The organism is Azospirillum oryzae (assembly GCF_900177515.1).
GTDB classification, from domain to species: Bacteria; Pseudomonadota; Alphaproteobacteria; order Azospirillales; family Azospirillaceae; genus Azospirillum; species Azospirillum oryzae_A.
Genome location: NZ_FXAK01000008.1, coordinates 247,501 through 305,171, shown reverse-complemented (window position 1 = coordinate 305,171; position 57,671 = coordinate 247,501). Strand labels below are relative to the sequence as shown.

At 68.2% G+C, this 57,671-nt stretch carries 46 protein-coding genes and 1 pseudogene (2 of these 47 only partly in view); 18 read left to right on the top strand and 29 right to left on the bottom strand.

Features of this window, described 5'->3' with window-relative positions; genetic code table 11:
• The 5 genes in view from B9N97_RS27425 to B9N97_RS27405 are tightly spaced (at most 56 nt apart) and all read right to left on the bottom strand, a layout consistent with a single transcriptional unit that may run on beyond the window.
• Positions 1-994, bottom strand: the 5' portion of a protein-coding gene (locus B9N97_RS27425; RefSeq protein ID WP_085090997.1) for an ABC transporter substrate-binding protein. Its footprint begins 236 nt before the window's first position; the window shows 994 of its 1,230 coding nt (coding positions 1-994); its start codon is at positions 992-994; its stop codon lies off the left edge, out of view.
• A gap of 56 nt (positions 995-1,050) precedes the next feature.
• Positions 1,051-2,532: an FAD-dependent oxidoreductase gene (locus B9N97_RS27420; RefSeq protein ID WP_208621273.1), complete on the bottom strand. Its 1,482-nt coding sequence runs from the start codon at positions 2,530-2,532 to the stop codon at positions 1,051-1,053.
• Between the two features lie 49 nt (positions 2,533-2,581).
• On the bottom strand, positions 2,582-3,832 hold the full coding sequence (locus B9N97_RS27415; protein ID WP_085090996.1) for a CaiB/BaiF CoA transferase family protein: 1,251 nt from the start codon (positions 3,830-3,832) through the stop codon (positions 2,582-2,584).
• Positions 3,829-4,668 carry a citryl-CoA lyase gene (locus B9N97_RS27410; RefSeq protein ID WP_085090995.1) on the bottom strand — a complete coding sequence of 280 codons (840 nt, stop codon included), beginning with the start codon at positions 4,666-4,668 and terminating at the stop codon, positions 3,829-3,831. Before B9N97_RS27410 ends, B9N97_RS27415 begins: the two co-directional genes overlap by 4 nt.
• Positions 4,669-4,706: 38 nt before the next feature.
• Positions 4,707-6,185 carry an aldehyde dehydrogenase gene (locus tag B9N97_RS27405; protein ID WP_085090994.1) on the bottom strand — a complete coding sequence of 493 codons (1,479 nt, stop codon included), beginning with the start codon at positions 6,183-6,185 and terminating at the stop codon, positions 4,707-4,709.
• A gap of 206 nt (positions 6,186-6,391) precedes the next feature.
• On the opposite strand from B9N97_RS27405, the gene B9N97_RS27400 reads away from it, so the two are divergent.
• Together B9N97_RS27400 and B9N97_RS27395 are read left to right on the top strand one after the other, a co-directional pair.
• On the top strand, positions 6,392-7,105 hold the full coding sequence (locus tag B9N97_RS27400) for an IclR family transcriptional regulator (RefSeq protein ID WP_085090993.1): 714 nt from the start codon (positions 6,392-6,394) through the stop codon (positions 7,103-7,105).
• Positions 7,106-7,190: 85 nt separating this feature from the next.
• Entirely contained in the window at positions 7,191-7,913 is a 723-nt protein-coding gene (locus tag B9N97_RS27395; RefSeq protein WP_085090992.1) for a 2OG-Fe dioxygenase family protein, read from the top strand.
• A gap of 22 nt (positions 7,914-7,935) precedes the next feature.
• Here the strand turns inward: B9N97_RS27395 and B9N97_RS27390 are convergent, their stop codons facing one another.
• Positions 7,936-9,135 carry an MFS transporter gene (locus B9N97_RS27390; protein WP_208621272.1) on the bottom strand — a complete coding sequence of 400 codons (1,200 nt, stop codon included), beginning with the start codon at positions 9,133-9,135 and terminating at the stop codon, positions 7,936-7,938.
• Positions 9,136-9,368: 233 nt separating this feature from the next.
• Here B9N97_RS27390 and B9N97_RS27385 point away from each other — a divergent pair, with 233 nt between their 5' ends.
• Complete coding sequence (locus tag B9N97_RS27385; RefSeq protein ID WP_085090990.1) at positions 9,369-10,247, top strand: LysR substrate-binding domain-containing protein; 879 nt, start codon at positions 9,369-9,371, stop codon at positions 10,245-10,247.
• A gap of 273 nt (positions 10,248-10,520) precedes the next feature.
• A complete protein-coding gene (locus B9N97_RS27380) occupies positions 10,521-12,041 on the top strand; it encodes a ribonuclease J (protein ID WP_244560959.1) in 1,521 nt (506 codons plus the stop codon).
• A gap of 97 nt (positions 12,042-12,138) precedes the next feature.
• On the opposite strand, the gene B9N97_RS27375 is transcribed toward B9N97_RS27380, so the two are convergent.
• The 3 genes from B9N97_RS27375 to B9N97_RS27365 all read right to left on the bottom strand — a co-directional run bounded on the left by B9N97_RS27375 (position 12,139) and on the right by B9N97_RS27365 (position 16,030).
• A complete protein-coding gene (locus B9N97_RS27375; RefSeq protein WP_085090988.1) occupies positions 12,139-13,944 on the bottom strand; it encodes a carbon starvation CstA family protein in 1,806 nt (601 codons plus the stop codon).
• 160 nt (positions 13,945-14,104) lie between these two features.
• Positions 14,105-14,866, bottom strand: coding sequence for an SDR family oxidoreductase (locus B9N97_RS27370; protein ID WP_085090987.1), 762 nt, complete (start codon positions 14,864-14,866; stop codon positions 14,105-14,107).
• Positions 14,867-14,896: 30 nt separating this feature from the next.
• Positions 14,897-16,030: an MFS transporter gene (locus B9N97_RS27365; protein WP_244560958.1), complete on the bottom strand. Its 1,134-nt coding sequence runs from the start codon at positions 16,028-16,030 to the stop codon at positions 14,897-14,899.
• Positions 16,031-16,230: 200 nt separating this feature from the next.
• On the opposite strand from B9N97_RS27365, the gene B9N97_RS27360 reads away from it, so the two are divergent.
• Entirely contained in the window at positions 16,231-17,127 is an 897-nt protein-coding gene (locus tag B9N97_RS27360; protein ID WP_085090985.1) for a LysR substrate-binding domain-containing protein, read from the top strand.
• 151 nt (positions 17,128-17,278) lie between these two features.
• Entirely contained in the window at positions 17,279-17,473 is a 195-nt protein-coding gene (locus B9N97_RS27355; RefSeq protein WP_085090984.1) for a YbdD/YjiX family protein, read from the top strand.
• On the opposite strand, the gene B9N97_RS27350 is transcribed toward B9N97_RS27355, so the two are convergent.
• Entirely contained in the window at positions 17,421-18,380 is a 960-nt protein-coding gene (locus B9N97_RS27350) for a YihY/virulence factor BrkB family protein (RefSeq protein WP_085090983.1), read from the bottom strand. The two genes, B9N97_RS27355 and B9N97_RS27350, sit on opposite strands and share 53 nt — an antisense overlap.
• Before the next feature lie 230 nt (positions 18,381-18,610).
• On the opposite strand from B9N97_RS27350, the gene B9N97_RS27345 reads away from it, so the two are divergent.
• Positions 18,611-19,336 (top strand): aspartate/glutamate racemase family protein, encoded by a 726-nt coding sequence (locus B9N97_RS27345; protein WP_244560957.1) that lies wholly within the window; start codon positions 18,611-18,613, stop codon positions 19,334-19,336.
• Here the strand turns inward: B9N97_RS27345 and btsR are convergent.
• From btsR to B9N97_RS27325, 4 genes are all read right to left on the bottom strand, one after another.
• Positions 19,311-20,027, bottom strand: coding sequence for a two-component system response regulator BtsR (gene btsR / locus B9N97_RS27340; protein ID WP_085091188.1), 717 nt, complete (start codon positions 20,025-20,027; stop codon positions 19,311-19,313). The genes B9N97_RS27345 and btsR overlap by 26 nt on opposite strands.
• Positions 20,028-20,035: 8 nt before the next feature.
• Positions 20,036-21,733, bottom strand: a complete 1,698-nt coding sequence (locus B9N97_RS27335) for a sensor histidine kinase (RefSeq protein WP_085090982.1) — start codon at positions 21,731-21,733, stop codon at positions 20,036-20,038.
• Positions 21,734-21,857: 124 nt separating this feature from the next.
• Positions 21,858-22,655, bottom strand: a complete 798-nt coding sequence (locus tag B9N97_RS27330) for a polysaccharide deacetylase family protein (protein ID WP_085090981.1) — start codon at positions 22,653-22,655, stop codon at positions 21,858-21,860.
• Between the two features lie 134 nt (positions 22,656-22,789).
• Positions 22,790-24,310, bottom strand: coding sequence for a malonate--CoA ligase (locus B9N97_RS27325; RefSeq protein ID WP_085090980.1), 1,521 nt, complete (start codon positions 24,308-24,310; stop codon positions 22,790-22,792).
• Positions 24,311-24,769: 459 nt separating this feature from the next.
• On the opposite strand from B9N97_RS27325, the gene B9N97_RS27320 reads away from it, so the two are divergent.
• Both B9N97_RS27320 and B9N97_RS27315 read left to right on the top strand, forming a co-directional pair.
• Positions 24,770-27,769: a LodA/GoxA family CTQ-dependent oxidase gene (locus tag B9N97_RS27320; RefSeq protein ID WP_085090979.1), complete on the top strand. Its 3,000-nt coding sequence runs from the start codon at positions 24,770-24,772 to the stop codon at positions 27,767-27,769.
• A gap of 47 nt (positions 27,770-27,816) precedes the next feature.
• A complete protein-coding gene (locus B9N97_RS27315; protein WP_085090978.1) occupies positions 27,817-28,956 on the top strand; it encodes an NAD(P)/FAD-dependent oxidoreductase in 1,140 nt (379 codons plus the stop codon).
• A gap of 166 nt (positions 28,957-29,122) precedes the next feature.
• On the opposite strand, the gene B9N97_RS27310 is transcribed toward B9N97_RS27315, so the two are convergent.
• Positions 29,123-30,022 (bottom strand): LysR family transcriptional regulator, encoded by a 900-nt coding sequence (locus B9N97_RS27310; RefSeq protein WP_085090977.1) that lies wholly within the window; start codon positions 30,020-30,022, stop codon positions 29,123-29,125.
• A gap of 104 nt (positions 30,023-30,126) precedes the next feature.
• Between B9N97_RS27310 and B9N97_RS27305 the strand changes: the two genes are divergently transcribed.
• Positions 30,127-31,548, top strand: a complete 1,422-nt coding sequence (locus B9N97_RS27305) for an aldehyde dehydrogenase family protein (RefSeq protein ID WP_085090976.1) — start codon at positions 30,127-30,129, stop codon at positions 31,546-31,548.
• Here the strand turns inward: B9N97_RS27305 and B9N97_RS27300 are convergent.
• Together B9N97_RS27300 and B9N97_RS27295 are read right to left on the bottom strand one after the other, a co-directional pair.
• On the bottom strand, positions 31,545-32,471 hold the full coding sequence (locus tag B9N97_RS27300) for a ParB/RepB/Spo0J family partition protein (RefSeq protein WP_085090975.1): 927 nt from the start codon (positions 32,469-32,471) through the stop codon (positions 31,545-31,547). The two genes, B9N97_RS27305 and B9N97_RS27300, sit on opposite strands and share 4 nt — an antisense overlap.
• Entirely contained in the window at positions 32,461-33,474 is a 1,014-nt protein-coding gene (locus B9N97_RS27295; RefSeq protein ID WP_244560956.1) for an AAA family ATPase, read from the bottom strand. Before B9N97_RS27295 ends, B9N97_RS27300 begins: the two co-directional genes overlap by 11 nt.
• Before the next feature lie 1,039 nt (positions 33,475-34,513).
• On the opposite strand from B9N97_RS27295, the gene B9N97_RS27290 reads away from it, so the two are divergent.
• Positions 34,514-35,443: a replication protein RepA gene (locus B9N97_RS27290; RefSeq protein ID WP_085090973.1), complete on the top strand. Its 930-nt coding sequence runs from the start codon at positions 34,514-34,516 to the stop codon at positions 35,441-35,443.
• Positions 35,444-35,532: 89 nt separating this feature from the next.
• Here the strand turns inward: B9N97_RS27290 and B9N97_RS27285 are convergent, their stop codons facing one another.
• Entirely contained in the window at positions 35,533-36,381 is an 849-nt protein-coding gene (locus B9N97_RS27285; RefSeq protein WP_085090972.1) for a LysR family transcriptional regulator, read from the bottom strand.
• A 114-nt stretch (positions 36,382-36,495) separates the two neighbouring features.
• On the opposite strand from B9N97_RS27285, the gene B9N97_RS27280 reads away from it, so the two are divergent.
• Positions 36,496-37,503 (top strand): zinc-dependent alcohol dehydrogenase family protein, encoded by a 1,008-nt coding sequence (locus tag B9N97_RS27280; RefSeq protein ID WP_208621271.1) that lies wholly within the window; start codon positions 36,496-36,498, stop codon positions 37,501-37,503.
• A gap of 354 nt (positions 37,504-37,857) precedes the next feature.
• Here B9N97_RS27280 and B9N97_RS27275 read toward each other — a convergent pair whose 3' ends face one another.
• A complete protein-coding gene (locus tag B9N97_RS27275) occupies positions 37,858-39,048 on the bottom strand; it encodes an HPP family protein (RefSeq protein WP_085090971.1) in 1,191 nt (396 codons plus the stop codon).
• Positions 39,049-39,212: 164 nt separating this feature from the next.
• Between B9N97_RS27275 and soxR the strand changes: the two genes are divergently transcribed.
• The gene (gene soxR / locus B9N97_RS27270) at positions 39,213-39,668 is read left to right on the top strand and encodes a redox-sensitive transcriptional activator SoxR (RefSeq protein WP_085090970.1); all 456 of its coding nucleotides are present in this window, start codon (positions 39,213-39,215) and stop codon (positions 39,666-39,668) included.
• A 134-nt stretch (positions 39,669-39,802) separates the two neighbouring features.
• The gene (locus B9N97_RS27265; protein ID WP_244560955.1) at positions 39,803-40,978 is read left to right on the top strand and encodes a D-alanyl-D-alanine carboxypeptidase family protein; all 1,176 of its coding nucleotides are present in this window, start codon (positions 39,803-39,805) and stop codon (positions 40,976-40,978) included.
• Between the two features lie 47 nt (positions 40,979-41,025).
• Here B9N97_RS27265 and B9N97_RS27260 read toward each other — a convergent pair whose 3' ends face one another.
• The 7 genes from B9N97_RS27260 to B9N97_RS27230 are packed head-to-tail and all read right to left on the bottom strand — an operon-like array spanning position 41,026 to position 46,814.
• Complete coding sequence (locus B9N97_RS27260) at positions 41,026-41,763, bottom strand: 2-keto-4-pentenoate hydratase (RefSeq protein WP_085090968.1); 738 nt, start codon at positions 41,761-41,763, stop codon at positions 41,026-41,028.
• Positions 41,760-42,845 (bottom strand): LacI family DNA-binding transcriptional regulator, encoded by a 1,086-nt coding sequence (locus B9N97_RS27255; RefSeq protein ID WP_085090967.1) that lies wholly within the window; start codon positions 42,843-42,845, stop codon positions 41,760-41,762. Before B9N97_RS27255 ends, B9N97_RS27260 begins: the two co-directional genes overlap by 4 nt.
• A 12-nt stretch (positions 42,846-42,857) precedes the next feature.
• Positions 42,858-43,796 carry a 2-hydroxyacid dehydrogenase gene (locus B9N97_RS27250; RefSeq protein ID WP_085090966.1) on the bottom strand — a complete coding sequence of 313 codons (939 nt, stop codon included), beginning with the start codon at positions 43,794-43,796 and terminating at the stop codon, positions 42,858-42,860.
• A gap of 30 nt (positions 43,797-43,826) precedes the next feature.
• Positions 43,827-44,591, bottom strand: coding sequence for an amino acid ABC transporter ATP-binding protein (locus B9N97_RS27245; protein WP_085090965.1), 765 nt, complete (start codon positions 44,589-44,591; stop codon positions 43,827-43,829).
• Between the two features lie 36 nt (positions 44,592-44,627).
• Complete coding sequence (locus B9N97_RS27240) at positions 44,628-45,437, bottom strand: transporter substrate-binding domain-containing protein (protein WP_085090964.1); 810 nt, start codon at positions 45,435-45,437, stop codon at positions 44,628-44,630.
• Between the two features lie 35 nt (positions 45,438-45,472).
• Complete coding sequence (locus tag B9N97_RS27235; RefSeq protein WP_208621270.1) at positions 45,473-46,126, bottom strand: amino acid ABC transporter permease; 654 nt, start codon at positions 46,124-46,126, stop codon at positions 45,473-45,475.
• A 13-nt stretch (positions 46,127-46,139) separates the two neighbouring features.
• Positions 46,140-46,814 (bottom strand): amino acid ABC transporter permease, encoded by a 675-nt coding sequence (locus B9N97_RS27230; RefSeq protein WP_085090963.1) that lies wholly within the window; start codon positions 46,812-46,814, stop codon positions 46,140-46,142.
• Between the two features lie 313 nt (positions 46,815-47,127).
• On the opposite strand from B9N97_RS27230, the gene B9N97_RS27225 reads away from it, so the two are divergent.
• Positions 47,128-48,600, top strand: a complete 1,473-nt coding sequence (locus B9N97_RS27225; RefSeq protein WP_085090962.1) for an MFS transporter — start codon at positions 47,128-47,130, stop codon at positions 48,598-48,600.
• Between the two features lie 13 nt (positions 48,601-48,613).
• On the opposite strand, the gene B9N97_RS35255 is transcribed toward B9N97_RS27225, so the two are convergent.
• Both B9N97_RS35255 and B9N97_RS27215 read right to left on the bottom strand, forming a co-directional pair.
• Positions 48,614-48,793 carry an antitoxin gene (locus tag B9N97_RS35255; RefSeq protein WP_208621269.1) on the bottom strand — a complete coding sequence of 60 codons (180 nt, stop codon included), beginning with the start codon at positions 48,791-48,793 and terminating at the stop codon, positions 48,614-48,616.
• A 53-nt stretch (positions 48,794-48,846) separates the two neighbouring features.
• Positions 48,847-49,563 carry a TetR/AcrR family transcriptional regulator gene (locus B9N97_RS27215; RefSeq protein WP_085091185.1) on the bottom strand — a complete coding sequence of 239 codons (717 nt, stop codon included), beginning with the start codon at positions 49,561-49,563 and terminating at the stop codon, positions 48,847-48,849.
• Between the two features lie 240 nt (positions 49,564-49,803).
• On the opposite strand from B9N97_RS27215, the gene B9N97_RS27210 reads away from it, so the two are divergent.
• Positions 49,804-51,009, top strand: coding sequence for an efflux RND transporter periplasmic adaptor subunit (locus B9N97_RS27210; protein WP_085090960.1), 1,206 nt, complete (start codon positions 49,804-49,806; stop codon positions 51,007-51,009).
• 31 nt (positions 51,010-51,040) lie between these two features.
• Entirely contained in the window at positions 51,041-54,184 is a 3,144-nt protein-coding gene (locus B9N97_RS27205) for an efflux RND transporter permease subunit (protein ID WP_085090959.1), read from the top strand.
• A 106-nt stretch (positions 54,185-54,290) separates the two neighbouring features.
• Here B9N97_RS27205 and B9N97_RS27200 read toward each other — a convergent pair.
• Positions 54,291-56,732 (bottom strand): annotated as a pseudogene (locus B9N97_RS27200) (ATP-binding protein); the annotation flags it as partial.
• A gap of 565 nt (positions 56,733-57,297) precedes the next feature.
• On the opposite strand from B9N97_RS27200, the gene B9N97_RS27195 reads away from it, so the two are divergent.
• Positions 57,298-57,671 carry the 5' end (the start) of a cation:proton antiporter gene (locus tag B9N97_RS27195; RefSeq protein ID WP_085090958.1) on the top strand. It continues 883 nt past the right edge of the window, so 374 of the gene's 1,257 nt are visible here — the first part of the coding sequence; its start codon is at positions 57,298-57,300; its stop codon lies off the right edge, out of view.

Sequence of the window (57,671 nt, the reverse complement as noted above, 5' to 3'; positions counted from 1 at the left end):
CATCGGTCCCGGCGGCCTTGATCGCCTTCAGATAATGGCTGACCGCACCGTAGACGCCGGCCTGATAGAAGGTCGGCATCGCCTTGCGCTTGTCGAAGAAGCGTTTGGAGAAGGCGCGCGTCTCGTCGTTCATGTCCCAATAGAAGGGCGTCGTCAGCATGATGCCCTGCGTCGCCGGCAGGCCCAGCGCATGGACCTCGCTGATGGCCAGCAGCAGCGCCACGATGTTCTTGCCCGACTGGCCGAGCCCGAATTCCGCCGCCTGCTTGATGGCGTTCTGGGTGTCGGCCCCGGCGGTGGCGAGCGCCACGACCTTGGCCGGCGACGCCTGGGCCTGGAGCAGGAAGGAGGAGAAGTCGGCATTGTTGGCCGGCATCTTCACGCTGCCAACCACCTTGCCCTTCTGGCTTTCGACGACGGCGCCGGTGTCGCGCTCCAGCGCATGGCCGAAGGCATAGTCGGAGGTCAGGAAGTACCAGCTGTCGAGGCCGGAGGCCACCACCGCCTCGCCGGTCACATGGGCCAGCGCATAGGTGTCGTAGGTCCAGTGGATGCCGTTCGGCGTGCAGGCCTTGCCGGTCAGGTCCGAACTGGCCGGCGAGGAGAAGATGGCGACGCGGTTCTTCTCCTTGGTGATCTGCTGCACCGCCAGCGCCACGGCGGAGTTCGGCACATCCATGATGGCGTCGACCTGATCGACGTCGTACCAGCGCCGCGCCGTCGAGGCACCGACGTCGGCCTTGTTCTGGTGGTCGGCGAAGATCAGCTCGATGGGCGTGCCGTTGACGGCGCCGCCGAAATCCTCCACCGCCATCTGCGCGGCGGTGATCGAGCCCTGTCCGGTGCTGTCGGACAGCTGGCCCGACAGGTCGGTCAGGATGCCGATCTTGATCTTTCCGTCGCTGTAGGCGGCGCTTTGCGCAAGCGCCGGCTGCGACAAGGTGTGGGCGAACAGGCAGGCGGCGACGGCCGCCGTTACGGCGTAACGGTTCATCAGTTCCTCCCTAGGGCATTTTTATGGATGGTCGGCGTCGTGGGCGTCGTGGATGCTCAGCCGGCGTCGCTTGACGCGGCGGCATGCTGGGCGGCCAGCCGGCCGAACACGGCGCCGCGCAGGACGGAGGTCGAGCCGGTGTAGACCTGGTGGTAGAGGCCGACCGTCTCGCCCGCCGCATAGAGGCCCGGCATCGGCCGGCCATTGCCGTCCAGCACGCGGGCATCGGCGTCCACCTTCAGCCCGCCGAAGGTGAAGCAGTTGGCCGAAACGATGGGGAAGGCGCGGAACGGGGCCTTGGTCAGCGGGCGGGCCCAGTTGGTCTTGGCCGGGCTCAAGCCGCTGGTCGCCAGACCGTCCACCCGCGTCGGGTCGAAGCAGGCGGCATCGGCCGGACAGGCGGCGTTGTAGGCGGCGACCGTCGCCAGCGTGGCATCCGGCGGCAGACCCAGCTTGTCGATCAGGGCGTCCAGCGTCGGTGCCTCGATGGCCGGCACGTCGCTGCGGATGCTGGCGCGCCAGCGCGGGATGTCCTCCACCTGATCGTCGAACAGGACATAGGCGATCCCGTCCGGCTGGTCGGCGACGACGCGGGTGATGGCGTCATAGGTCGCGTCGGCGGTGCCCGGCGCCTCGTCGAGGAAGCGTTCGCCGCGCTTGTTGACCAGAATGCCGTAGGGCCAGATGAAGATCACCGCTTCCGGCTGGCGCGACCGCGGATCGACCGGTTCGGCATGGTAGGAGCCGAAATCGCCGGCCGCCGCCGCCCCGGCGTCGAGCGCCATGCGGATGCCCTCGCCGCGGTTGTAATAGCCGCCGCGCGCCACCGGCCGCACATGCTTGGCGCGCTGGCCCATGTAGCGGGTCATCATCTCCGGATTGCCCTGATAGCCGCCCGACGCCAGGATCGTCGACCGGCCGCGGATGGCGACGCGCAGGCCGTCCGTCCCGGTGGCGTAAACGCCGCCGATGCGGCCCTGGTCGTCGCGCAGCAGGTCGAGCGCGGTGGTGCGGTAGAGCACGCGGGCGCCCAGCGCCTTCGCCTCCGCCATCAGACGCTCGATCAGGGCGAGACCGCCGCCCTGCGCCGCGATGCGCTGGGTGTTCTGGGTCAGCAGATAGATCGGCTGCGGTTCGAAACGCAGGCCGAAGCCCTTCAGCCAGGCGATGGTCGGCGGCACCCGCTCGGCGAAGCGGGAAATCACCTCCGGATCGGGGAAGGGGTGGGCCTTCACATAGTCCGGCCAATGCTCGTACGGTTCGGCGGCGGCGGCCAGTACGTTGGGGTCGATGTTCAGCCCGGCGTTGGCGGCGAAATGCTCCTCGAAATCGTCGGCGATCTCGGAATCGTTCTTCATCCGCATATAGGCTTCGGTCCAGCGCGAGTTGCCGCCGAAATCCTCCTCGGGCGCCCGCTCCAGCAGGGTGACCGACAGGCCGGCCTGCAACGCCGTCACCGCCGCCGAAAGCCCGGCGATGCCGCAGCCGACGATGACCAGATCGCTGATGGCCTGTTCGCTGATCGCGTGCTCAGACATCCGTGTTTCCTCCGTCATTTCTTTGATCTCCCGAGGCATTCCGCCCACATCATCCCGTAAGGCGCTGCTGGTTGCCGCCGGCCTCGCTGTCGGCCACGACGATCCCGGCCTCCGCCAGCTGCGCGATCGCCGCCGGGCCGTAGCCGAGTTCGGCCAGCACCGCGTCCGTGTCCTGCCCGACGCGCGGCGGATCGCGGCGGATCGCCAGATCGGTGTCCGCCACATGGATCGGCAGCCGCGGCAGGGCGGTCCGCACCCCGTTGGGCAGGGTGGTCGGCATCAGCCCGCCGGTCGCGCGCAGATGCGGGTCTTCGAACAGATCCTCCGGCCGGGCGATGGGCGCGAAGGGAATGCGGGCGCGCTCGCACACCGACACCGCCTCCTCCATCGACAGGCCGCCGAACAGCCCGGTCAGCAGCGGCAGCAGGCGCGGCCGGGCGGCGATGCGGTCGTTATTGGTGCGGAAATCCGGATCGTCGCGCAGGTCCGGCCGGTCGATGACGGCGCAGAAGCGCTCCCAATGGCTGTCGGTGGTGATGCCGACGAAGATCGGCCGCCCGTCGGCGGTGCGGAAGGTCTCGTAGACCGCCCAGGCCGACACCCGCTCCGGCATCGGCGGGATCGGCCCGTCCGACTGGGCGGCGTAGCAGAGATGCTGTCCCATCAGGAACACCGTCGTCTCGAACAGGGCGGTTTCGATGGTCTGGCCCTTGCCGCTCCGTTCCCGCTCGCGCAGCGCCACCAGGATGGCGATGACCGCGAACATGCCGCCGGTGATGTCGACGACCGACGTGCCGGCCCGCAGCGGCCGGCCGCTCGGCCCGGTCATGTAGGCGAGCCCGGTCATCATCTGCACCACCTCGTCCAGCGCGAGGCGGCCGGCATAGGGGCCGTCGAGGAACCCCTTCAGGCTGGCATAGATCAGGCGCGGGTTGACGCGGGCCAGCGCCTCGGCGCCCAGCCCCAGCCGCTCCATCGTGCCGGGGGCGAAATTCTCCACCAGCACATCGGCCTCGGCGACGAGGCGATGCGCGATGCCGCGGCCCTCCGGCGTCTTCAGGTCGACGGCGATGGAGCGCTTGTTGCGGTTGAAATAGCCGAAATAGCCGGTGCCGAAGCCCTTCAGATGGCGGGTCGGCTCGCCGTTGGGCACCGGCTCGATCTTCACCACGTCGGCGCCGAGATCGGCCAGGATCATCGCGCAGGACGGCCCCATCACCGTGTGCCCGAAATCGAGGATTTTGACGCCGGCCAGCGGGAGCTTTTTGCCCAGGGATCCGGCGGGGGATTGATCGGTCATGCTCCGTCTCCTGGAACCGGACGCGGCGCGGCCCCGTCGTAGCGGTAGGGAATGGACGGCGGCATCGGTCCCTTGATGCGGCCGCCCTGCTGCGACTGCTCCCAGGCATGCGCTAGGATGCCGACCGAGCGCGACAGCACGAACAGCCCGCGCCCGAGCCCCGCCGGGAAACCGAGTTCGGCGAACACCACGGCGGTGGCGCCGTCGATGTTCATCGGCAGCCGCCTGCCCTTGCGCGCGGCCAGCGCATCCTCCACCGCGCGGCCGATGGCGGCGGCCTCTCCGGTCACGGCGCCCTCCCCCTTCGCCGCATCCACCAGGGCCAGCAGCCGGCCGGCGCGGGGATCGACGGGGTGGAAGCGATGACCGAAGCCGGGGATATGCTCGCGCCGCTCCAGCCGGGCGGCGATCTCGCTCTCCGCCGCCCCGGCCAGGGACAGGCCGCCTGCCATATGATCGGCCATGCGGGCGGCGACGGCGGCGTAAAGCTCCATGCATTGCTGGCCGGCGCCGCCATGGACGTCGCCCAGCGCGTTGATGCCGGATGCCATGGCGTTGTTCAGCCCGACGCCGCAGGTGGCGGCCATGCGGGCGGTGGCGATGGACGGCGCCTGCGGCCCGTGGTCCACCGCCGCCACCAGGGCGGCACCCAGCAGCCGGCCCTGCGCCGGCGTCGGCAGGTCGCCGCGCAGCATCAGCCAGACCATGTCGGGGAAGCCGATCGTGCCGATCAGCTCCTCGATGGCATAGCCGCGCACCCGGATCGAACCCGGATGGATGTCGATGATCGACGTCCGCCACCAGCCGGTGGCGCTGTCGATGGTCGCTTCGGACATGGGAATGCTCCCGGAGGACTCCCTCCGCGGGCCCGGCCTCAGCCGAGCACGAAGGGATTGGCTCGGTTGGGTTTGGTGGTGATCCAGACGGACTTGGTCTGGAGATATTCCTTGATCGCCTCCACGCCGCCCTCGCGGCCGAGGCCGGAGCGCTTGTAGCCGCCGAAGGGCGTGGTGAAGCTGGTGGAGCGGTAGTTGTTCACCCACACCGTCCCGGCGCGCAGCCGGTCGACGCAGTACATCGCGCGGTGCAGGTCGCGCGTCCAGACGCCGGCCGCCAGACCGAACTCGACGTCGTTGGCGATGCGCAGCGCATCGTCCTCGTCCTCGAACGGGATGACGCAGAGGACCGGGCCGAACACCTCCTCCTGGGCGATGCGCATGTCGTTGCGCACCTGCGTGAAGATGGTCGGCGCCACGAACTGCCCCTGGCCGTACTCCGGTCCCGACAGGGCATGGCCGCCGAGCGCGCAGACCGCGCCCTCCTGCTTCGCCATCTCGATCATCCGCAGGATCTTCTCCCATTGCGGACGGGTGGCGATGGGGCCGATCTGCGTCTCCATCCTCGACGGGTCGCCGATGCGCGCCTCGGCCGCCGCCGCGACCAGTTTCTCCACGAAGGCATCGTGGATCGACTTCTGGACCAGCAGGCGCGAACCGGCCATGCAGGTCTGGCCCGAGGCGCCGAACACGCCGGAGATGGCGCCCTTCACCGCCTGGTCGAGGTCGGCGTCGTCGAAGACGATGTTCGGCGACTTGCCGCCCAGCTCCAGCGTCACCTTCTTCAGGCCCGGCGCCGCGGCCTCGTTGACGCGCTGGCCGCCGATGTCGCCGCCGGTGAAGGCGATCTTGGCGGTCAGGGGGTGGCGCACCAGCGGCTCGCCCACCTCCGCGCCGAAGCCGGTGACGACGTTGACGACGCCGCGCGGGAATCCCGCCTCATGCGCCAGCTTCGCCAGCTCCAGGATGGAGGCGGAGGTGTATTCCGACGGCTTGATGACGATGGTGTTCCCGGCCGCCAGCGCCGGCGCCATCTTCCAGGTGGTCAGCGCCAGCGGCGAGTTCCACGGCGTGATGGCGACGACGACGCCGAGCGGCTCATACTTCACATAGTTGAAGACGTCGGCCTTGTTGATCGGCACGACCGCGCCCTGAACCTTGTCGGCCAGCCCGGCATAGTAATGGAACCATTGGGCGACGTTCCGCACCTGCCCGCTGACCTCGGCCATCAGCTTGCCGTTGTCGCGCTGCTCAATGGCGCCCAGCCGGTCGACGTTGGCCTCGATCAGTTCGGCCAGCCGGCGCAGCAGGGCGCCCCGCTGGGTCGCGGTCAGTCCGGCCCACTCCGGCGACAGGAAGGCGCGGTGCGCCGCGTCCACCGCGCGGTCGGCGTCGGCCTGCATGCCGCGCGGGATCTCCGCCCAGGCGCGCCCAGAAAAGGGCTCCGTCGTCTCATACCACTCGTTGGAAACCGGATCGCACCAGTCCCCGTCGATGAACAGCTTATAGCGTTCCACCCTCGGCCTCGCATAAGTTCTGTTAGATAGAACTGTGTTTCATCTAAGAGAACATAGGCGTGCCAAATGCGTCAAGTCCGAACCATTCGCCTCCCCACTTTTTCAGCCGGGGCCTTGTACCGGCCGTCCTTGACGTACGATGGTGGTGTCGGGGAACAATGCGCGCCGAGGCTGCTTATGGCTCATCTGCCAATGAAGGACGCGATATGACCGACGCGAAGGCCAACACGACGACGGCATCCTCCGGCGGGGTGGAGTCCGTCGACCGGGCGCTGAGCATCGTCGGCTGTTTCCAGGCGGGCGATCACGCCCTGAGCCTGACGGAGATCGCGGCGCGGACCGGCCTTTACAAAAGCACCATCCTGCGGCTGACCGTGTCGCTGGAGAAGGCCGGCTATCTGGTCCGCCACCAGGACAAGTCCTATCGGCTCGGCCCGGAGCTGATGCGGCTGGGGGGGCTCTATCAGCGCTCGCTGCGGCTGGAGGACCATGTCCGGCCGGTGCTGCGCCAGCTGATGCGGGAAAGCGGCGAGAGCGCGTCCTTCTTCCGCCGCGAAGGGGCATGGCGCATCTGCGCATTCCGCGAGGATTCGACCCAGGCGATCCGCGACCACGTCCACGAAGGCGACCGCCTGCCCCTGGATCGCGGGGCCGCCGGCCATGTGCTCAGCCGCTTCGCCGGAACGGTGTCGGCGGCCGATTTCGCCGCCCTGCCCCTGCGCTCCTTCGGCGAGCGCGAGTCCGAGACCGGGGCCGCCGCCGTGCCGGTCTTTTCCCAGCGGGAGGGGCTGGTCGGCGCCTTGACCCTGTCGGGTCCGCTGACCCGCTTCACCGAGGATCGCGTGGCGGTGATGGCCCCCCTGTTGCTGGCCGCCGGCCGGCGGCTGTCCGAAACGCTGGGCGGGCACTATCCGGCTTGAGATTTCGCGGTCTGAGATTTCCCGGTCAGAGATTTCGCGTTCTGAGATTTCGCTGGGGCTACAAGGCCGGCGACAGGGAGTTGACATGGATACGCTGACGCAACGGGTGCGGGACGGGATCGCGACCGACGGATTCTCGTTCGTCGAGGCACCGGATATGCGAACCTTGCTGGGCGAGGCCGGGCTGGCGGACTGGGACGGTTTCAGCCGCAGCTGGGACGATCTGGGCCTCGACCTCTACATGGCGGACGGCGGCCGTTACCGGCGGCGGCGCCATGCCGCCTTTGCCCTGTCGGCCGGGGACATCCGGCGCAAGCCGCACCAGCCCCATTACCAGAGCCGCGACTACAACCCGCTGAACGGCGGGATCGAGCGCTGGTTCGAGCCGGTCACCGACGGGATCGCGGCGCATCCCGCCCTGCGCGCGATCCTGGCGACCGGTTTCGCCCTGTTCGATCCGCTGACGCCGCCCGATGTCCGTCCCGACGTCTGGCACACGGAGGTCCATCAGTTCCGCATCGAGGCGCGCGCAGGCGAAGCCGCCCAACCCACGCCCGAAGGCATGCACCGGGACGGCGTCGACTGGGTCCTTGTGATGCTGATCCGGCGCGAGAACATCGCCAGCGGTACCACCACCATCCACGACCTCAATGGCCGCCCATTGGGAAGCTTCACCCTGCGCCACCCGTTGGAGTCTGCGGTTCTGAACGACGCGCGGGTGTTCCATGGCGTGACGCCGGTGGAACCCGCCGACCCGGACCGACCCGCCTTCCGCGACGTTCTCGTGGTCACCCTGCGGCGCCCGTGACCCGGCCCTGCCCTCCGGCCATTCAGCGGCCCGCCGCCGGTGCCACCTTCGGGAACAGGAGGAAGGCGGCGAGCGCAGCAACGGCCGCCGCCAGCCACACCCCGCTCCAGCTCGCCCGTTCCAGGACATGGGGAATGGCCAGCGGGGCGAGGAAGTAGGCGCCGAAGGCGAAGGTGTTGCCGAGGCCGAGAACCGTGCCGGTGTGCGCGATGCCGGCGATGCTGGCGAGTTCGGTGAAGGCGATGCCGTGCCAGCTGGACGCGACGATCCCGCCGGCGACCAGGGCGACGACCACGGCCGCCACGATTGCTCCGCCGCACTCCGGCAGGGCGGATTCGAGCGCGACGCAGCCGGCCAGCACGCAGTAGACGGCGGCCGTCAGCAGGGCGCATGCCTTGAGGAACGGCCGCCGGTTGCGGTGCCGGTCGGTGAAATGGCCGCTCCACACGCGGACGACGGCCGCGCCAAGCTGGATCGACACGATGCTGGCGCTCACCGCCGCGGTGCCGAGATGGCCGACATCGTTCAGGAAGATCGCCGCGAAGGTCACGACCGCCACCTGCGGAATGCACAGCGCGCCGACGCCGAAGACCGTTTTCCAAACCTGTCCGTTGCGCAACGGTCCCTTTCCGGACAATTCCGAAGCAGTCCCCGCCTGGCTCCGCGCCGCCGTCACCGGGGGGTCGCCGACCCAGAGCCACACCAGCCCCGTCGTGATCAGGCAGAGCGCCGCCAGCGTACCGTAGACGCCCTGGAATCCGACACCGTCGGCCAGCGGCGGAAGGATCAGCGCCCCGGCGGCGCCTCCGGCCGGCAAGGCCATCTGCCGGACGCTCATGGCGAAGCCCCGCTCGCCTTCGCCGAACCACGCCATGACCGCGCGCCCGCTCGACCCGTTCAGGCTGCCGCCGATCATGCCGACCAGCAGGAAGGCACCGGCGAGGAGCATGGCGGACGGAACGCGGCCCGGCGCCGGCGACAGCAGCAGCGCCATGAGCGCCAGCACCAATCCGGTCAGGCCGAGCCCCGTCAACAGCACCTTGCGGTCGCCCCAGCGGTCGGTCAGCATCCCCCACAGCAATTCGCTGACGGCGACCCCCAGCCCCATGGCCCCGATCACCAGCCCCAGTTCGGCCGCCGCCAGCCCGTAGTCGGCCCGCATGGAGACAGCCGTCGCCGGAAGCCCGGTCAAGGCCGCGGCAAAGCTGCCGTTGGCGGCCACGCCGACCCCCAGCACTTTCCAGCGATGGGGATCCGGCCCCGCCGACGCTCCGCAGGCAGCATCGTCCGCGATGTTTCGCAATGAGGCCCGTCGGCCCCTTTCTTCAGTTGTGGTCGTCATGTCCGGAAGCCTCGATGTCGCTTGTCCTTGCCTCCTTGCTGATACAGCGCCACAATCATTCTGATAATCAGGATTATTTGTACATTCGATCCCATAAACAAGGACGGTTGACCGTGAGCAAGGTGACCTTCGACCTCGACGTGCTGCGCAGCTTCGTCACCGGAATGGACCTCGGCAGCTTTGCCAAGGCAGCCGACCGGCTGGGACGATCGACCTCCGCCGTCAGCGCGCAGATCCGGAAGCTGGAGGATCAGGCCGGCATGCCGATTTTCCGCAAGGCAGGCCGGGGTCTCGCGCTGACCGAGGCGGGGGAGACCATGCTCGCCTACGCCCGGCGCCTGCTCGACCTCAACGACGAGGCGGTCACCGCCCTTCGCGGCATGACGTCCGAAGGCTGGCTGCGGGTCGGGATGCAGGAGGATTTTGCCGAAAGGCTGCTGCCGGCGGCGCTCGGCCGCTTCGCCCGCGCGCATCCCAAGGTCCGGATCGAGGCGCGCATCGGCCGCAACACCGACCTGCTCGACCGGGTGGCGCGGGGACAGCTGGACTTCGCCCTCGCCTGGGACAACGGGGCGGCGGCACCGTTCAAGACCGACATCGCCACCTTCCCGACGCGCTGGATCGCGCCCGGCACCGGCATGGCGGTGCCGACATCCGAGGACGGGGCGCTGCCGCTGGTTTCCTTCGACGACGGCTGCTGGTTCCGGAGTGTCGGCACGGCTGCGCTCGACCGGGCCGGTCTCGCATGGCACATTGCGCTGACGAGCCCGAGCCTTTCGGGATTGTGGGCCGGCGTCGAAGCGGGACTGGGGCTCACCCTTCGAACGTCGATCGGCCTGTCGTCCGGCGTCCGCGTGCTGGAGGAAGGAACCCACGGTCTTCCGCCGCTTCCCTCGATAAAGCTGGCGATCTACCGGAAGGATGCGACGCTCGACCCGACGGCGGAACGGCTGATCGACATCGTCACGGACGGCGTGCGCGACCTTACCTGACAACAGGCCGCAGAGGCCATGGTGGGCGGAAATCACCCCCCACGCATCCCAGCAATGCCCCACCATTCCGTGTGACCTTTTACGCCCGCCCTTGACGTACGCCCCGCTTTGCCCACATAAGCCCTCACGAGACATCCAACCCCAGCCGTTTGACGGCCGCCGACAAGGCGCCTCCGGCCGGGTCCCTCCCACCCCCGAGATCCGCATCGACGAGCGATGCACGCCCGTCCGGCAGCGTCGAATGCCGGCTTATGTGAGACGTACGACAGAGGCATGACGTTTGATTCGAAGCGGCGCCGGATGGCGCCGAACAACCGCGCACGCAACCGCAACCCGCGTCCGCGTGACGATTTCGACGGCTCCCGCCCGACCGCCAACACGGTCCATGGCGGCGGCCCCACCGGCCCGGTTCCGGGCAAGGACGAGATCCTGTTCCTTCCGCTGGGCGGCTGTTCCCGCATCGGCATGAACATGGCGCTCTACGGTCATGCCGGCAAATGGCTGATCGTCGACGCCGGCGTCGCCTTCATGGGCGACGAGGCGCCGGGCATCGACAGCCTGATGGCCGATCCGACCTTCATCGAAGAGCGGATGCAGGACGTCGTCGGCCTCGTGGTGACCCACGCGCACGAGGACCATATCGGCGCGATCCACCATCTGTGGCCGCGCCTGCGCTGCCCGATCTATGCCAGCCCCTTCGCCTCCCACATCATCCGGGACCGGCTGAAGGAAAAGGGCGCCCACCGCGCCGCCAAGGTGCAGACCTTCGAGATCGGCGACACGCTGAACATCGGTCCGTTCCGGATCGAGACCATCGCCGTCACCCATTCGATCCCCGAACCGATGTCGCTGGCGATCCGCACGGCGGCCGGCACGGTCCTGCACACCGGCGACTGGAAGTTCGATCCCAACCCGCTGGTCGGCCGCAGCACCGATTTCGCCGCGCTGAAGCGCCTGGGCGACGAAGGGCTGCTCGCCATGATGTGCGACAGCACCAACGCCGACGTGCCCGGCTCGACCGGGTCGGAGGCCGACGCCCGCGCCGGCCTGATCGGCGCCTTCGCCGGCCGTTCGGGCGCCATCGCCGTGACCGGCTTCGCCTCCAACGTCGCCCGCATGACCGCGGTGGCGGAAGCGGCGGCGGCGGTCGGGCGCAAGGTGGTTCTGGTCGGCCGCTCCATGCTGCGCATGGAAAAGGCGGCGCAGGCCTGCGGCTATCTCGACCATGTGCCGGACTTCATGGATGTCCGCGAGGCCTCCTGGACCCCGCGCGACAACCTCGTGTTCCTGTGCACCGGCAGCCAGGGCGAGGAGCGTGCGGCGCTCAGCCGTCTGGCCCGCAACGAGCACCGCGAGCTGTGGCTGGAAGAGGGCGACACCGTCATCTTCTCCGCCCGCGCCATCCCCGGCAACGAGGAGGCTCTGGCCGAAATCCACGAGCATTTGCGCGGCATGGGTGTCGAGATCGTCACCCCGGCCGACGCGCCGGTCCATGTCTCCGGCCACCCGAAGCGCGACGACCTCGCCCGTATGTACGGGATGGTCCGCCCCCGCTTCGCCGTGCCGGTCCATGGCACCATCGAGCATATGGAGGCCCACGCCCGCCTCGCCCGCACTTGCGGCGTCGAGCGCGCGCTGGTTCCGGAGGACGGCGACATCCTGCGCATCGCCAAGGAAGGCACCCGCGTCATCGGCCGCATCGAGCCGAGGCGCCTCGCCAACACCGGGCGGGAGCTGATCCCCTGGGTCCCGCCGGTGGCGGTGGACGCAGAGGAAGAGCGCGTCGCGGCCTGACCGCCGCCCTCCGCCTCCCCTCTCCAAACTGACAAATGCGAACGGGCCATGTGGGATATCCCACATGGCCCGTTCGCTTTTCAGTACGGCGGAACCGTCATTCGGCCGGGGTGGCGACCATCGGAACCTCGACGGCGCGGGCCTGCAGCAGTTCCTTCCACTTCCGGAACGCGGCGATCAGGATGACGAAGCCCAGCACCAGCATGATGATCGAGATGCCGGCGTTGAAGGGGTTGTAGCCCTTGGCCGCCTTGTTCAGATAGACGTTGGCGATCATCCAGTAGCCGGCGACGTTCACCGTGACGAACAGGTAGGCCAGCGGGACCAGGCAGGTCAGCATGTAGATCCGCTTCTGGGCCAGCCGCAGGATGATGGTGGCGCCGATGATGAGGCCGACCGAGGCCATCAGCTGGTTCGACACGCCGAACAGGGCCCAGACCGAGTTGATGTCGCCCGACGTCAGCAGATACCCCCAGGCCACGCAGGCGATGACGCTGGCGATGATCGAACCGGGGACCCAGTCCAGCCGCTTCATCGGGGCATAGAGGTCGCCCAGCAGGTCCTGGATCAGGTAACGGGCGACGCGGGTGCCGCTGTCCACGGCGGTCAGGATGAACACCGCCTCGAACATCACGACGAACTGGAAGAAGTAGGAGGCGAGGCTGTTGAACCACGGCACGCGGGTGAAGATCTCGGTCATGCCGACCGCCAGGGTCACCGCACCGCCGGTCCGGCCATAGAGGTCGAGACCGATTTCCTGGCTCAGCCGCGGCAGGTCCACCACATCCATGCCCAGGGCCTTGAAGGCGGCCGGCGCGGAGTTGATGGCAAAGTAATCGGCCGGATGCAGCGAGGTCGCGGCGATCAGCGCCATGACGCCGACCAGGCATTCCGCCAGCATGCCGCCGAAGGCCACCGGACGGATGTCGCTCCACTTGTCGATCAGCTTGGGCGTGGTGCCCGACCCGATGAAGGCATGGAAGCCGGAGATGGCGCCGCAGGCGATGGTGATCGAGATGAAGGGCCAGACCGGGCCGTTCAGCACCGGGCCGCCGCCATGGATGAAGTCGGTCAGGGCGGGGAAGCGGATCTCCGGGTTGATGAAGACGACGCCGACCACCAGCGCGCCGAACACGCCGACCTTCATGAAGCTGGACAGATAGCCGCGCGGGGTCAGCAGCAGCCACACCGGCAACGCCGTGGCGAAGAAGGCATAGACCGGCAGGATGACGGCGACCGTCTCGGCATGCAGGGTCAGCCATTCGCCCAGCAGCGTGCCCTGGATGTAGGGGCCGGCGAAGACGGACGCGGCGATGGCGGCGATGCCGACCTGGGTGGCGCCCTTGGACGAGCCGGTGATCTTCTCGTAGAGGCCCAGCGCGATGGCGATCGGGATCGTCATGAACACCGCGAAGGCGCCCCAGGCGTTGCGTTCCAGCGCATGGACGACGACCATCGACAGGCCGGCCATGGTGATGGTGATGATGAACAGCATCGCCAGACCGGTGCACCAGCCGGCCACCGGGCCGAGTTCGGCCTTGGCGACCTCGGACAGCGACTGTCCCTTGTGCTTCATCGAGGCGAACAGCACGACGGTGTCATGCACCGCGCCGCCGATGACGCAGCCGATCAGCAGCCACAGGAAGCTCGGCAGATAGCCGAACTGGGCGGCCAGCACCGGACCGACCAGCGGGCCGGCGGCGGCGATGGCGGCGAAATGCTGCCCGGCATTCACCCACTTCTTGGTGGGTACATAGTTTCGGCCGTCCGCCAGCATGTGGGACGGGGTGACTTCCGAATCGTCGGCACGGAGAACCTTGCGCACGAAGAACACGCCGTAGAAGCGGTAGCAGAGCGCAAGAATGCAGAGTGTCGCGATCACAAAGGTTAGGGCGTGATCCATGACGGCTCTCCTGAAAAGGATATGCCGCCGGTGTACGCCCGCCGCTTGCGCTTGTGTGGTGGAATGCCGCGAGCGGCAGCCGGGACGTGCCGAGCGGCAGCCGGCGGGGGGCGAGCGGCGGCGCTCAAGCCCCCGTCAAATGCCGCCGCCCCGCCCACGCTCACTTGCCGCCGGTGACGTCCAGGAAGGTGCCGGTGATGAAGGAGGCCTCGGCGCTCGCCAGCCACAGGATCGCCCGCGCGACCTCCTCGGGCTGGCCGCCCCGTCCCATCGGGATCGTGTCCTTGACACGGTCCACCCGCCCCGGCTCCCCGCCGCTGGCATGCATGTCGGTGTAGATGTGGCCGGGGCGAATGCAGTTGACGCGGATGCCGTCCCGCGCGACCTCCTTGGCGAAGCCGATGGTGAAGGTTTCGAGCGCGCCCTTGGAGGCGGCATAGTCGACATATTCGTTCGGACTGCCGAGCCGGGCGGCTGCCGACGAGATGTTGATGACCACGCCGCCCCGCCCGCCGTGGCGCTGCGACATGCGCTTCGCCGCCTGCTGGGCGCAGAGGATCGGACCGATGGCGTTGACCGCGAAGATGCGCTGCATCCGCTCGAAGCCGAGATCCTCGGTCCGGCACTGCCGCGCGAGCACCGCCGCGTTGTTGACAAGCACGTCGATCCGGCCGAACTCGCGGTCGATTGCGTCGAACAGCGCGACGACCTGCGCCGGATCGGCGCTGTCGGCCCGCACGGCCAAGGCCCGGCGCCCCAAGGCTTCGACATCCGCCGTCACCGCGCGGGCGGCGGCCTCGTCGGCGACGAAGCTGATCGCGACATCATAGCCCTGGGCGGCGGCAAGCCTTGCGGTCGCGGCGCCGACGCCACGCCCCCCGCCCGTAATCAGGATCAGCGGCACCTCGGAATCGGTGGTCATTGCAAGACTCTCCAAGTGGTGGCGGGATGGTCAGGCAAGGCGGGGAACAGCGGCGCCCAGATGGGGCCTCAGCATCAGGACGAGCGGCACGATCAGGGCGGCGGTCGCCGCCGAGGCCAGCACGCCGGTCGTCTGGCTGCTGTGGTCGGCGATTGCGCCGTAAAGGATCGGGGCCAAGCCGCCGGCCCCGATGACGCTGGTGTAGAAGACCGCGAAGGCCCGGCCGGTATCGCCGTTGGAAAGCTCCGGCACGGTGCCGTAGAGCACCGAGGAGGTGCCGTTGAGCACGATCCCGAGCAGCGGCAGCAGGACCAGCGTCGGCGTCAGCGAGGTGAACAGCGTCGCCGCGATCAGCACGGCGGTGGCGGCTTCGGTCACCATGACGCTGCCGACGACCCCCAGCCGCTCCCCCAGCAGGCCGCATGTCGCCTTTCCCAGCGCGCCGCCGATGAACAGCAGGGCCAGCGCCAGTCCGACCGTCGCGGTGTCGCCGCCCTGACCATGGATGAGGAAGGGCAGAAACAGCAGATAGCCCATGCGGGTCGCCGTATCGAGCGCGCCGATCACCGTCAGGATGCCGAAGCCGCCACGACCTTGCCCCGCCTTGGTCCCCGATTTGGCGGCCCTCACGATGGGAACCGCCGGCGCCAGAGGCAGCAGGGCGAGTGACACGATAAGCCCTATCCCCGCCATCAGCCCCAGCACCGGTTGCCAGCCGAGAAAAGGCAGCAGCACCGCGACGAGCGCCGGCAGCGCGGCTTTCCCGAGATCGCCCGAGAAATTGTAGATGCCGAGCGGATGCCGCGATGCCGAGCCGTAGCTGACGGTGACGAGCATCGATCCGCAGGGGTGCTGGATGCTCGATCCGATGCCGGCGACGACGAGGCCGACGCAAAGGCCGGCAAAGCCCAACGGCAACGCCATGATCAGCAAGCCCGCCGCCGCGAGGATTGTCGACAGGATCAGCGCCGCCCGCGGCGACAGGCCGCGAAGGGCCCGGTCGGCCGGGATTTGCAGCCCTCCCATCGTACCGGAGTAAAGGGCGCGGATGATGGCAAGCATCGCATAGGAAAGACCGAACTGCGCCTGCCATACCGGCAGGAAGACATAGAGGGCGTCGGTGTACCCATCATGCAGCGCATGGGCTAGGCACGCGCTCGCCAAACTTTTCTTCTTCTCTGTCCACCACTGTCTCGGATTCATCTTCAATGGCTTTCCCGGAGGTGCCACAGGCATTGCCCGGCTGGTCTCATCGGGAAGGCATGCTATATGTGTGAGAATTCATCGACTAGTATGCTTTGAATCACGGATACCGTTCGTTTTTCTCACGGATCACCCCCAGGGATCGCCCTCAAGGATCGCTCATGCGCCGCCTTCCTCCCCTAAACGCCCTGCGCATCTTCGAGGTCGCGGCCCGGACCGGCAGCTATGCCGAAGCCGGGGCCGAACTCGGCCTCACCCATGGCGCGGTGAGCCGGCAGATCGCCGCTCTCGAAAGCTGGCTCGGACAGAGGCTGTTCGTGAAGGACGGGCGCCGCATGGTCGCGACGCCGATGGCGCGGATCTTCGCGTCCGAGGTCGGCCTTTCCTTCGACCGGCTGGCCGTCGCGGCGGAAGCCTGCGGCCGGCCCGACGCCCGCCGCATCCTGCGTGTCAGCGCCCCGACCAGCTTCGCGATGCGCTGGCTGATCCCCCGGCTCGGCCGCTATCACGCCGACCATCCGCAGGTCGAGGTGGCGGTCACGACGGTTTCGACCGTGCTGGAGGAATTGCGTGGCGGCGTCGACGTGGCGATCCGGCGCGGGGCCGCCCGGGAGCATGTCTGGCCTCAGCATCGGATAGTGCCGGTGCTGGACGATGTGGATACGCTGATCATGAGCCCGGCGCTGTTCGCGCGGCGGCCGATCCGCAAGCCCGCCGACATCGAGGGGCACACCCTGTTCGCAAGCGAGACCCGTCCAGGCGATTGGACCGGCTGGCTCGAGGCGGCGGGGCTCCAGCATCTTGCAGGGCATCCCCGCCAGATATTCGATCACTTCTTCGTAACCCGTCAGGCGGTGGAGGACGGGCTGGGCATCGGGATCGGCCCGTTGCCGATGCTGGACATCGACGTCGCCAGCGGAAGGCTGATGACGCCGCTGCCCGAGATCCGGGTTCCAAGGACGGGGTACGTCGCCCTCGTTCCACGTCAGGCCGATGCGGGAAAGCTGGTTGCCGGCTTCGTCGACTGGCTTGTCGGTGAGGCACGGGGATCATTGTGACGGGTCATCGCGATCACCATCGAACCGCTCAAACCCCGAAATCTGCCGCTCAATCGGTCAAACCGCCGCTCGCCGGAAACCGCCCCAGCGCGTGCGGGAACGGCGCTAACGTGGGACGTCCCACAACGCCGGCTCCTGCCAGAGGCCTCCGATGAACAGTCCCTGCCCCCGCACGCCCCTGCGCAAGGTCCTCGCCAACCTGCGTCGCCTGTTCAACGACGACTCCTACGACCGCTACCGCGAGGCCCAGGCGCGCCTTGCTCCGGACGAATCACCGCTCGACGAGCGGTCCTTCAAGGCCCGGCAGATCCTGATGACTCTGGGACGCGGCTGCTGCGGACGGTAGGCCCCTCCCCCACCCCGGGGCCTACTTGCGGCCCCGCCTCCGGATTCAGCCCCGGCATCCGCGCCCGGCTGCCGCTGCGTTCGGAATAGGCGCGGGTCAGTTCCGCGCCGAACAGGAAGATCACCGCCGAGTAATAGACCCACAGCAGGATCAGCACGAAGGACCCCGCCGCGCCATAGACCGACACCACCCCGCTGGTGGCGATGTAGAAGCCGATCAGGAACTTCCCCACCGCGAACAGGAAGGCGTTCGCCGCCGCCCCCAGCCAGACGTCGGTCCAGCGGATATAGGTGTCGGGCAGGATGCGGTAGATCATCGCGAACAGCCCGGTCAGCACCGCCCAGGACGTCGCCATGTCGACCAGCCACAGCAGCGACGGCATCGCCGGCAGATAGCCGGCGGCCCAGCGGCCGGCCGCCGCCAGCGCCGCGCTGACCACCAGCGACACGATCAGCAGGAAGCCGATGGCACCGATCAGCGCCAGCGCCTTCAGCCGGACCCGCACCAGCCATGTGATGGTCGATTCCTGCGGCGCCGCCACCCGCCAGATGCGGTTCAGTGCGGTCTGCAGCTCGACGAAGACGGTGGTGGCGCCGACGATGATGGTGCCGATGCCGATAATGCTGGCGACGATCCCGGTCTCCCGCGCCCCGGCCCGCGCGATCAGGTCCTGCAGGGTCTGCCCGGCGTCGCGCCCGACCAGCGCGGTCAGCTGGTCGACCAACGCGCCGCGCGCCGCCTCGTCGCCGAACACCAGCCCGGCCAGCGCGATCACCAGGATCGCCAGCGGCGCCAGCGAGAAGATGGTGTAGAAGGCGATGGACGCCGCCATGCTCATCGCGTCGTCGTTCATCCAGCCATAGACCGCATCGACCACGATCCCCCACCACCGCCGCAAGCTGCCCATCGCCCCCTCCCCGAACCGTCCCATCCCTGGGGTAACAGCGACGGTGGCGATTTGGTCATACCGGTAACCTCGCGGGCCCGTTTCATGGTAGGAAGAAGGCGTCGGCGGCCGGACTCCGCCCGTCGCCGCCCATTGACCCGTTACTGCCCATTGAACAGTGAACAACGCGCCGGAAAGCGTTTCACGGCGTTCCAAACGTTCCATCCAATCCAAGACAGGAGACGCGCCCGGTGTCGCAGAAGGTGATCGGCCTGATCGGGGGCATGAGCTGGGAAAGCTCCGCCGAATATTACCGCATCGTCAACGAAGGCGTCCGCGACCGGCTGGGCGGGCTGCGCTCGGCACGCTGCCTGATGTGGTCCTTCGACTTCGCCGAGGTCGAGGCGCTGCAGCATGCCGGCCGCTGGGACGACGCCACCACCCTGATGATCGACGCCGCCCGCCGGCTGGAGCGCGGCGGCGCCGACTTCCTGCTGATCTGCACCAACACCATGCATCGCATGGCCGAGGAGGTGCAGGCCGCCGTCGCCATCCCGCTGCTGCACATCGCCGACCCCACGGCCGAGCGCATCCGCGCCGCCGGCCACCGCCGCGTCGGGCTGCTCGGCACCGCCTTCACCATGGAGCAGGACTTCTACAAGGGCCGGCTGGCCGACCGCCACGGGCTGGAGGTGCTGATCCCCGACGAGGCCGACCGCGCCACAGTGCACCGCATCATCTACGAGGAACTGGTCCAGGGCCGGGTCGAGGCCGCCTCCCGCCAAGCCTACCGCGAGGTCATCGCCCGGCTGGTGGAGCGCGGGGCCGAGGCGATCATCCTCGGCTGCACCGAGATCATGCTGCTGGTGAAGCCGGAGGACAGCGACGTTCCCCTGTTCGACACCACCGCCATCCATGCCGAAGCGGCGGTGGAGCGGGCAATCGACGGCTTCACCCCATTCCCAGCCGTTCCTTGAGCGCACCCAGGAAGCGGCGGCTGACCGGCACCACATGGCCGCCGCTGGTCTGAATTTCCGCCAGCCCGCCGTCGACGAAGCGGATTTCCCGGATGCGGTCCGTATTGACCAGATGCTGGCGGTGGCAGCGGAACAGCGGGCTCTTTTCCTGGATGGTGTGGAGCGTCAGTTCGGTGAAGCGCTCCTGCCCGTCCTCCCCCACCACATAGACGCCGGCGGGGCGGGAGACGACATACTCGACATCGGCAAGCTTCATCAGCGTGATGCGGTTGACCCCGGTGCAAGGGATGTGGCGCAGTTCCGCCGCCCCCGGCAACACGGCGACCTCCTGCGGGGCGCGCTGCCGGCGCAGGCGCTGCAGGGTCTTCTCCAGCCGCGCCGGATCGGCCGGCTTCAGCAGATAGTCGAAGGCATGCTCCTCGAAGGCCTGGACGGCATACTCGTCATGCGCGGTCAGGAAGACGATGCGCGGCATCCTTTCAGGATCGAGCATGCTCAGCATCTCCAGCCCGCTGACCCGCGGCATCTGGATGTCGAGGAAGACCACGTCGGGCGCCTGCCGGTTGATGGCGCCGATCGCCTCGATGGCGTTGGCGCATTCGCCGACGATGCGGATGTCGGCGGCCTCCTCCAGCATGCGGCGCAGCTCCTCCCGCGCCAGCGGCTCGTCATCGACGATCAGGACGTTCATGGGAACCATCATGCGGGCACGGTCTCTTCCAGGGGCAGGCGCAAAGTGACGCGGGTGAAGGCATCGGGCTCGCAGGCGATCGAGACGCCGTAATCCTCACCGTAGCGGTTGCGGATGCGGCGGTCGACGATGGTCATCCCCAGCCCGTCGCCGCCCGGCTTCGCCTCGTACAGCCCGGCATTGTCCTCCACCGACAGCAGCAAATCGCCGCCCTCCCGCCGGGCCGCGATGCGCACCTGCCCATCGCCCAGAAGCTGCGCCGTACCGTGCTTGATCGCATTCTCCACCAGCGGCTGGAGCGAGAAGGCCGGCAGCCGGGCGTGGCGCAGCTCGTCCGGCACCTCGATCTCCACCGCCAGCCGGCCGGTGAAGCGCGCCAGCTCGATCTGCAGATAGGCGCTGACATGCTCGACCTCGTCGGCCAGCGTCGCCATCTGGCTGGGCCGCTTCAGGTTCTTGCGGAAGAAGGTCGACAGGTTCTGCACCAGCTGCCGTGCCCGCTCCGGGTCGTTGCGGATGACGGCGGAGATGGTGTTCAGCGCGTTGAACAGGAAATGCGGGTTCACCTGAGCATGCAGCAGCTTGATCTCCGACTGCGCCAGCAGCGCCTTCTGCTGCTCGTAGCGGCCGGCCAGGATCTGGTTGGACAGCAGCCGCGCCACGCCCTCGCCCAGCGTGCGGTTGATGGTGGAGAAGATCTTGGTCTTCGGCTCATACAGCTTGATGGTGCCGATCACCCCGCCCTCCTCGCCCACCAGCGGGATGACCAGCGCCGCCCCCAGCCGGCAGCCCGGACTGATCGAGCAGCGATAGGCCACCTCGTTGCCGTCGGCATAGATGACCTGGTTGCTGGCGATGGCCTGATGCGTCTGCTTTGAGCTGATCGGCGTACCCGGCAGATGGTGGTCGTCGCCGATGCCGATGAAGGCCAGCAGCTTCTCCCGGTCGGTGATGGCGACGGCGCCGACGCCGGTCTCCTCATAGATGATGCGGGCGACGCGGGTGCTGTTCTCGCTGTTGAAGCCGCCGCGCAGCACGCCGTCGCAGCGCGCGGCGATCTTCAGCGCCTTGGCGGAAAAGGCGCTGGACTGCTTCTCGTCCAGCACGCGCCGCTCCAGCAGGATGCGCATGAACAGCGCCGCGCCTGCTGTGTTGGCGATGATCATCGGCGCCGCCACCACCTCCACCAGATGCACCGCCGCCTCGAAGGGCCGGGCCACCGCCAGGATGATCAGCATCTGCACCACCTCCGCCACGAAGGTGACGGCGCCGACGCGCAGCGGGTTGAACAGCGGTTCGATCCGGCCCTGGCGCACCATGTGGCGGTGGACCAGCCCGCCGATCAGCCCCTCCGCCATGGTGGAGATGGCGCAGGCCAGCGCCGACATGCCGCCCAGCGAATAGCGGTGCAGCCCGCCGGTCAGCCCGACCGCCAGCCCCACCGACGGCCCGCCGAAGATGCCGCCCAGCACCGCCCCGATGGCGCGGGTGTTGGCGATGCTGTCGTCGATGTGCAGGCCGAAATAGGTGCCCATGATGCAGAAGATCGAGAAGATCGCGTAACAGGCCAGCTTGTGCGGCCAGCGCACCGTCACATGGGTCAGCGGCAGGAACAGCGGTGTGCGGCTCAGCAGATAGGCGATCACCAGATAGACGCACATCTGCTGAAGCAGCGACAGGACCAGGGTGAAGGGCTCGATGGGCATGGCGGTGCTTCCAACGGCGGCTCGAAACAATGATGGCCGCTCGCCGTCATCCTACACCGGCCGGGCGCCCCCGCCGATGGGACATCCTTGCATCCCTACCCTGGCCCTACCCCAAGGCAGGCTCTCAGCGCCGCCGCGGCGCCGGGTGCAGCAACGCCATTTCCGGCGTCACCGATTGCCGCATCGCCGCCTCCCACTCGCTCATCGTGACGAAGCGCAGGCCCCGCCTCTCCCCCTCCTCCAGGATCGCCGGCAGCGCCGCGACGGTCGCCGCCTTGGTGCTGTGCATCAGCAGGACGGCGCCGGGCGCCAGCCGTTCGGTCACCCGGTGGCGGATCACGTCGGGACCGCTGTCCTTCCAGTCCTGGCTGTCGCCGGTCCACAGCACCGTCGCCATGCCATGCCGGTGCGCCAGCGCCGCGAGCGCGTCGTCCACATCGCCGAAGGGCGGCCGGAACCAGGACGCGGTCACCCCGACCGAGGCCAGCGCCTTTTCCGCCTGCGCCAGGTTCCACTCGCGCTCCGCCGGCGGCAGGTCGGTGGTCATCGGGTGGGTCTGGGTGTGGCTGCCGACCTCGTTGCCCGACGCCGCGACCAGCCGGGCGATGTTGTGATGCGCGGGGATCTTGGCGCCGATGTAGAAGAAGGTCGCCTTCGCCCCATGGGCCCGCAGAATATCGAGGATGCGCGGATCATTGGCATCCGGCCCGTCGTCCAGCGTCAGCGCCACCACCCGCGCCTGCGGCAGGGTCCGGTCGACCTGATCGAGGTCGAGGTCCGACCCGGGGATCAGATGCTCCGTCACGAAGGGAGCGGCGCCATGGGTGGCGGCATAGCTGCGCTGGCCGGCGATGGCCGAAACGGGCAGGGCGAGCAGGGCCGCCGCCAGCGGCAGGACGGCACGGCGGAACAGGGTCATCATCGCGGGCGCACATGAAAAAGCCGGAGCCGCGCCACCCCCTTCGAAAGGAGTAGGGCGCGGGCAGAGGGCCGAGCATTGCGCCCTCCGCGAAAGGCGGACAAGCGATATCTTGGAGACCCTGGCCGGAGTTCCCCTTACGCCCCGAACTTGCCCTTGTACGCCTCCCGCAGCAGGTTCTTCTGCACCTTGCCCATGGCATTGCGCGGCAGCTCGTCGACGAAGGCCACCGCCTTCGGCACCTTGAACTTCGCCAGCTGCTCCCGGCAGGCGCCGACCACCGCCGCCTCATCGACCGCAGCGCCCGGACGGCGCAGCACCACCGCCATCACCGCTTCGCCGAAATCCGGGTGGGGGATGCCGATCACCGCCGATTCCACCACGCCGTCGATGCCGTCGATCACCGTCTCCACCTCCTTGGGGTAGACGTTGAAGCCGCCGGAGATCACCAGATCCTTGGCGCGGCCGATGATGTGGACATAGCCGCGCTCGTCGATCCGGCCGACATCGCCGGTGATGAACCAGCCCCCGGGGCGGATCTCCTGCGCCGTCTTTTCCGGCATGCGCCAATAGCCGGAAAACACGTTCGGCCCCTTCACCTCCAGCACGCCGACATCGCCATCCGCAACCGGCTCCCCGGTCTTCTCGTCGGCGACCCGCACCGACACCTCGGGCAGCGGGAAGCCGACGGTGCCGGGGATGCGGTCGCCGTCCAGCGGGTTGGAGGTCAGCATGCCGGTCTCTGTCATGCCGTAGCGTTCCAGGATGGCGTGGCCGGTGCGCTCCCTGAACTCCCGGTGGGTGTCGGCCAGCAGCGGGGCGGAGCCGGAGATGAACAGCCGCATATGCGCCGCCGCCTCCCGCGTCAGGCGCGGGTCGGCCAGCAAGCGGGTGTAGAAGGTCGGCACCCCCATCATCACGGTCGCCCGCGGCAGCAGGCGGAACACGGCATCCGGATCGAACTTGCCCAGGAACAGCATGCCGGTGCCGTTCATCAGCACGCAGTTGGTGGCGACGAACAGGCCATGGGTGTGGAAGATCGGCAGGGCGTGCAGCAGCACGTCGTCGGGCCGGAAGCCCCAGATGCGGTGCAGGGTGGCGGCGTTGGACGACAGGTTGCGGTGGCTCATCATCGCCCCCTTCGACCGCCCGGTGGTGCCGGAGGTATAGAGGATCGCCGCCAGATCGTCGGCCGCGCAGGCCACCGTGTCGAACTCCGGGTCCAGCTCCGCCGCCCGGTCCGGCAGACTGCCGTCGCCGCCGGTGCCCAGCGTCAGCAGCGTGCCCACCCCCGCGCCCGTCGCGGTGTCGGCCAGCGCCGCCTCGTTGCCCGGCGTGCAGACGAAGACCGCCGGTTCGGCATCGCCCAGGAAGTAGCCGACCTCGGCCTTCGTATAGGCGGTGTTCAGCGGCAGATAGGCGGCCCCGGCGCGCAGGCAGGCGAGATAGAGGAAGACCGCCTCCGCCGACTTTTCCACCTGCACCGCCACCCGGTCGCCCTTGGCGACGCCCAGCTCCGCCAGCAGCCGGGCATAACGGCCGCTGATCTCCATCAGGTCGCGGTAGCTGTAGCGGCGGCCGGACTCCAGCTCGATGAAGCTGCTGTCGGCATCGGCGGGGAAGCGGGCGGCGGCGATGTCGAAGAAGTTGTCGCTCATTCTGGTCGGACCTCTGCGGAACGGATTGTTCATCATACACATCAATGGGGCAGGGGGAATCCCCTCTCCCCCCCGGGGAGAGGGTTAGGGTGAGGGGGTCGCACCGCGTGCCTCACCCGAGAATCCACCATTGTGCATCCCCCTTACCCCGGCCCTCTCCCCGGGTGGGAGGGGGGCACAGGCAGCAACCAAGAAAAATGTGGGACGTCCCACATCCGCACTTCCGGATCACCGGCACGAACAGCCGCAGACTACCTCAACTCCGGCAACGCCTCACCGCCATCATCTCTCCCATCCACCAAAAATGTGCGTCCTCCCGATTATTTCCGGTGGAAACCCTTGAAGTGCTCGCGTAAGCACGAGTCATGGTACGGGAAAATCACCACACAAAAACAACCTCCCGCACCCGACATGCCCCCGCCCCGGCAGTGCCGCCGGACGAACCAGGAGACGGAGCGAATGACGGCCGAAGACCCCAACAAGAGTCCCCCCTGCTTCGACTGCGCGACCAACGCCACCCAGCGGCTGGACGAGATGTTCATCGCCATGGGCCAGATGAAGCGCATCGCGCTGGGCCAGAAGCCGGCGGAACGCGCGGTGTTCCGCAAGCTGCACGGGGCCGCCCATGGCCGTCTGGTGATGGACCCCAACCGGCCGGAGGCGCTTCGCGTCGGCGTCTTTGCCAGGGACGAGCTTCCGGCCTGGATGCGCTTTTCCAGCGACACCGGGCCGACCTCGCCCGATCTGGGCTCGACGCTCGGCATCGGGCTGAAGGTCTGGGGCGTCGATGGCGTCAACGCGCTGGGCGAGACCGGCGACGTCGCCGACTTCATCATGCAGAACTTTCCCGTCTTCTTCGTCGACAACGCGGAGGAGATGTGCGAGTTCACCTATGCCGGCACGGTCCTGAAGGATTATCCCGGCTATCTCAAGAAACACCCGAAGACCGACGGCATCCTCAACGCCATGTCGGCCCAGGTCGACGGCAGCGTGCTGACCACCCAGTACTGGGCAATCCTGCCCTTCGCCTTCGGCCCCGACCATTACGCCAAATACTCGCTGGTGCCGGAAACGCCGCCGCCCGGCCATCCGGCGGTCAATGTGCCCACGGACGACAAGAATTACCTCGCCACCGACCTCGCCAACCGGCTGCTGGAGGATGACTACCGCTTCACCTTCATGGTGCAGGTGGTGCCGAAAAGCGTCGGCTTTCCACTGGACAAGGCGACGGAGGAATGGCCGACCGACCAGTATCCCTATCAGCCGGTGGCGACGCTGATCCTGCCGAAGCAGGATGTCTGCACCCGCGGCCAGGGCGATTACGGGCAGGAGCTGGCCTTCAACATCTGGCGCACGCCGGTGGAGCAGGCGCCGCAGGGCAGCATCGCCGCGGTGCGCAAGGTGGTCTACAACCACGGCGCCGACGTCCGTCATCAGGCCAACGGCCAGCCGCTTCAGCAGCCGACCCAACCCCGCACCGAAGCGCCGCCGCTCCCCAAGGACGACTGCATCATCAAGGCGGTGATCTACCCGCCCATCGGCATCGCCCGCATCGGCAACGCGCCGGAAGGCTATGTCGTCGGCCCCGAGGTGCCGAACCCGAAGCCGCTGATGGCCGGCGACGACCCGGCGCGGAATCCCTACCGTGACGCCGAAGGCCGGCTTCTGCCGCAGGCGGCGCGCTTCCGCATCTATGGCGTCAACGCCATGGGCCGGATCGTGCGCGAGCTGACCGCGGCCGACAGCGGCGCCGACATCACCTGGAAGGTCCATCTCGCCAACAAGAAGTCGGCCTGGTACGGCTTCCAACTGGCACTCGACATCCCGGAAGCGGCCTCCGCCGACCCGACCACGCTGCGCAACCCGATCGTCGCCGACCGTCAGGCTCTGGTGCTGGATGCCGGGGAGCATGCCATTCACGCCGGCCACGGCCGCCAGAGCCACGAGCTGATCGCCGGCAAATTCATGCACCAGGGAGAGCGGGTCTATCTCGGCCGCATGTGGTGCGAGGAGGGCGACCACCGCCTGCTGGTCACCGGCGGACGCGGCTTCTCCTCCTCCTACAACGGCACCAAGGCGATCACCTTCGGCAACAACGAGGGTTGGCACGACGACACCTCAGACGGCCCGGTCGATGCCATCGTCAAGCTGAACGGCATGGAGTTGCCGGTCACCCCCGCCTGGATCGTGGTGGCTCCGCCGAACTACGGGCCGCAGCGCAAGTCGGTGCGCACCATGTGGGATCTGATGCGCGACGTGGCGATCCAGGCGGGCACCCTGCCGAAGCCCGCCCGCCCGTCCTTCACCCACGACATCTACCCGGTGTTCGAGCGAATGACCGGCCTGCAATGGGTCAATGCCGGTTTCGCCGCCGGATTCGGCTGGAACTCCGCCAACGACTTCACCAAGCCGGAATGGATCGCGCGGCTCAGCGACCGCAGCCTCGCCAACCAGGAAACCCGGCGGGTGCTGAAGAACGCCTTCCGCCATGACGCGGTGGACAGCTGGTCGCCGACGCCCTGGCCATGGGTCTATGGCGACGCGATGAACATCCCGCCGGCCGAGACGCCGCGCCAGTACACCTCGCTGACCCAGACCCAGCTGGAGTTCCTCGACCAGTGGGTGGCCGGCGATTTCGACGACGATTGGGGCAAGGTCCCGGTCTACACCGACTTCGATCAGGTGCCGCTGGACGAGCAGGGCGACGTGCTGACCCGCGCCGCGCTCGACTTCTGCCTTGCCGACGCCTTCCATCCCGGCTGCGAGATGACGTGGCCGGTGCGGGCTGCCACCCTCTATATGGAGCCGTTCCGCTTCGCCCACGCGCCGAAGGGCTGGGTCGAGCCGGGGCTGGGCGCCATCCTGTCCAGCGACACCGTGACCATCCCCAACGGCCCGCTCTATGGCCAGCTTCCCGGCGGCATCACCCGCTGGATGGCGGTGCCATGGCAGACCGACACCGGCAGCTGCCGCTCCGGCTACGATCCAAGTTATGACCCCAACGTCCCCACCTTCTGGCCGGCCCGCGTGCCCAACGAGGTGCTGACCCGCGAGAACTACGACATCGTGATGGACGCCGCCCAGCCGGCCCAGGTGCGTCTGGCCGCCTTCGCCAACCGCGCCGCCTGGGTGGCGCCGCTGGGCACCACCAGCTACACCGACCAGATCAACAACATGATCCATCACTTCGACCATCTCGGCGTGGTGGAGGTCAATCCCGGCCCGACCGATCCGGAAGGCGCCAAGCTGTTCCCGCCGCTGATCGAGGTGGAGGACCAGCACATCCCGATCCCCGACGTCGACGACACCGTCGACACCAAGGCCGTCCGGGCCGCCCACCGCACGCTGTCCACCAAGGCGCCGGCCCCGTCGGGCGGCGGGGCCGGGCTGCGGGCGACCCAGCCGGTCGACCTCAGCCGGATCGACAAGGTCCGCCGCTTCCCGCGCGGGCTGCGGTGATCCGAGTTGGTGCAGCCGTCAGGGACCGGACGGAGACGGACAAGGCTGTGGCGTGTGCGGTCGGGGTGGATGCGGTCGTCGTCGGGGCGGGTCCCGCCGGCGCCGCCTTCGCCCTCAATCTCGCGCCGATGCACCGGGTGCTGGTGCTGGACCGGCGGGCGGGTCCCGCCGTCCGTATCGGCGAATCGCTGGCCCCGGCGGCGCGCCGGCTGCTGACCGACATGGGTCTGTGGGACGCCTTCCTCGCCGAAGGCCATTCCCCCTGCCATGGCGGCCGGTCGGTCTGGGGCGGACCGCTGCCGGTCGAGGCCGACAATCTGCGCGACCTCGACGGGCCGGGCTGGCACCTCGACCGCGGCCGGTTCGACGGCTGGCTGCGCCGGGTGGCGGCCGCTCGCGGCGCCGTCCTGCTGATCCCGGCCCAGATGCTGTCGGTGGACAGGGCAGGGCAGGGCTGGCTGCTGGAGGTGGAGACCGCCGGCCGCCGCCTTCCCATCCACGCCCGCCTGCTGGTCGATGCCGGCGGACGCGGCTCGCCGCTCGCCAAGCGCTTCGGCGCCCGGCGGGCGATATCGGACCGGCTGGTCTGCGGCTGGGTCCATGGCTTTGATGCCCCCGGCCGCCAGTCCGGCCTGACCTGGATCGAGGCGGAGCCGGAAGGCTGGTGGTACAGCGCCCCATTGCCCGAGGGCCGCCGGGTCGTCGCCTTCCACACCGACGCCGACCTGCCCGCCGCGGCGGATGCCCGCGACACGGCATCGCTGCTGCGCCGGCTGTCGACTTGTTCCGTGCTTGCGGCCTCGCTGCGCGCCTGCGGCTTCGAACCGGAAGGGCAGGGGGAGGGGAGGGGCGGTTTCTGCGCCGCCCACAGCAGCAGCCTGTCCCCCGCTTCCGGCGAAGACTGGCTGGCCGTCGGCGACGCCGCGCTGGGCTTCGACCCGTTGTCGTCGCAGGGCATTTTCAACGCGCTCTACACCGGCTTGGCCGCCGCCGAGGCCGCCCACCGTCATCTGTTCGGCGATCCCGGCGCGCTGTCCGGCTACGCCGCCGGCCTCGCTCCGATCCGCGACGCCTACCGCGCCCATCTGCGCTCTTGGTACGGCCTGGAACGCCGCTGGCAAGACCGCCCCTTCTGGCAACGGCGTCTCTCAATCCCCCTCTCCCCCCCGGGGAGAGGGTCGGGGTGAGGGGGATGCACGGCGGGACCTTCGTGAAAATCCTGCGGCGCTTCCCCCTCTCCTTAACCCTCTTCCCGCGTTCGGCGGACCTATGGTCACCTGTCGCGTCAGCGCAAACGAAGTTTGCGCGAGAGCGGGAGAGGGAAGAAATTGTGGGACGTCCCACATCGCTGCCCTACCGCCCGCCCCCGATCTCCCGCACCAGATCGACCAGCGCCCGCAGCCCCGGCGGCAGATGGCGCCGGCCTGAATAGTAAAGACACAAGCCCGGAAACGGCGGCGTCCAGGCCTCCAGCACGCGCAGCAACCTCCCGGCGGCGATGTCGTCGGCGACATGCCACTCCGCCAGATATCCCAGCCCCATCCCGGCCCGCACGGCCTCGAGCATCAAATCCGGATTGTCCAGGATCAGCGGCCCGCTGCCGTCGATGGTCACCGTCTCGCCATGGCGTTCGAACTCCCAGCGATAGAGCGCGCCACTCGGCAGCCGGCTGCGGATGCAGCGGTGCCCGGCAAGGTCGGCCGGCGTGGCGGGCAGGGACCGACCGGCGAAATACTCCGGCGTTCCGACCACCGCGAAGCGCAGCTCGGGGCCGAGCGGGATGGCGATCATGTCCTGCGGCACCTGCTCCGCCAGCCGCACCCCGGCATCGAATCCCTCCAGCACGATGTCGACCAGCTTGCCTTCGGTGACGATGTCCACCGTCATCTCGGGATAACGGCGCAGATACTCCAGGATGACCGGCTTCATGATCATCCGCGCGGCTCCGGCCGAACTGTTGATGCGCAGCGTTCCGGCAGGCGCCGCTCGATGCTCACCCAGCCGGTCGAACGCGGCACGGATGTCGCGCAGGGCAGGGGCGGTGTCGGCGACGAACTGCTCCCCCGCCTGGGTCAGCGCCACGCTGCGCGTCGTCCGGTGGAACAGCCGCACCCCCAGCCGCTCCTCCAGCGCCGCAATGGCATGGCTGAGCGCCGAGCGTGACATCCCCAGCTCAGCCGCCGCGGCGCGGAAGCCGCGATGCCGGGCAACCGCCTGCACGGCCTCCAGCTCCGCCAATCCAGTGAGTGACATTGTCCCGATCCGTTCACCGATTCATGCGGGATTGTCCATCTTATCACCCGACGGCCCTTGCGCCACCTGAATGGCCAGCCAACAGCCATTCCACGAGACCCGTCATGCACAGCATCGATACCATCTATATCGACGGCCGCTTCGTCACCGCGCACGGCACGGAACTGTTCGACCTGCACAACCCGGCGACCGGCGCCGTCACCGGCCGCGTCCGCCTTGCCGACGAGGAGGATGCCCGCGCCGCCATCGCCGCCGCCAAGCGCGCCTTTCCCGCCTTCTCCCGCACCGGCAAGGCGGAGCGGATCGACATGCTGCACCGGCTGGCCGATGCCGTCGCCGCCCGGCGCGACGACCTGCTCGACGCCGTGATCGACGAGTATGGCGCCCCGGCCTCGCGCGCCGCCTTCATGGTCGATCACCCGGTGAACGCCTTCCGCGAAACCGCCGAACTGCTGGCCGACTATCCCTTCCTCCGCCGGATGGGCACGGCCGCGGTCAGCATGGAACCGCTCGGCGTCGCCGGGCTGATCACGCCGTGGAACAGCAATGCCGGCTTCATCTGCGGCAAGCTCGCCACCGCCATCGCCGCCGGCTGCACCGCCGTGATCAAGCCCAGCGAGATGAGCGCCCGCCAGACCCAGATCGTTACCGAGGCGCTGCATGCCGCCGGCTTGGCCCCCGGCCTGTTCAACATCGTGACCGGCCGCGGCGACCGGGTGGGGGCGGTGATCTCCAGCCATGCGGACGTCGCCAAGATCTCCTTCACCGGCTCCACCGCCACCGGCAAGGCGATTCTGCGCGCGGCGGCCGACACGCTGAAGCGGGTGACGCTGGAGCTGGGCGGCAAGTCGCCAACCGTCATCCTCGACGACGCCGACCTGTCGCAGGCGATCCCGATCGCGGTCAACGCCGCCTTCATGAACAGCGGCCAAGCCTGCATCGCCGGCACCCGCCTGCTCGCCCCGCGCAGCCGCCTCGCCGAGATCGAAGCGCTGACCAAGGCGGCGGTGGAGGCGGTACGCGCCGGCGATCCCCGCGATCCGGCCACCATTGTCGGCCCGATGGTCAGCCGCACCCAGTGGGAACGGGTACAGCGCTACATCCGCGTCGGGATCGAGGAGGGCGCCGTCCTGCTGGCCGGCGGAGCAGGGCGTCCGGACGGCACCGAAGGCTGGTTCGTGCGCCCGACCCTGTTCACCGCGGTCCGCAACGACATGACCATCGCGCGTGAGGAGATCTTCGGCCCCGTCCTCTCCATCCTCCCCTATGAGGACGAGGAGGAGGCGATCGCCATCGCCAACGACACCGTCTACGGCCTGCAGGCCTATGTGCTGTCGGGCGACACCGCCCGTGCCCGCCGCGTGGCGGAGCGCATCGTTGCCGGCCGCGTGCTGATCAACAGCCTGACCCACGACCCGAAGGCGCCCTTCGGCGGCTTCAAGCAGTCCGGCATCGGCCGCGAATATGGCAGCTTCGGGCTGGACGCCTTCCTGGAACCCAAGGCGCTGCTAGGGGAGGGCGTCTAGGCGCCCGCTTCCCCGTCCAGGATGGCGTCGATCTCCGCCCGCAGCCGCATCAGTCGGTCGCGGTTGTCGGGGTCGAGGTAGCGGCGCTGCTCGCGCACCACCGCCACGTCGCGCAGGATACGCTTCACGCTGGCCTGCAGGGTCCGCATGGCCTCCTTGGCATCCGGCTTGGCGTCCGGGTCCTGGGGAACGGCATCAGACCCGGCGGCGCCCCCGCTGGCATGGTCGCGCTTGGCCTGCCGCACCGCCTTGACGCTGGCGCCCTCCTTGGCGCGCTCCCACAGCCGGGCGTGCAGCTCCGCCGGGGCGGCGGCGATCTCGATCATGACGGAACGGGAGACATGGGCGAACTGCGTCGCATACTCCTCCCGCATCTCCGCAGGCAGCCCCATGATCGCCAGCAGCTTGGTCACGTCGGTGCGGTCGCGCCCGACCACGGCGGCCAGCTCGTCATGGGTGTAGCCGTGCTTGTCGATCAGCCGGGCCAGCGCCGCCGCATATTCCACCGCGTTCAGGTCGACGCGCTGGACATTGTCGATCAACCCGATCTCGTCCGGATCGCCGGAGGTCAGGATGGCGAAGACCGTCTTGCGGCCCAGCATCTCGTGCGCGCGCACCCGGCGCTCGCCGCCGATCAGCAGATACTCGCCCTGCGGCAGGGGGCGGACCAGGATCGGGTTCTGCAGCCCGTGCCGCTCGATGGAGGATGCCAGGCTGCGCAGTTCCGCCTCGTCGAAATGGCGGCGCGGCTGGTCGGGGTTGCGGTGGACGCGGGCGAGGTCCAGTTCCACCACATGCGGGAACCCGGCCGAGGTGCCGAACAGCCGGTCGCTGCCCACCGTCAGCCCGCCGGCCATCGCACCCGCCGGCTCCGCCGCGGTGCCCAGCAGCTCGCGCGTCTTGCGTTCGAACTTACGCGACATGGGCCGTCTCCCGGTTCTGGGCATAGGCGCGGATCTGGCGCGCCACCTCGCGGAAGGTCTCTGCCCCCGGCGCCTTCGGATCACCGGCCAGCGTGATCATGCCGGCCGCCGCCGCCTTGCCATAGACGGTGGCGCGCGGGATGGGCGCGAAGACCGGCACCTGATCGGCGTAGGATTCGTGCAGCTCCTGCAGGGTCGCGCGGTCCTGGGTCAGCCGGTCGTTGTACATGGTCGGGATGATGCCGGCGATGCGCAAGGACGGGTTCACCCGGCGGCGGATGCGGCCGATGGTGTCGACCAGCCGCTTGACGCCCAGCAGGGCCAGCGCCTCCGTCTGCACCGGAACCACCACCAGCTCCGCCGCCGACAGCGCGTTGGCGGTGACCAGCCCCAGGTTGGGGGCGCAGTCCATCACCACGAAATCATAGGCGTGGCGCACCTCGTCCAGCTTCTCGCGCAGGATCAGCCCGCCGGTGGAATCGGCCGCCAGTTCCACGTCGGCGTCGGCCAGCGACAGCCCGGCCGGGGCGAGGTCCAGCCCGCGCTCCGCCGTCGGCATGATGACCGAGGTCAGCGGCTCTTCCGAGCGCAGCACATAATAGAGTGTCTTGCGCTGCTGCTCCAAGGCGACGATGGCGGCGTTGCCGATGCCGACATGGACGGTGGCGTTGCTCTGCGAATCGCAGTCGATCAGCAGCACCCGCGCGCCGCCCTCCGTCAGGGCGTAGGCGAGGTTGACGGCGGTTGCGGTCTTGCCGACGCCGCCCTTCTGGTTGGCGACGGCCAGATAGGTTGCCGAACGCGGCTTCTCGTCCGCCTTGTGGCGGGTCAGGAAATCGACCAGCTGCTGCGGGATGCGCTCCGCCCCGCTTTCCCAGCGGCTGATCCGCGCCTTGGTATAGCTGCGGCCGAGCTGCGCGTTCAGCCACTCGGCGAACTGCGTCTGGTTCTCGCCGCGGCGCTCGCGCAGCTGGCGCATGTCGTCGCCCCCGATCGACAGCATTCCGGTCATTCCCCTTCAACTCCGGCGGCCCACAGATACGGCCGCGCGGAGTCTGAGCAAGTTGCCGGAACTTTGTCAATGGAGCCTGCTCGGAGTTGCCACAACAAACGCCCGCCCTCAGTCAGGTCGTGGTCGCAGTTCCCGCCCGTCCGCCGACGCGGTCATCGCATTTCGCGCCATATCACCCCTCCGCCCGGCTTGGCTCAGGGCAAGACAACTCCGCTGCCGCCGGCCGACTCCCCGGCGGCGGGACGCCTGAACCTTGGTGACGCCCCGACGGCGATATGGGCCGCCTGGATTTGAACTTTGGTGACGCCCCTGGCCGAACCGACTCGGCAAGACTCCTGAACTTTGGTGACGCCGGGCGGTTCAGCGGCGGTTCTGGGGTTTGAACTTTGGTGACGCCATCGGTCCCGAATCGACTCGACCGGCAGTTTGAACTTTGGTGACGCCCGGACAGTGCGGACCGGTGAAAGGTGACCGGACGAGCCTCCGCTTAGGTCGGCTGGATTCCCGCGAAGGCGGGAATCCAGACATTTCAGCGGCTTATCCGCGACGTTTCCTGGCTCCCCGCCTTCGCGCGGATGACGGAAAGCCCGCGCTTTCCAAGGGTCCAGGGGTTGGATCGAAGAGCGCGCCCCTCTTATAGGCACGACACGCCACCATCTTACCCGCTGGAATCCTTGAACTTTGGTGACGCCCCGCAGGCGCCGCCGCCCGAATCGAGAAGTCCAGCGTCACCAAGGTTCAAGCCGCCAGGCGATCCACGGCACCGATTCGTCCACAGGCCCCCGGTTTTTCCCCATGAACTCTGGTGACGCCACTCTTGAACTGTGGTGACGCGACTCGGACTTATCCCCTGAACCTTGGTGACGAATCTAATAGTTGGTTCCAAATAGCTTCCAATTAGCCTGCGTCACCAAGGTTCAAATTGCCTTCGGCGCGATCCGGGGTGTTGTATCTGGCAGGTTCGGTCACCAGCCCGTCACATGACGGTTGGCCACAGCACCGTCGCCGGGGACAAAAGCGGGAGGTCGGCATGGGCAGCATTCATCGTTTGATCGAGACTCACGGACGCGACGGCGCGCTGGCCCTCGTTTCGGACGAGGAACGGCCCCTGATCGACATCGCCGCCGCGGTCCAGGCGGCGGAGAACGGCAAGCTCGGCATCACCTATGCCGGATTCTGCCAGACGGCGCTGCCCCACCGCCAGCTTCCCGACGACCAGCATTGGGAACGGCCGGGCCACAAGGTGAAGCTCGTGATCCAGCCCGGCGTGATCGAGGACCGCAACGGCGTCACCCGCCGAATCGGCGTCCCCTATGGCAGCCGGGCGCGCATGATCCTGCTCTATCTGCAGACCCGCGCCATCCAGACAGGCAATCCGGAGGTGGAACTGGGCGGCTCCATGCACGACTGGCTGAAGCGCATGGACATTCCGATCTGCGGCAAGGCCTATCGCGACGTGGAGGATCAGGCGGCGCGGCTGTCCGCCTGCCATCTGACCTTCTTCACCGACGCCGACGGCGGCCGGCGGCAGAGCAAGGAATCGATCGTCGCCGACGCCATCCAGCTGCGCCGGCCCGACGACCGCCAGGGAACCCTGTTCACCGAGACGGTGCGGCTCAGCGACAGCTTCTTCAAGGCCCTGCGCGAGCATCCGGTTCCGGTGGCGGAAGAGGCGCTGAAGGCGATCAGCGGCAAGTCGATGGCGCTCGACGTCTATATCTGGCTGGCATACCGCCTGCATTCGCTGGACAAGCCGACGCCGATCACCTGGGCAGCCCTGCACGGCCAGTTCGGCGCCGGCTACGCCCTGGTGCGCCAGTTCAAGACCAAGTTCATCCCGAATCTGAAATATGCCATGGCGGCCTATCCCGACGCCCGTGTCGAGGAGGCGGCCGAGGGGCTGATCCTCTATCCGTCGCGTCCGCCGATCAACGAGCGGGCGATGGCGCGCATCGCCTGATGTCCTGCGGACTCCCGGCGCTGAACTTTGGTGACGCCGGTTCCGCCGATTCTTGAACTCTGGTGACGCTGCGCATCACAGGCCGGTGGTCACGAAAAGCGGTCGATCATCAGATCCAGAAGGGCGCGCAGGCGGGCCAGTCGGCGCAGATCCTGGTGATAGCCGACCCAGACATCACGTCCGGGCGGCGCTTCGCCGAAGTCGATGACCTGCAGCCTGTCCAGGGCATCGCCGATCGGGCGCGGCAGGACCGCCAGTCCGATGCCGAAGGCGGCCATGGCGGCCTGGACATCACGGTTGTTGCTGCGAAACGCGATACGGGCGTTCGGCAGCATCCGCTGCAGCCATGCGACATCGGGCATGCCGCCGAAGGCGGCGTCCATCGTGACCAGCGCGCAGCCGGTCCCGTCCCCTGCCTTCGGTGGCGGACTGCCGACGATCCCGTATAGGGCATAGTCGATCCGGGTCAGCTTGCGCTGTACCACTTCCGGCTCCTCGAACGGACGGATGCGGAACACGAGGTCGGCCTCGCGCCTGGACAGGCTCAACAAACGTGACTCGGTCAACAGTTCCACCGTCACACCGGGGTGGCGCCGCGTGAACTCGTGGATGACCGGCGTCAGCATGTGCAGGCCGAACCAGTCGGAGGACGACAGCCGCAGGCTGCCCTCCAGTTGTCCATTTTTGCCGGCCAGTTCGCGCTCCAGCGCAAGGCTTTCCTCTTCCATGCGCTCGGCATGGCGCAGCACCGCGGCCCCTTCGTCGGTCAGCACGAAGCCGTCGCTGGTCCGTTGGAACAGCGTGTGCCCCACCGCCTCCTCCAGCGCGCGCAAACGACGACCCATGGTCGGCTGGGTCTGTCCGATCCGCCGTGCCGCCGCGCCCAGTGTGCCCTCGCGGGCAATCGCCAGGAAAATCCGAAGGTCGCTCCACTCCATGCCGCATCATACAGAAATGAATGGATTTCAAACAGTATCGTTGTTTTTCAAACATCCGCGTTGGCCGCATTCTTCGGGACATCACCACGATGCACCCCAACGAGGAGCAAGGCCATGTCCCAGGATCCGAACAACACGATGCGCGCGCTGGTGCTGGACGCGTATGACGCCCCGTTCCGGCTGACCGAGGTGGCGCGGCCGGTGGCCGGTCCCGGCCAGGTGCTGGTCCGCATCGCCGCCAGCGGCGTCAACCCGCTGGACACCAAGATCCGGGCGGGCGCCGCCGGCCACGCGAAGCATCCGCTGCCCGCCATCCTCGGCATCGATCTGGCGGGCGAGGTCGTCGCCGTCGGTCCCGGCGTCACCGCCTTCAAGCCGGGCGATCAGGTCTATGGCATGACCGGCGGCGTCGGTGGCCGGCAGGGCTCGCTGGCGGAATACGCCGCGGTCGAGGCCGACCTGCTCGCGCACAAGCCGGCAAACCTGACGATGCGCGAAGCCGCCGCACTGCCGCTGATCACCATCACGGCCTGGGAAGGTCTGGTCGACCGCGCCAACCTGCAATCCGGCCAGACGGTCCTGGTCCAGGGCGGCGCCGGCGGCGTGGGGCATGTGGCGGTGCAGATCGCCCATGCCTTCGGTGCGACCGTCTGGGCGACAGAATCGGCGGGAAAGCTGGCACTTGTCGAACAGCTTGGCGCCACCGCCATCGATTACCGGGCCGAGACGGTCGAGGCCTACGTCGCCCGCCACACCGGTGGCCGTGGCTTCGATCTGGTTTATGACACCGCCGGCGGGGCGGTGCTCGACGCCTCGTTCCAGGCGGTGCGGCGCTTCGGCCATGTGGTCAGCAGCCTGGGCTGGGGGACGCATGCGCTGGCGCCGCTGTCGTTCCGGGCCGCGACCTATTCCGGCGTCTTCACCCTGCTGCCCCTGCTGACGGGGGAAGGGATGGCGAACCATGGCGAAATCCTGCGCCGCGCCGCCGCCCTGGTCGAAGCCGGCAAGCTGCTGCCCCGTCTCGATCCGCGGCGTTTTTCGCTGGAGCAGGCCGGCGCCGCGCACACCGCTATGACCGACGGCAGCGCCGGCGGCAAGATCGTCGTTGAGATCGTGCTCTGACCGTACCTGTCTTCAACTCCGGGCGGACGTCACCAAAGTTCAAGGAAAATCGTCGGTGGCAGCGTGTCTGCGCCGGCGATTTTCCCATCTCCGCTTATCCGCCCGCCCTCTCCACGATAGGACTATGAACCTATCTTTCGCCACGGGGGGCGCAGAATGTTCAGCCTGTCGCGGATCTTCGGCTCCCCCCGGTTCTCGCCGGGATACCAACAGGATACCGGAAGCGCCAACCACCCGCTCCGCCCGGATGGAACAGGTGAACAGATCCCCGGATCCTGTTTCACGGTGTTTCAAACGTTCCATTCCCCCGCCGCCTTAGGGTCGGCGAAGGGAGGGGACTCGCCTCCCGAACTGCTACGTCCGTCCCGCCGCCACGTCGCGCAGATAGCCGCGTGGCAGCGTCTCGTTCAGCCCGTCGACCCCGGTCTGCACCGCGCGGGCGAGCGCGGTACGGGCCAGCACCACCAGCAGGTCGGTCTGGGTGATCATTCCCAGCACCCGGCGGTTCTGGTCGACGATCACCACGTCGTGGGTGCGGCCGTCGGACAGCCGGCCGAGCAGGCGGAAGACCGGCGTGTCGGGCAGCTCGGTCGCCGCCGGCGTCATCACGGCGCCGACGCGCGATCCGTGATGCAGGGCATCGCCGTGCGACAGCTGCTCGTGCCCGACGATACCGACGACGGCGTTCTGCCCATCCACCACCGGCAGCGTGCGGAAGCCATGCTCCAGCAGCCGGGCGCGCGCGACCTGCGGGTGGGTGTCCGGCGTCACCGTGACCACGTCGCGCGACATGATCTCCCGGCAGGTGATGTCGGCATGCAGCCGCTCCAGCGCGTGCAGCTCGGCATTGACCAGCAGGGCGCCCAGATCGTCGCGGCTGACATCCAGCGTCTCGGCCAGCGTGCGCAAGGCATCGTCCACGTCGCCCTGCGTCAGGGCCGGGCGCAGCTGCGCCGGCGGGTCGTTGGTGCGGTGGGTGTTGACCGCCTTGTGCGGATAGCGGTGGCCGGACAGCCGGTGGAACATCAGCCCGGCGGTCAGCAGCAGGATGGAATTCACCGCGACCGGAAAGAAGGCGAACTTGATGCCCATCTCCGTCACCGCCGGCCCGCCCAGCACCGCGGTCAGCGCGGCGGCGCCGCCGGGCGGATGCAGGCAGCGGGTCAGCGACATTGTGGCGATGGCCAGCGCCACCGCGGCGGCCCCGGCCAGCATCGGGTCGGGGATGACGCTGGCGACCAGCACGCCGACGATGGCCGACAGCGTGTTGCCGCCGACGATCGACCAGGGCTGCGCCAGCGGGCTGGCCGGGACGGCGAACAGCAGCACAGCCGACGCCCCCATCGGCGCCACCAGCACCGGCGCGCTGGACATGTAATGCAGCATGTTGCGGCAGAGCAGCCCGGTCGCGGCGATGCCCAGCAGGGCGCCGCAGCAGGCGATCATCCGGTCGCGCAGCGTGGCGCCGGGCAGGATCGGCCGGAACACGCGCTCACCCAACGCCGCCATCCACCCCTGCAGAGCGGCAAGCCTTCCCCTGGTCATACGGTCTCCGTCCCCCTGGCCCAAAATCCTGATTACGCGATCGGCAGTTTGCCCATTCGGGCGGCAAAGTCCGCCGACCCTAAAACCTCAACAGAACTTGAGGTCAAGCGGAAAAGCCGTCAGACTGGCGGGATGGAGGGTTGCAGGAGAGGGGAGGGGCCGGAATGCTGTCGCCGGAGGAGTACGACAAGGACCTGACGGTGGGGGAGGTGGCGCGCCGTTCCGGCGTGGCGGTCTCGACCATCCATTTCTACGAGGCGCAGGGGCTGATCCGCAGCTGGCGCAATCCCGGCAACCAGCGCCGCTTTTCCCGCGACGTGCTGCGGCGGGTGGCGGTCGTCAAGGTGGCGCAGCGGCTGGGCATCTCGCTCGCCTCCATTGCCGACGCGCTGAACGCCCTGCCGCAGGACCGCTCCCCCACCACCGCCGACTGGCAGCGCATGTCGGAGCGCTGGCGGGCGGAACTGGACGACCGCATCACCAAGCTGACCAAGCTGCGCGACAATCTCGACGGCTGCATCGGCTGCGGCTGCCTGTCGATCCGCGACTGCCCCCTGCGCAACCCGTGGGACGAGCTTGGCGACGGCGGCGCCGGCCCGCGGCTGCTCGATCCCGCCTGATCCCGCCGCCTGATCTTGGGCTTACCCACATTAAAATTGCGGCCCATACGAAAATAAGGGGTGAAGGCGGCGCGGCGATGGTCCATGGAAACGGTCGTCGAAGGAGCCATCCGTCACCTCAGAGGATCCGCAGGGTGATCGTCGCCAATCCGTCCCGTTCCGCCGCACCGTTCCGTCATCTGGCCGCCTGCCTGTCGCTCGCCGCCGCCATTCTGGCCCCCCTTCTGGCATCAGCTCCCGCCGCCGCGCTGACCCCGCCGGAGACGGCGGCCAAGCAGGCCTATCTGGTCGATCTGACCAGCGGGGATGTGCTGCTCGACAAGAACGGCGAGACCCGCATGGCGCCGTCGTCGATGACCAAGATGATGACGGCCTACCTCACCTACGATGCGCTGGTCCATAAGCGGACGACGCTGGACACCAGCTTTCCGGTCAGCCAGACCGCCTGGAAGATGGGCGGCTCGCGCATGTTCCTGAAGCTGGGCAGTCAGGTGCGGGTGGAGGATCTGCTGCGCGGCCTGCTGATCGACAGCGGCAACGACGCCGCCGTGGCGCTCGCCGAGGGGCTGGCCGGCAGCCAATCCGCCTTCGCCGCGCTGATGAACGCCAAGGCGCGCGAACTGGGGATGACCGACACCCACTTCATGAACGCCAGCGGCTGGCCCGATCCGGGCCACTACACCACCGCCCGCGATCTGGCGATCCTTGCCACCCACCTGATCCGCGACTTCCCGCAATTCTACCATTACGAGTCGGAACGGACCTTCACCTGGAACGGCATCCGCCAAGGCAACCGCAACCCGCTGCTCTACCACCCGGTCAGCGTCGACGGCATCAAGACCGGCCACACCGAGGTCGGCGGCTACGGCCTGACCGCCTCGGGCGAGCGCAACGGCCGCCGTCTGGTTCTGGTGGTCAACGGCCTGCCCAGCCCGCAGTCCCGCAATGACGAGCCGACCCGGCTGCTCGACTGGGCCTGGAACGGCTTCAAGCTCTACCCCCTGCTGCACAAGGGCGAGCTGGTCGAACAGGCGCCGGTGTGGATGGGGGCGGAGGACAGCGTGCCGGTGACGGTCGCCGACGACGTGACCGTGACCATGGCGCCGGCCGACCGCAGCAGCCTGCATGTCGTCGCCACCCTGGCCGAGCCGCTGCCCAGCCCGGTCCATCGCGGCGACGTCGTCGGCAAGCTCCGCATCGACTATGACGGCGCCGTCCGCCGGACGGTCGATCTGGTCGCCGGCGCCGACGTCCCGGCCTCCAGCGGCCTCACCGCTCTCGGCCAGCGGCTGGGGCAACTTTTGCCGTGAGGTGCGCCGCGGGGTCGGCCGTGAAGGCCGGCCCCGCGCGCGCTCTCTCAATCCACCTTCAGCGTGATGGTGCCCATGGTGCCGTAGCGGGCGACCGACCGGCTGCCCGGCTCGACGAAGACGGTGCCGGTGCAGGATCCGGTGGTCACCACCTCTCCCGCATGCAGGCCGCCGAAGCTGCGGGTGCCGACATTGGCCATCCACACCAGCAGACGGACCGGATCGCCGGCGCTGTTGCCGCCGACGACATCGACCTTGGTCTCGCCATCGATCTCCAGCGTCACCGTTTCCTTCACCGGATCGAGCGAGCGCCAGTCGGCAATGGCCGGCCCGACGATCAAGGCGCCGTGGTTGAACTGGTCGGCCATGTGGCTCAGCCGGTCCTGGCTGCCGAACCCGGCAAAGCGGGTATCGACGATCTCCCAGGCGGGATGGACCGAGGCGATGGCGTCCAGAACCTCTTCCCGGCTGTAGGGCTGCTCGCGCACCGGCAGGTCGCGGGCGAAGCGGTAGGCGATCTCCGCCTCCACCCCGATGACCTGGAAGAGATTGGCCGGCAGGTGATCGGTGCCTTCGAAGACGGTGGCGGCGTTGATCGGCGCGCGGAAAGGCTCGGCGTCGGGCGTGGCGGCGCCGACCTTCCAGGCGGTGACGGGGCCGAGGCGGCGGGCGACGGCATCCTGGATCTCATAGGCCTCCGCTTCGGTCGCGGGGCGGTTGTCCAGCCCGGTCAGCCACTGGCGGGTCTCGCGCGCGGCGATCAGGGCCTCGACGGTATCGGTCATGACAGGTCTCTGTGGTGGAGGGAAAGGGAGGGGGCGCCGCCAGGGGAGCCACATGATTGGCGGACCACGAGCCGGCTGGGCAGGATGATCCGCTCGGGCGGGCCTTGCGGGTCGGCGATGCGGCGCAGCAGCAGGCGGGCGGCTTCCTGCCCGATCTGCCTTGCGGAGGTGGCGACGGTGGTCAGCGCAGGCCGGCTGAGCGCGGCCTCCGGTACGTCGTCGAAGCCGGTGACGGCCAGATCGCGCCCGGCCCTGAGACCGCGCGCCTCCAGCCCCAGCATCAGCCCAAGCGCCACCACGTCGTTGTAGCACAGCGCTGCCGTCGGCGGCTGCGGCCGATTCGGCAGATGATCAGCCATCTCAGCACCCGACCGCCGGGTCAGGGGGCAGCGCAGCACCAGATCGTCGGCGAGCTTGTGCCGCCGCATCGCCGCGGCGAAGCCGGCATGCCGCGCCGCGTAGGCGGAATGGTCCAGCGTCCCGCCGACGAAGGCGATCCGGCGATGCCCCAGCGAGATGAGATGCTCGGTCACCGTCTCCATGCCCGCCTGGTAATCCACCCCGGCATAGTCCCGGCCCCCATCTCGGACAAAGTCATCGGAGACGAAGCGCAGGGCCTGCACGCAGGGCAGCCGCCAGTGGTCCAGCCGGTCGAGCAGCTCTGGCTGCGTGCCGGCGGCGGGGCAGAGGATCACCCCGTCGACATTGTGCTCCCGCATCCGCTGCAGGAAGCGGTCCTGGCGCTCCGGCTGCTCGGCGGTGTTGGCGATGAAGGCGACGAAGCCTTCGGTGTCCAGCACGTCGTCCACCCCCGCCGTCAGCTCGGCATAGAAGGGGTTGTTCAGTTCGCAGACCAGCAGCCCGACCGTGTGGGTGCGGGCGGCGCGCAGGTTGGCGGCGCCGCGGTTGTAGATGTAGCCGAGCGCCGCCATGGCGGCCTGGACCCGCTCCCGCGTGTCCGCCGCGACCAGCGGGCTGCCGCGCAGCACCAACGACACGGTGGAGCGCGACACCCCGGCATGGCCGGCGACCTCCGTCAGGGTGACGGTCCCCGGCTTGCCGTTATCGGGCGGTCTGGCCACGGCGGCGGTGCCTCACACCACGGCGGTCGGCAGCGGCCGGCCGGCGAAGAAGGCTTCCAGATTGTCCAGCACCAGCTGGCCCATCGCCATCCGCGTCTCGACCGTGGCGCTGGCCTGATGCGGCTGCAGGACGACGTTGTCGAGGCCGTAGAAACCTTCCGGCACATTCGGTTCGTCGGCGAAGACGTCCAGCCCGGCACCGCCGATCCGGCCCTCGGTCAATGCTGCCAGCAGTTCCGGCTCGTCCACCACGCTGCCGCGGGCGACGTTGACCAGCAGCCCGTCCGGCCCCAGCGCGTCGAGCACGGCGCGTCCGACCATGTTGCGGGCGTCCGCCCCGGCCGAAGCGGCGACGATCAGGATGTCGCTCTCCCGCGCCAATTCGACCGGCGAGGCGACGAAGCGGTAGGACACGCCTTCGCGCGGCTTGCGGTTGGTGTAGGCGATGGTCATGCCGAAGGCCTCGGCACGCTTGGCGATGGCCTCGCCGATGCGGCCCAGCCCCAGTACGCCCAGCCGCTTGCCGCTGACCTTGCGGGCGAGCGGCAGCTTGCCCTTCGTCCATTGCCCGGCGCGGACGAAGCGGTCGCCCACCATCATCCGGCGCGAGGCGGCGATCATCAGCCCGATGGCGAGGTCGGCCACGTCGTCGGTCAGCACGTCCGGCGTGTTGGTGACGCGCACGCCGCGGTCGCGGGCATGCTCCAGATCGACGGCGTCGGTGCCGACACCGTTGATGGCGACGATCCCGAGATTGGGCAGCGCCTCGACCACCGCCTTCTTCACGCCGGTCCCGCCGCCGGTGACGACGGCGCGCACCCGGTCTGCGACCTCGGCGATCAGCCGGTCGCGATCCGGCGCGGCGGACAGGCGGTGGACGGTATAGGCCGCATCCAGAGCCTGCTCGATGGCGGGCATCATGGGTTCTACCAACAAGATTTCGGGCTTCATCGCAACTCGTCCTTGGTGGAGGAAAATTCCTCAGTGGGCCAGGATCTGGCCGAGGAAGCTTCGGGTCCGCTCCGATTTCGGATCGGTGAAGAACGCCTCCGGCGTGTTCTGTTCGACGATCTCGCCGCGGTCCATGAAGATCACGCGGTGGGCCACCGACTTGGCGAAGCCCATCTCGTGCGTCACGCACAGCATGGTCATGCCGTCTTCGGCCAATCCGATCATGGTGTCGAGCACCTCCTTCACCATCTCCGGATCCAACGCGGAGGTCGGCTCGTCGAACAGCATCACCTTCGGGTTCATGCACAGCGACCGCGCGATGGCGACGCGCTGCTGCTGGCCGCCCGACAGCTGGCCCGGATATTTGTCGGCCTGTTCGGGGATGCGCACCCGCTCCAGATAGCGGATGGCGGTGGCCTTCGCCTCGGCCTTGGTGGTGCCGCGCACCTTCATCGGCGCCAGCATGCAGTTCTCCAGCACGGTCAGGTGCGGGAACAGGTTGAAGCTCTGGAACACCATGCCGACCTCGCGCCGGACGGTGTCGAGCTGGCGGTGATGCGGCCCAAGCTCGACCCCGTTGACGGTGATCCGGCCCTTCTGGTGGCGTTCCAGCTGGTTGATGCAGCGGATCAGGGTCGATTTGCCCGATCCGGACGGGCCGCAGATGACGATGCGCTCACCCCGGTGGACCTCCAGGTCGATGTCCTTCAGCACCTGGAAATGATCGTACCATTTCTGGACGCCTTCCATGCGGATGACGACATCCGCGCTCATCTGTCCAGATGTCGTTTCCATGGTCCTGTCCTCCACCGGGATTGCGCTTCGTTCGACTTAGGACTTGCTGGCGGTGACCGCCGCCGGCAGGTCGGTGCCCAGCCACTTCTGATGGATGGCGTTCAGCTCGCCGTTCTTCTTCACGGTGTCGAGGAAGCCGTTGACCCAGCCCATCAGCTTGTCCTGGCCCTGGCGAAGGGCGATGCCCTGTACCTGGCTCTTCAGGACGAACTTCATCTCGTAATTGGCCTGGGGCGCCATCGTCTTGATCTGCTGCGCCACCACGTTGCTGACGCCCAGCGCATCGACCTGACCGGACAGCAGGGCCTGCACGGCGCTGGCGTCGTCGTCGAAGCGCATGATGCGGGCATCCTTCGGCGCCACCGCGCTCAGCGACTGGTCCTGCGTGCTGGCGCGGGCAACGCCGACGCTCTTGCCCGACAGGTCTTCCGGCTTCTTGACCGCCGACTTCTGCGGGGCGAGCAGCCCGATCTCGATGGCGGCATAGGGCTCGGAGAAGGCGACCTGCTTGGCGCGCTCCGGCGTGACGCCGAGCGAGGCGACCAGCACGTCGACCTTGCCGGTCAGCAGGTAGGGGATGCGGTTCGGCCCGGTCACCGGCACGATGTCGACCGGCACGCCCATATGCTTGGCCATCAGCTTGGCGACGTCGGCGTCGTAACCGTCGGGCTTGCCTGCGCTGTCGGTGATGCCGAAGGGTGGGAAATCGACCAGCATGCCGATGGTCAGCTTGCCTTTGCCCTTGATCTCCTCGACGCTCTGGGCGTGCGCCGTGGCGGTGAGCCCGACCGCGGCGGACAGCAGGGCGCCGGCGACGACAAGGCGGCGGGTGACGGTGAAAGCCATGGGTGTTTCCTCCGAGTGCGAGTGTTTTTGAGGCTTTAGCGGGAAGGCGCGGCGTAGCGGGCTTCCAGACGCTGACTCAACAGCGACAGCGGCCAGCACAGCGCGAAATAGATCGCGGCGACGATGCTGAAGACCAGGAAGGGCTGGAAGGTGGCGTTGTTGACGATCTGGCCGGCGCGGGTCAACTCGACGAAGCCGATGATGGCGGCCAGCGAGGTGCCCTTGATGACCTGCACCAGATATCCCACCGTCGGCGGCACCGCGACCTTCACCGCCTGCGGCAGGATCACGTAGCGCATCAGGCCGGGATAGCGCAGGCCGAGCGAAGAGGCCGCCTCCCACTGGCCGCGCGGCACCGATTGGATGCAGCCGCGCCAGATCTCGCCCAGGAAGGCGCTGGTGTTCAGCGTCAGCCCGACCGCCGCGGCGACCCACGGGCTCATATCGATGCCGATCACGGTGGCGCCGAAGAAGACCAGGAACAGCTGCATCAGCAGCGGCGTGCCCTGGAAGATCTGGATGTAGCCGTTCGCCAGCCAGCGCACGGGCTTCACGTCCGCCGTGCGGCCCAGCGCCACGAACAGCCCGACGATGCCGCCGCCGACGAAGGCGATGACCGACAGCATCAGCGTCCATTGCACGGCGCTGAGCAGGAACAGGAATTCATTGTATCCAAAGGCGCGGATCATCGCTCAATCCCCCTCAGCGCCGGTCGACGGTATAGGCGAAGGCCAGCCGGTAGATGCCGGCAAATAGCGCCGAGAACATCAGCGCCAGCACCAGATAGATGCCGGTCACGACGATGTAGATCTCGAAGCTACGGAAGGTCTGCGACTGGATGTTGTTGGCGACCGAGGTCAGCTCGTCGGCGGAGATGGCGGACACCACGCTGGAACTCAGCATCAGCAGGATGAACTGGCTGGTCAGCGCCGGATAGACCGTGCGCAGCGCCGGCTTCAGCACGACATAGCGGAAGACCTGCAATGGCCGCAAACCGAGCGCCAGCCCGGCCTCGATCTGGCCCTTGTGGATGGATTCGATGCCCGCGCGGATGATCTCGGTGGCATAGGCGCCGACATTGACGACCATCGCGATCAGTGCCGCCACGTCCGGCGACAGCCTGAGCCCGATGCTCGGCAACCCGAAGAAGATCAGGAAGATCTGCACCAGGAAGGGCGTGTTGCGGATCACCTCGATATAGGCGTTGATCAGCCAGCGCACCGGCTTCGGCCCGGAGGTCTTGCCCAGCGCGCAGACGATGGCGACCGCCAGTCCGATGGCCATGGCGCCGAACGACAGCCTGACCGTCAGCCAGGCGCCGTCCAGCAGGTAATCCCATGACGCGAACACCGCGTCGAATTGAAAATCGTAGGTCACGGGCGTTCCTCCGCACCCGCGTCGCGCCGCCCTTCAAGGTTGGCGTCGCGCGGATTGCCTTTGTCCGCTTGGGCTGTCGTCCGGGGAATCCTCACCCGGATGGCCGGGACGCCGCGACGACGGCATTCCCGCTCTCTCAGTGTTCGTACACGGTAATTGGATCGATCCAAAAGCGCAATGGGAAATGAGGAGTGTCGTGATAATTCGTGTGCCAGACATTTGATCGGGTCCAGCATGTGCGGAAACCTTCCAGCCGCACAGGGCGTTTCACCGGTGCGCCGAGCAATCGCCAGCCTTCAGGAGCCCGCCCGACATGACCGCAGGAACCGGCACCGCCGCGGTGAGCAGCCTCGTCCCCGCCCGGATGGACCGCCTGCCTTGGGCGCGCTTCCACTGGATGGTGGTGGTCGGGCTGGGCGTCAGCTGGATTCTGGACGGCATCGAAATCCAGCTGATCTCCGCCTCCGGCTACAAGGAAACCTTGGGCATGTCGAGCGCCGAGGTCGGGTTCGCCGGCACCATCTATCTGATGGGGCAGGTGGTGGGTGCGCTGGTCTTCGGCCGGCTGACCGACCGCTGGGGGCGCAAGCGGCTGTTCATCACCACGCTGGCGCTCTACCTGATCGCGTCGGGCATCGCCGGCTTCGCCTGGACGCCCTGGTTCCTCTATGTCTGGCGATTCATCGCCGGGATGGGCATCGGCGGCGAATATGCAGCCGTCAACTCCGCCATCGACGAGCTGATCCCCGCGCGCTTCCGCGGCCGGGTCGACATCGCCATCAACGGCACCTATTGGGGCGGGGCGATGATCGGCGCGGTCGGCAGCGTTTTCCTGCTCGACCACTCGCTGGTCCCGGAAAACCTCGGCTGGCGCATCGCCTTCTTCATCGGCCCGTTGCTGGGGCTGATCATCATCTATCTGCGCCGGCACATCCCGGAAAGCCCGCGCTGGATGGTCACCCACGGCATGGAGGACGAGGCGGAGCGCATCGTCGACGACATCGAGGCCAGCGTGCGCGCGCAGGGAAGGACGCTGGCGCCGGTCGACCCGAAGCGGGCGATGTGCATCATTCCGGAGGATTCGGTGTCCTACGCCCAACTGGTCGACGTGTTCTTCCGGCAATATCCGTCGCGCACCTTCCTGGGCGTGACGATGATGGTGACGCAGTCCTTCCTCTACAATGCGATCTTCTTCACCTATGCCCTGGTGCTGCAGAATTTCTACCATCTCGACCCATCGCAGACCGCGCTCTATTTCTTCCCCTTCGCCGCCGGCAACCTGATCGGGCCGCTGTTGCTGGGACCGCTGTTCGACACGGTGGGGCGGCGGCGGATGATCTTCGGCACCTATCTGCTGGCGGGCGTGGTGCTGCTGGCCTCGGCTTTCCTGTTCCGGCAGGGGGTGCTGACGGCGAACACGCACACGATCTTCTGGTGCGTCTCCTTCTTCTTCGCGTCGGCCGGCGCCTCCTCCGCCTATCTGACGGTCAGCGAGATCTTCCCGCTGGAGGTCCGGGCGCAGGCGATCTCCTATTTCTTCGCCATCGCCCAGGTGGTGGGCTCCACCGGCCCGCTGCTGTTCGGCTGGCTGGTGGGGGAGGGGACGGAGCGCGACCCGCTGTTCTGGGGCTATGTGGTGGGGTCGGTGGTGATGATGTTCGGTGGGATGGTCGCGCTGGTCTATGGCGTCGATGCCGAAGGCAAGGGGCTGGAGGACATCGCCGAACCGCTGACCAAGGCCAACCGCGACCAGGGCGTGGGGGAGGAGGAGGCGGAGACGATTTGAGGGCGCTGAGTGGTCACCAAGATGGCGTCGAGATGTGGCGCCTCAGAAAATGTTCTTGGGGACGGCGGCTCTGTCCTCGATCTCCGTCGCGACTGATGAACACCGTCTCTCCAGGAAGTTCGAACTCCACCGGAATGCGCACGGCTTGGCTGCGGTTGTTGCGGAACAGGCGAACTTCCTTGCGCTGCTGCATGTCGCGGCGCTCCATGTATATGCCAATTACATGTGCCATGGACGCGGCCGAGGTCAATCGCGGGTCGTCTTCGGCACGCGGGCGCCGTTCAGGAAAAGCCGCACCGCATGCCGGACATAGCGGTCGAGGTCGGGGATGGCCGGTGCGCTCTGCGGCAGGATCAGGCGGCGGATCACCAGATTGCCGGTGACCATGCCGAGAAAGGCCTGCGCCGCGGCTGCCGGATCGTCGATGCGCAGGTCGCCGCGGTCGGACAGCCGCCGCAGATAGTCGGCCAAGCGGCCGATGGCGCTCTCAGGTCCGATGCGGAAGAAGGCCTCGGCGATGTCGGGCACGCGGTCGCCCTCCGCGATCAGGATGCGGACGGTGGCGGTCGTCTCCTCGTTCAGCAGCGCCTTGACCAGATGCAGGGCGAAGGCGGTCAGACCGGCCTCCGGCGTTACGCGCTCGTCCGCCTGGGCGGGGGCGAGGCCGGAGAGGATCATCGCGTTGTCCTCTTCCATGATGGCGCGGAACAGCCCTTCCTTGTCGCCGAAATGCTCGTACAGCGTGGCGCGCGACCCGCCGGCGACGGCGATGATGTCGCTCAGCGTCGTCTTTTCGAACCCCTTTTCGATGAACAGCCGGCGGGCCGCCGTCAGGATCGCCTGCCGGCGCGCCATGCCGCGCGGACCGCAGGTGGACGGGCCGCAGATGGCGGCTCCACTGGCGGGTGGTTCCTGCGCGGTGTCGATCCGGGCCTTGTGGCTGCTGGGGTGGCTGCTGGTCATCCTGCGTTCCATTCCGGTGCGGCGGCTGCGGCCGGGTTCATTTTTTTCCAGCGCCTTTCCGCGGGATCCCTTGTCGGGCATCCGCGGAACCCTCTTGCGCGGTGCAGCATTCTCACTGTATCGTCTGGTACACTGTACTGTATGAGACAGTACTAAGCAACGGGGATGTGCCGGACCAGCCGAGCCCCGGCGTAGCAGGGAGACGGGTCCGCCGCGCGCGGCGCCGAGACGAGGAAAGAGATGTCCAGATCCAATCCATTCATGACGCTGGCCGCGGCGGCCTGCCTGATCGCGCTGCTCGCCGGCTGCAACCAGCAGAAGCAGGCGGGCGGCGCCCCCCAGGGTGCCGGCGGCCCGCCCGAGGTGTCCGTCGCCACCATCGAACCGCAGCGCCTGACCGTGACGACCGAATTGCCGGGCCGCACCGCCGCCTACCGGATCGCCGAAATCCGGCCGCAGGTCAGCGGCATCGTGCTGAAGCGCCTGTTCCGCGAGGGCAGCGAGGTGAAGGCGGGCGACCAGCTTTATCAGATCGACCCCGCGACCTACGAGGCGTCGCTGGCGAGCGCCCAGGCCGACGTGCAGAAGGCGGAAGCCAACCTGCAGGCCGCCCGCAACAAGGCGTCGCGCTACGGCGATCTGGTGAAGAACAGCGTGGTCAGCAAGCAGGATTTCGACGACGTCCAGGCCACGCTGAAGCAGAACGAGGCGCAGGTCGCCGCCGCCAAGGCCGCCTACAACCTCGCCAGCATCAACCTGAACTACACCAAGGTGTTCGCCCCGATCTCCGGCCGCATCGGCAAGTCGGCGGTGACGGAGGGTGCGCTGGTCACCGCCAACCAGGCGACGGCCTTGGCCACCATCCAGCAGTTCGACCCGATCTATGTCGACGTGACGCAGACCGCCTCGCAGCTGATGAAGCTGCGCGAGGACATGGCGACCGGCCGCATCCGCCCGGCGGAGCCCGGCAAGATCCCGGTGACGCTGTTCCTGAACAGCAACGGCAGCGGCGACGACACCGCCTATCCGGCCAAGGGTGAGCTGCAATTCTCCGACGTGACGGTGGATGCCGGCACCAGCTCGGTCCAGCTGCGCGCGGTCTTCCCCAACCCGAACAAGGAACTGCTGCCCGGCCTGTTCGTCCGCGCCCGTGTCGAGCAGGGGGTGGCCGAGAACGCCATCACCGTGCCGCAGGCGGCGGTCGCCCGCGGGCCGGACGGCTCCGCCCGCGTCTGGGTGGTGGGGGCCGACAACAAGGTGAACCCGCGCACCATCAAGACCGAACGCGCGGTCGGCAACGTCTGGCTGGTGTCGGACGGGCTGGCAGCCGGCGAGCGCGTTGTGGTCGAGGGCCTGCAGAAGGTCAAGCCGGGCGCCGAGGTGAAGCCGGTGCCGGCCCAGAACGCTCTTGCCGCGCTGCCGGAAAAGGCCGCCTCGGCCCGCTGATCCCAGGATACCGTCCCCAGGATACCGTCACATGTCAAAATTCTTCATCGACCGGCCGGTCTTCGCCTGGGTCATCGCCATCGTCATCATGATGGCGGGCGCCCTGGCGATCCTGCGGCTGCCCGTCGAGCAATATCCGAAGATCGCGCCGCCGACGGTGTCGATCACCACCAGCTATCCCGGCGCCTCGGCCAAGACGCTGGAGGACACGGTCACCCAGGTCATCGAACAGAAGATGACCGGGCTCGACCATTTCCGCTACATGTCCTCCAACAGCGACTCCTCCGGCAACGTCACCATCACCCTGACCTTCGAGCCGGAGGCCAACCCCGACATCGCCCAGGTCCAGGTGCAGAACAAGCTGCAGCTGGCGGTCCCCCTGCTGCCGCAGGAGGTCCAGCAGCGCGGTCTCCAGGTGTCGAAGGCCGGCAACGACTTCCTGCTGGTGGTCGGTTTCGTGTCGAGCGACGGGCGCCTCAGCCAGGGCGACATCGCCGACTACGTGACCTCCAACCTGCAGGACACCATCAGCCGGGTGGAGGGTGTCGGCGACGTCACCGTCTTCGGGCCGCAGCATGCCATGCGCATCTGGCTCGACCCCGACGCGCTGAACAACTTCGCCCTGACCACCACCGACGTTTCCAACGCGATCAAGACCCAGAACGCCCAGGTCTCCGCCGGCCAGCTCGGCGGCGCTCCCGCCGTTCCGGGCCAGCAGATCAACGCCACCATCACCGCCCAGTCGCGCCTGCAGACGCCGGAGCAGTTCGGTGCCATCCTGCTGCGCGTCAATCCCGACGGCTCCCAGGTGCGGCTGCGCGACGTGGCGCGGATCGAGATCGGGTCCGAAACCTACGAGATCAGCGCCAACTACAACGGCAAGCCGGCGGCCGGCATGGGCATCAAGCTGGCGACCGGCGCCAACGCGCTGGACACCGCCGCCGCGGTCAAGGCGCGGGTGGCGGAGCTTCAGCCCTTCTTCCCCAGCGGCATCGAGGTCATCTACCCCTACGACACGACGCCCTTCGTCCAGCTGTCGATCCACGAGGTCATCAAGACGCTGTTCGAGGCGATCGTTCTCGTCTTCGTAGTGATGTACCTGTTCCTGCAGAATTTCCGCGCGACGCTGATCCCGACCATCGCGGTGCCGGTGGTTCTGCTCGGCACCTTCGGCGTGCTGTCGGCCTTCGGCTTTTCCATCAACGTGCTGACGATGTTCGGCATGGTGCTGGCGATCGGCCTGCTGGTGGATGATGCCATCGTTGTCGTGGAAAACGTCGAGCGCGTGATGAGCGAGGAGGGGCTCCCCCCGCGCGAGGCGACGCGCAAGTCGATGGACCAGATCACCGGCGCGCTGATCGGCATCGCCCTGGTGCTGTCGGCGGTCTTTGTGCCGATGGCCTTCTTCGGCGGGTCGGCCGGCGCGATCTACCGCCAGTTCTCGCTGACCATCGTGTCGGCGATGGCGCTGTCGGTGCTGGTCGCCCTGGTGCTGACCCCGGCGCTCTGCGCCACCATCCTGAAGCCGGTCGCCGTCGGCCATGGCCATGCGAAGGGCGGCTTCTTCGGCCTTTTCAACCGCGGCTTCGATTCCGGCAGCCGGGTCTATGTCCGCGGCGTGCGCGGGGCGGTGAACCGGCTGGGCCGCTTCTTCATCGCCTACCTGCTGATCCTCGGCGGCCTCGGCTACCTGTTCCTGCAGATGCCGTCCTCCTTCCTGCCGACGGAAGACCGCGGCCAGCTGTTCGTGCTGTGGTCGGCCCCGCCGAACGCCAGCTCCCAGCGCACCGCCGAGACCGCCAAGGCCGTCACCACCTATTTCCTGGAAAAGGAGAAGGACAGCGTCGAAGGCCTGTTCACCATCGTCGGCTTCAACTTCTCCGGCCGCGGCCAGAATGCCGGCATGGCCTTCGTCCGGCTGAAGGACTGGAGCGAACGCACCCTGCCGTCGCAGAAGCCACAGGCCATCGCCGGCCGGGTGATGGGCGCGATGTCCAAGCTGAAGGACGCGGTGGTCTTCTCCTTCCTGCCGCCGTCGGTTCCCGGCCTCGGCAACGCCACCGGCTTCGACCTTCAGCTGGTCGACCGCGGCGGGCTTGGCCATGACCGGCTGATGCAGGCGCGCAACCAGCTTCTCGGCATGGCGGCTCAGAACCCCAAGCTGGTCGGCGTCCGCCCCAACGGCTTGGAGGACACCCCTCAATTCAAGCTGGACATCGACCGCGAGAAGGCGAGCGCGCTCGGCCTGTCGCTCAGCGACATCAACACGACGCTGGCGGCGGCCTGGGGCTCGTCCTACGTCAACGACTTCATCGACCGCGGCCGGGTGAAGAAGGTCTATCTCCAGGCCGACGCGCCCTACCGCATGCAGCCCAGCGACATCGACCGCTGGTATGTGCGCAATTCCGCCGGCCAGATGGTCCCCTTCTCCGCCTTCACGACGGCGCAGTGGACCTACGGCTCGCCGAAGCTGGAGCGCTACAACGGCTCCTCGTCGCTGAACATCCAGGGATCGGCCGCACCGGGCGTCAGCTCGGGCGAGGCGATGACCGAGATGGAGGCGATGATGCAAAAACTGCCGCCGGGCATCGGCTATGAATGGACGGGATTGTCCTACGAGGAGCGGCTCAGCGGCTCGCAGGCGCCGGCGCTCTACGCCCTGTCGATGATCATCGTCTTCCTATGTCTGGCGGCTCTCTATGAAAGCTGGTCGGTGCCGGTGTCGGTGATCATGGTGGTGCCGCTGGGCGTCATCGGCGCCGTCGTCGCGGCGACGCTGCGCGGCCTGCCGAGCGACGTCTATTTCCAGGTCGGCCTGCTGACCACCATCGGCCTGTCGGCGAAGAACGCCATCCTGATCGTGGAGTTCGCCAAGTCGCTCTACGACCAGGGCATGGAGCTGAAGGAAGCGGCGGCGGAGGCCTGCCGCCAGCGCCTGCGCCCGATCATCATGACCTCGATGGCCTTCATCCTCGGTGTGCTGCCGCTGGCGATCAGCACCGGCGCCGGGTCGGAGAGCCAGAACGCCATCGGCGTCGGCGTGATGGGCGGCATGATCTCCGCCACCGTGCTGGCGATCCTGTTCGTGCCGGTCTTCTTCGTCGCCGTCTACCGCCTGTTCGTCCGCCGCCGCCCCGGCCACGGCGCCATGCCGCAGCCGGCGGCGGGGGATTAAACGACGCTTTCCTCTCTCCCGCCCGAATCCCCCTCTCCCCCCGGGGAGAGGGGATCTTCGCCCCCACCCGCCCGGCATCCGTCAGCAGCGTGTCCAGCACCTGCACCAGATGGTCGATGCGGTAGGGTTTCGGCAGCACCATCACCCCGGTGGCGCGGGCGACATCCTCGCTGTAGCCGGTCGCCAGCACGACGGGCAGGTCCGGCCGGAGCCGTTGCGCGGTGCGGGCCAGATCAACGCCGCTCAGGGTGCCGGGCATCACCACGTCGCTGAACAGGAGGTCGAACCCGCCGGCCTCCAGCAGGGGCAGCGCCTCGTCGGCGGTGGCGGTGCGGGTGATGGTGAAGCCGGCATCCTCCAGCGCCGTCGCCACGGTCAGCGCCACGATCGGGTCGTCCTCCACCACCAGCACATGGCCGCCGATGCGGGTGGCGTCCGCCTCCGCCACGGCCGGTTCGGCCGCCGTCGCCGGAGCGGTGCCGGAGCGGCGGATCAGCAGGCCGATGGTGGTGCCGTGCCCCTCCTCGCTCTCGATCCAGGCGGTCCCACCGCAATGGCGGGCGAAGCCGTAGACCTGCGACAGGCCCAGCCCGCTGCCCTTGCCGATCTCCTTGGTGGTGAAGAAGGGATCGAAGGCACGCGCCCGCACCTCGGCCGGCATGCCGGTGCCGGTATCGCTCACCGTCAGCTGCACGAACTCGCCCGCCAGCCCGTCCGGTGCCCGCGCATCGCTTGGCTCCAGGATCACGTTGGCCGCCCGGATCGTCAGGGCGCCGCCGTCCGGCATCGCATCCCGCGCATTGACCACGAGATTCAGCAGGGCCAGCTCCAGCTGGGTCGCATCGACCTCCACCGGCCACAGTCCGGTGGTGAAGTCGATCTTCAGCCTTATGTCCGCGCGCAACGCCCGGTTCAGCAGTTCCGACATGCCGAGCACGCGGTCGCGCAGGTCGACGGTCTCCGGCCGCAGCGCCTGACGGCGGGCGAAGGCCATCAGCTGCTGTACCAGCTTGGCGCCGCGGTCCACCGCCTGCCGCCCGGCATCGACCAGCGGCTGGATGCGCGTTCCTTCCGCCCGCTTCTCGATCATGTGCAGGCAGCCCGACAGCGCCTGCAGCAGATTGTTGAAATCATGGGCGACGCCACCGGTCATCTGGCCCAGCGCCTCGGTCTTCTGCGTCTGCAGCAATGCCACCTGGACGCGCTCGCGCTCCGCCACCTCCTCGGCGACGCGGGCCTCCAGCGTGGCGTTGAGCTGCTGCAGCTCCTCCTCCGCCCGCTTGGCCTCGGTGACGTCGCTGCCCTCCACGAACAGGCCGCTGACGCGCCCGTCCTCATCCCGGATCGGCTGGTAGACGAAGGTGAGGAAGCGCTCCTCCAGCGGTTCGCCGGGCCGGCGCTGGAACCGGATCGGCATGTTGCGCCCGACGAAGGTCTCGCCGCTGGCATAGACGCGGTCGAGCAGCTCGAAGAATCCCTGCCCCTCCACCTCCGGCAGCGCGTCGCGCGCGGGCCGGTCCACCAGATCCTGGCGGCCGACCAGCTGCATGTAGGTGTCGTTCGCCATCTCGAAGACATGCTCCGGCCCGCGCAGCACGCACATGAAGCCCGGCGCCTGCCGGAACAGGGTGCGCAGCCGCTCCCCCTCCGCCGCCAGCCGGGCGTTGGCCGCCTCGACCGCGGCACGTTCGCGCATCAGCGCCTTGTTGGCGGCGCGCAGGGCCGCTTCGGCGAGCGCGCGTTCCACCGCGGCCCAGGTGCGTTCCGCCACATCCTCCGCCAGGGCGGCATCGGTGTCGGTCCAATGGCGCGCCTTGGTCTCATGCAGATAGAGGATCGCCGTCAGCTGCCCCGCCTTCAGCAGCGGCACCACCAGCAGCGAACGCGCGCCGATGCCGGCGAAGGCCGCCGCCGGACCGCTGCCGCTGGTGCGCGGATCGGTGGCGACGTCGTCCACGCGCAGCGTGTATCCCGCCCGCAGCTCTGCGATCAGCGCCGGCCCGAAGCTGTCGAGCAGGCGGGATTCGCCGGCGAGGCTCGCCACCCCGCTGTCGCTCCAGTCGCGCTCGACCGAGACCATGCTGGCGGTCGGATCGGTGCGGCCATAGCCGGCCCGCGCCACCCCCAGATGGCGGCCGATCGCCTCTGCGGCGGCGGCGGTGATGCCGACCGGGTCGTTCAGCCCGCGCAGCCGCTCCGCCAGATCGAGCTGGAAGGTCAGACGCCGCTCGGCCAGCACGCGGGCGGTGTTCTCGGTGCAGGCGCAGAACATCCCGGCGACGCGGTCGGTCTCGTCGCGCACCGGGCTGTAGGAGAAGGTGAAATAAGTCTCCTCGCGATAGCCGTGCCGCTCCATCACCAGCAGCCGGTCCTCGTGATAGGTCGCTTCGCCGGCGAGCGCCCGCGCCACCAGGGGAGTCAGATCGGGCCAGATGTCGGCCCACACCTCCGCGAAGGGACGGCCCAGCGCCTCAGGCTTGTCGCCCAGGATCGGACGGTAGCTGTCGTTGTAGAGGAAGGTCAGCTGCGGCCCCCAGACCGCGAACATCGGGAAGCTGGAGGTCAGCATCAGGTTGACGATGGTGCGCAGCGACTGCGGCCAGTCCTCCGCCGGGCCGAGCGGCGTGGCCGACCAGTCCATCGCCCGCATCCGCCGGCCCATCTCTCCGCCGCCGGTGAAGACGTCTGGGCTGCGGGCCGGACTGCCCTGTGCCGGACTGCCATCTGCCGGGCCGCCGGACACTCCGGCCTGCCGCAGCCTTGCGGCGTCCTGCCATACCGGATCGGCCGTCATGCGACGAACACCGCCGCCGCGGGTTCACGACGTCGATGCCCGGTAGTCCGGAAAAAGATAGGGGCTTTCACACAGGTCATGGCGCGAGAATAGGCAATCGCAAGATGGGTGGCAATCAGCGGCCTCTAGCCATTTCGGAGTAGTTTTCTTGACTCGTCATGCGGGCGCGACCTTAACGCCTGTACCGATGTTGTCGAGATCATCATATCTGCAAGCCGCTTCTTGTCCTTTCCGGGAGATCGGGCCCGGGAGATCAGACGGGCAGCCGTTCATTCTGTACCGCTTTTTGTGGCTGTACCGCTTTTTTTGGAGAAAGCCCGTGGGTCCGTTCCATCTTTCCGCCATCTTGCTGACCTTGGCGGCCACCTTCGGCTTCATCAATCACAAGTGGCTGAAGCTGCCCAGCACCATCGCGCTGTTCTTCGAAGGACTGGCGCTGGCGCTGCTGGTGAGCGGCGTCGATTCGGTCAGCGCCACCCTGGGCGTCGGCAACTGGCTGCGCAACCTGATCCAGCAGATCAGCCTGCCGGAGATTCTGCTCGACGGCATTCTCAGCCTGCTGCTCTACGCTGCCGCGGTGAATGAGGATCTGTGTGCGTTGCTGAAGCGGAAATGGACGGTGCTGGCGCTTGCGACGCTGGGGGTGATGCTGTTCACCGGCCTGATGGGACTGGGGCTGAGTTTCATCTTCCG

What these genes read in the sequence shown, in the direction of transcription:
- B9N97_RS27215 (WP_085091185.1), bottom strand. Translation starts at nt 49,563, where the DNA reads ATGACCAGCAGCCACCCCAGCAGCCACAAGGCCCGGATCGACACCGCG.
- B9N97_RS27250 (WP_085090966.1), bottom strand. Translation starts at nt 43,796, where the DNA reads ATGAAGCCCGAAATCTTGTTGGTAGAACCCATGATGCCCGCCATCGAG.
- B9N97_RS35255 (WP_208621269.1), bottom strand. Translation starts at nt 48,793, where the DNA reads ATGCAGCAGCGCAAGGAAGTTCGCCTGTTCCGCAACAACCGCAGCCAA.
- B9N97_RS27395 (WP_085090992.1), top strand. Translation starts at nt 7,191, where the DNA reads ATGGATACGCTGACGCAACGGGTGCGGGACGGGATCGCGACCGACGGA.
- B9N97_RS27355 (WP_085090984.1), top strand. Translation starts at nt 17,279, where the DNA reads ATGAACAGTCCCTGCCCCCGCACGCCCCTGCGCAAGGTCCTCGCCAAC.
- B9N97_RS27225 (WP_085090962.1), top strand. Translation starts at nt 47,128, where the DNA reads ATGACCGCAGGAACCGGCACCGCCGCGGTGAGCAGCCTCGTCCCCGCC.
- B9N97_RS27310 (WP_085090977.1), bottom strand. Translation starts at nt 30,022, where the DNA reads ATGTCACTCACTGGATTGGCGGAGCTGGAGGCCGTGCAGGCGGTTGCC.
- B9N97_RS27330 (WP_085090981.1), bottom strand. Translation starts at nt 22,655, where the DNA reads ATGATGACCCTGTTCCGCCGTGCCGTCCTGCCGCTGGCGGCGGCCCTG.
- B9N97_RS27360 (WP_085090985.1), top strand. Translation starts at nt 16,231, where the DNA reads ATGCGCCGCCTTCCTCCCCTAAACGCCCTGCGCATCTTCGAGGTCGCG.
- B9N97_RS27335 (WP_085090982.1), bottom strand. Translation starts at nt 21,733, where the DNA reads ATGCCCATCGAGCCCTTCACCCTGGTCCTGTCGCTGCTTCAGCAGATG.
- B9N97_RS27210 (WP_085090960.1), top strand. Translation starts at nt 49,804, where the DNA reads ATGTCCAGATCCAATCCATTCATGACGCTGGCCGCGGCGGCCTGCCTG.
- B9N97_RS27350 (WP_085090983.1), bottom strand. Translation starts at nt 18,380, where the DNA reads ATGGGCAGCTTGCGGCGGTGGTGGGGGATCGTGGTCGATGCGGTCTAT.
- soxR (WP_085090970.1), top strand. Translation starts at nt 39,213, where the DNA reads ATGCTGTCGCCGGAGGAGTACGACAAGGACCTGACGGTGGGGGAGGTG.
- B9N97_RS27235 (WP_208621270.1), bottom strand. Translation starts at nt 46,126, where the DNA reads ATGATCCGCGCCTTTGGATACAATGAATTCCTGTTCCTGCTCAGCGCC.
- B9N97_RS27260 (WP_085090968.1), bottom strand. Translation starts at nt 41,763, where the DNA reads ATGACCGATACCGTCGAGGCCCTGATCGCCGCGCGCGAGACCCGCCAG.
- B9N97_RS27420 (WP_208621273.1), bottom strand. Translation starts at nt 2,532, where the DNA reads ATGTCTGAGCACGCGATCAGCGAACAGGCCATCAGCGATCTGGTCATC.
- B9N97_RS27240 (WP_085090964.1), bottom strand. Translation starts at nt 45,437, where the DNA reads ATGGCTTTCACCGTCACCCGCCGCCTTGTCGTCGCCGGCGCCCTGCTG.
- B9N97_RS27245 (WP_085090965.1), bottom strand. Translation starts at nt 44,591, where the DNA reads ATGGAAACGACATCTGGACAGATGAGCGCGGATGTCGTCATCCGCATG.
- B9N97_RS27370 (WP_085090987.1), bottom strand. Translation starts at nt 14,866, where the DNA reads ATGACCACCGATTCCGAGGTGCCGCTGATCCTGATTACGGGCGGGGGG.
- B9N97_RS27305 (WP_085090976.1), top strand. Translation starts at nt 30,127, where the DNA reads ATGCACAGCATCGATACCATCTATATCGACGGCCGCTTCGTCACCGCG.
- B9N97_RS27320 (WP_085090979.1), top strand. Translation starts at nt 24,770, where the DNA reads ATGACGGCCGAAGACCCCAACAAGAGTCCCCCCTGCTTCGACTGCGCG.
- B9N97_RS27295 (WP_244560956.1), bottom strand. Translation starts at nt 33,474, where the DNA reads ATGCTGTCGATCGGGGGCGACGACATGCGCCAGCTGCGCGAGCGCCGC.
- B9N97_RS27400 (WP_085090993.1), top strand. Translation starts at nt 6,392, where the DNA reads ATGACCGACGCGAAGGCCAACACGACGACGGCATCCTCCGGCGGGGTG.
- B9N97_RS27300 (WP_085090975.1), bottom strand. Translation starts at nt 32,471, where the DNA reads ATGTCGCGTAAGTTCGAACGCAAGACGCGCGAGCTGCTGGGCACCGCG.
- B9N97_RS27325 (WP_085090980.1), bottom strand. Translation starts at nt 24,310, where the DNA reads ATGAGCGACAACTTCTTCGACATCGCCGCCGCCCGCTTCCCCGCCGAT.
- B9N97_RS27375 (WP_085090988.1), bottom strand. Translation starts at nt 13,944, where the DNA reads ATGGATCACGCCCTAACCTTTGTGATCGCGACACTCTGCATTCTTGCG.
- B9N97_RS27275 (WP_085090971.1), bottom strand. Translation starts at nt 39,048, where the DNA reads ATGACCAGGGGAAGGCTTGCCGCTCTGCAGGGGTGGATGGCGGCGTTG.
- B9N97_RS27290 (WP_085090973.1), top strand. Translation starts at nt 34,514, where the DNA reads ATGGGCAGCATTCATCGTTTGATCGAGACTCACGGACGCGACGGCGCG.
- B9N97_RS27415 (WP_085090996.1), bottom strand. Translation starts at nt 3,832, where the DNA reads ATGACCGATCAATCCCCCGCCGGATCCCTGGGCAAAAAGCTCCCGCTG.
- B9N97_RS27410 (WP_085090995.1), bottom strand. Translation starts at nt 4,668, where the DNA reads ATGTCCGAAGCGACCATCGACAGCGCCACCGGCTGGTGGCGGACGTCG.
- btsR (WP_085091188.1), bottom strand. Translation starts at nt 20,027, where the DNA reads ATGAACGTCCTGATCGTCGATGACGAGCCGCTGGCGCGGGAGGAGCTG.
- B9N97_RS27285 (WP_085090972.1), bottom strand. Translation starts at nt 36,381, where the DNA reads ATGGAGTGGAGCGACCTTCGGATTTTCCTGGCGATTGCCCGCGAGGGC.
- B9N97_RS27380 (WP_244560959.1), top strand. Translation starts at nt 10,521, where the DNA reads ATGACGTTTGATTCGAAGCGGCGCCGGATGGCGCCGAACAACCGCGCA.
- B9N97_RS27205 (WP_085090959.1), top strand. Translation starts at nt 51,041, where the DNA reads ATGTCAAAATTCTTCATCGACCGGCCGGTCTTCGCCTGGGTCATCGCC.
- B9N97_RS27280 (WP_208621271.1), top strand. Translation starts at nt 36,496, where the DNA reads ATGTCCCAGGATCCGAACAACACGATGCGCGCGCTGGTGCTGGACGCG.